At 59.5% G+C, this 57,671-nt stretch carries 43 protein-coding genes, 1 tRNA gene, 1 other RNA gene and 2 pseudogenes (2 of these 47 running past the window's edge); 23 read left to right on the forward strand and 24 right to left on the reverse strand.

The window, feature by feature from the left end; genetic code table 11:
• The 4 genes from D6201_RS06780 to rnpB all read left to right on the forward strand — a co-directional run.
• On the forward strand, nt 1-441 hold the 3' portion of the coding sequence (locus D6201_RS06780; protein WP_120048114.1) for a histidine phosphotransferase family protein. It extends 213 nt beyond the left edge of the window; 441 of the gene's 654 nt are visible here — the last part of the coding sequence; its start codon lies off the left edge, out of view; the stop codon is at nt 439-441.
• The gene (locus D6201_RS06785) at nt 438-1,190 is read left to right on the forward strand and encodes an N-acetylmuramoyl-L-alanine amidase (RefSeq protein ID WP_120048115.1); all 753 of its coding nucleotides are present in this window, start codon (nt 438-440) and stop codon (nt 1,188-1,190) included. Before D6201_RS06780 ends, D6201_RS06785 begins: the two co-directional genes overlap by 4 nt.
• A 15-nt stretch (nt 1,191-1,205) precedes the next feature.
• Complete coding sequence (locus D6201_RS06790; protein WP_120048116.1) at nt 1,206-1,886, forward strand: TonB family protein; 681 nt, start codon at nt 1,206-1,208, stop codon at nt 1,884-1,886.
• 64 nt (nt 1,887-1,950) lie between these two features.
• An RNA gene (gene rnpB, locus D6201_RS06795) (RNase P RNA component class A) lies at nt 1,951-2,361 on the forward strand.
• Between the two features lie 57 nt (nt 2,362-2,418).
• On the opposite strand, the gene D6201_RS06800 is transcribed toward rnpB, so the two are convergent.
• Nucleotides 2,419-3,270, reverse strand: a complete 852-nt coding sequence (locus D6201_RS06800; RefSeq protein WP_242447459.1) for a metallophosphoesterase — start codon at nt 3,268-3,270, stop codon at nt 2,419-2,421.
• A 246-nt stretch (nt 3,271-3,516) separates the two neighbouring features.
• Here D6201_RS06800 and D6201_RS06805 point away from each other — a divergent pair, with 246 nt between their 5' ends.
• The 5 genes from D6201_RS06805 to D6201_RS06825 all read left to right on the forward strand — a co-directional run bounded on the left by D6201_RS06805 (nt 3,517) and on the right by D6201_RS06825 (nt 7,176).
• Nucleotides 3,517-4,293, forward strand: a complete 777-nt coding sequence (locus tag D6201_RS06805) for a TorF family putative porin (RefSeq protein WP_120049259.1) — start codon at nt 3,517-3,519, stop codon at nt 4,291-4,293.
• 55 nt (nt 4,294-4,348) lie between these two features.
• On the forward strand, nt 4,349-4,786 hold the full coding sequence (locus tag D6201_RS06810) for a VOC family protein (RefSeq protein WP_120048117.1): 438 nt from the start codon (nt 4,349-4,351) through the stop codon (nt 4,784-4,786).
• 44 nt (nt 4,787-4,830) lie between these two features.
• Nucleotides 4,831-6,309 (forward strand): ribosome biogenesis GTPase Der, encoded by a 1,479-nt coding sequence (gene der / locus D6201_RS06815; protein ID WP_120048118.1) that lies wholly within the window; start codon nt 4,831-4,833, stop codon nt 6,307-6,309.
• Entirely contained in the window at nt 6,306-6,827 is a 522-nt protein-coding gene (locus D6201_RS06820; protein ID WP_120048119.1) for a DUF2721 domain-containing protein, read from the forward strand. Before der ends, D6201_RS06820 begins: the two co-directional genes overlap by 4 nt.
• Before the next feature lie 148 nt (nt 6,828-6,975).
• Complete coding sequence (locus D6201_RS06825) at nt 6,976-7,176, forward strand: hypothetical protein (protein WP_120048120.1); 201 nt, start codon at nt 6,976-6,978, stop codon at nt 7,174-7,176.
• A gap of 9 nt (nt 7,177-7,185) precedes the next feature.
• Here D6201_RS06825 and bfr read toward each other — a convergent pair whose 3' ends face one another.
• The 4 genes from bfr to D6201_RS06845 all read right to left on the reverse strand — a co-directional run bounded on the left by bfr (nt 7,186) and on the right by D6201_RS06845 (nt 10,551).
• The gene (bfr, locus tag D6201_RS06830) at nt 7,186-7,689 is read right to left on the reverse strand and encodes a bacterioferritin (RefSeq protein ID WP_120048121.1); all 504 of its coding nucleotides are present in this window, start codon (nt 7,687-7,689) and stop codon (nt 7,186-7,188) included.
• Between the two features lie 134 nt (nt 7,690-7,823).
• The gene (locus D6201_RS06835; protein ID WP_422664694.1) at nt 7,824-8,048 is read right to left on the reverse strand and encodes a (2Fe-2S)-binding protein; all 225 of its coding nucleotides are present in this window, start codon (nt 8,046-8,048) and stop codon (nt 7,824-7,826) included.
• A gap of 49 nt (nt 8,049-8,097) precedes the next feature.
• Nucleotides 8,098-9,378: a DUF418 domain-containing protein gene (locus D6201_RS06840; protein ID WP_120048122.1), complete on the reverse strand. Its 1,281-nt coding sequence runs from the start codon at nt 9,376-9,378 to the stop codon at nt 8,098-8,100.
• Between the two features lie 69 nt (nt 9,379-9,447).
• The gene (locus tag D6201_RS06845; protein WP_242447460.1) at nt 9,448-10,551 is read right to left on the reverse strand and encodes an SPOR domain-containing protein; all 1,104 of its coding nucleotides are present in this window, start codon (nt 10,549-10,551) and stop codon (nt 9,448-9,450) included.
• 216 nt (nt 10,552-10,767) lie between these two features.
• Between D6201_RS06845 and D6201_RS06850 the strand changes: the two genes are divergently transcribed.
• The 3 genes from D6201_RS06850 to D6201_RS06860 are packed head-to-tail and all read left to right on the forward strand — an operon-like array spanning nt 10,768 to nt 13,417.
• Entirely contained in the window at nt 10,768-11,487 is a 720-nt protein-coding gene (locus D6201_RS06850; protein WP_242447461.1) for a ParA family protein, read from the forward strand.
• On the forward strand, nt 11,487-11,954 hold the full coding sequence (locus tag D6201_RS06855; protein WP_120048125.1) for a hypothetical protein: 468 nt from the start codon (nt 11,487-11,489) through the stop codon (nt 11,952-11,954). Before D6201_RS06850 ends, D6201_RS06855 begins: the two co-directional genes overlap by 1 nt.
• Before the next feature lie 14 nt (nt 11,955-11,968).
• Nucleotides 11,969-13,417 (forward strand): SPOR domain-containing protein, encoded by a 1,449-nt coding sequence (locus D6201_RS06860; RefSeq protein WP_120048126.1) that lies wholly within the window; start codon nt 11,969-11,971, stop codon nt 13,415-13,417.
• Between the two features lie 75 nt (nt 13,418-13,492).
• Here D6201_RS06860 and D6201_RS06865 read toward each other — a convergent pair whose 3' ends face one another.
• From D6201_RS06865 to D6201_RS06875, 3 genes are read right to left on the reverse strand one after another with little or no spacing between them, the layout of a single operon-like run.
• Entirely contained in the window at nt 13,493-14,251 is a 759-nt protein-coding gene (locus tag D6201_RS06865) for an SDR family NAD(P)-dependent oxidoreductase (RefSeq protein ID WP_120048127.1), read from the reverse strand.
• Complete coding sequence (locus tag D6201_RS06870; RefSeq protein ID WP_120049261.1) at nt 14,244-15,470, reverse strand: dihydroorotase; 1,227 nt, start codon at nt 15,468-15,470, stop codon at nt 14,244-14,246. Before D6201_RS06870 ends, D6201_RS06865 begins: the two co-directional genes overlap by 8 nt.
• On the reverse strand, nt 15,467-16,498 hold the full coding sequence (locus tag D6201_RS06875; RefSeq protein ID WP_120048128.1) for an aspartate carbamoyltransferase catalytic subunit: 1,032 nt from the start codon (nt 16,496-16,498) through the stop codon (nt 15,467-15,469). The genes D6201_RS06870 and D6201_RS06875 overlap by 4 nt, the downstream gene beginning before the upstream one ends.
• Nucleotides 16,499-16,610: 112 nt before the next feature.
• Between D6201_RS06875 and sppA the strand changes: the two genes are divergently transcribed.
• From sppA to D6201_RS06925, 10 genes are all read left to right on the forward strand, one after another.
• Nucleotides 16,611-18,509 (forward strand): signal peptide peptidase SppA, encoded by a 1,899-nt coding sequence (gene sppA / locus D6201_RS06880; RefSeq protein WP_120048129.1) that lies wholly within the window; start codon nt 16,611-16,613, stop codon nt 18,507-18,509.
• A 93-nt stretch (nt 18,510-18,602) separates the two neighbouring features.
• A tRNA-Val gene (locus tag D6201_RS06885) sits at nt 18,603-18,677 on the forward strand.
• A gap of 236 nt (nt 18,678-18,913) precedes the next feature.
• Complete coding sequence (locus D6201_RS06890; RefSeq protein WP_133303959.1) at nt 18,914-19,489, forward strand: hypothetical protein; 576 nt, start codon at nt 18,914-18,916, stop codon at nt 19,487-19,489.
• Nucleotides 19,490-20,179: 690 nt separating this feature from the next.
• A complete protein-coding gene (locus tag D6201_RS06895; protein WP_133303960.1) occupies nt 20,180-21,943 on the forward strand; it encodes a hypothetical protein in 1,764 nt (587 codons plus the stop codon).
• On the forward strand, nt 21,940-22,665 hold the full coding sequence (locus tag D6201_RS06900; RefSeq protein WP_133303961.1) for a hypothetical protein: 726 nt from the start codon (nt 21,940-21,942) through the stop codon (nt 22,663-22,665). The genes D6201_RS06895 and D6201_RS06900 overlap by 4 nt, the downstream gene beginning before the upstream one ends.
• Entirely contained in the window at nt 22,662-23,117 is a 456-nt protein-coding gene (locus D6201_RS06905) for a hypothetical protein (RefSeq protein ID WP_120048133.1), read from the forward strand. The genes D6201_RS06900 and D6201_RS06905 overlap by 4 nt, the downstream gene beginning before the upstream one ends.
• 270 nt (nt 23,118-23,387) lie before the next feature.
• A complete protein-coding gene (locus tag D6201_RS06910; protein ID WP_120048134.1) occupies nt 23,388-25,880 on the forward strand; it encodes a type I restriction-modification system subunit M in 2,493 nt (830 codons plus the stop codon).
• A complete protein-coding gene (locus D6201_RS06915) occupies nt 25,871-27,151 on the forward strand; it encodes a restriction endonuclease subunit S (RefSeq protein WP_120048135.1) in 1,281 nt (426 codons plus the stop codon). The genes D6201_RS06910 and D6201_RS06915 overlap by 10 nt, the downstream gene beginning before the upstream one ends.
• Complete coding sequence (locus D6201_RS06920; RefSeq protein WP_120048136.1) at nt 27,144-30,239, forward strand: type I restriction endonuclease subunit R; 3,096 nt, start codon at nt 27,144-27,146, stop codon at nt 30,237-30,239. Before D6201_RS06915 ends, D6201_RS06920 begins: the two co-directional genes overlap by 8 nt.
• Nucleotides 30,239-30,943 carry a M48 family metallopeptidase gene (locus tag D6201_RS06925; RefSeq protein WP_120048137.1) on the forward strand — a complete coding sequence of 235 codons (705 nt, stop codon included), beginning with the start codon at nt 30,239-30,241 and terminating at the stop codon, nt 30,941-30,943. Before D6201_RS06920 ends, D6201_RS06925 begins: the two co-directional genes overlap by 1 nt.
• A 95-nt stretch (nt 30,944-31,038) precedes the next feature.
• Here the strand turns inward: D6201_RS06925 and D6201_RS06930 are convergent, their stop codons facing one another.
• The 14 genes and pseudogenes from D6201_RS06930 to D6201_RS13085 all read right to left on the reverse strand — a co-directional run bounded on the left by D6201_RS06930 (nt 31,039) and on the right by D6201_RS13085 (nt 52,570).
• Nucleotides 31,039-32,061 (reverse strand): helix-turn-helix transcriptional regulator, encoded by a 1,023-nt coding sequence (locus tag D6201_RS06930; RefSeq protein ID WP_120048138.1) that lies wholly within the window; start codon nt 32,059-32,061, stop codon nt 31,039-31,041.
• A gap of 7 nt (nt 32,062-32,068) precedes the next feature.
• Complete coding sequence (locus tag D6201_RS06935; RefSeq protein ID WP_120049262.1) at nt 32,069-33,412, reverse strand: McrC family protein; 1,344 nt, start codon at nt 33,410-33,412, stop codon at nt 32,069-32,071.
• Entirely contained in the window at nt 33,409-34,152 is a 744-nt protein-coding gene (locus tag D6201_RS06940) for a PGN_0703 family putative restriction endonuclease (RefSeq protein WP_120048139.1), read from the reverse strand. Before D6201_RS06940 ends, D6201_RS06935 begins: the two co-directional genes overlap by 4 nt.
• On the reverse strand, nt 34,149-37,148 hold the full coding sequence (locus D6201_RS13080) for an AAA family ATPase (RefSeq protein WP_165853509.1): 3,000 nt from the start codon (nt 37,146-37,148) through the stop codon (nt 34,149-34,151). The genes D6201_RS06940 and D6201_RS13080 overlap by 4 nt, the downstream gene beginning before the upstream one ends.
• Nucleotides 37,145-40,567, reverse strand: a complete 3,423-nt coding sequence (locus D6201_RS06950) for a TM0106 family RecB-like putative nuclease (RefSeq protein WP_120048141.1) — start codon at nt 40,565-40,567, stop codon at nt 37,145-37,147. The genes D6201_RS13080 and D6201_RS06950 overlap by 4 nt, the downstream gene beginning before the upstream one ends.
• Before the next feature lie 75 nt (nt 40,568-40,642).
• Nucleotides 40,643-42,550, reverse strand: coding sequence for an AAA family ATPase (locus D6201_RS06955; protein ID WP_165853510.1), 1,908 nt, complete (start codon nt 42,548-42,550; stop codon nt 40,643-40,645).
• Between the two features lie 171 nt (nt 42,551-42,721).
• Nucleotides 42,722-43,849 (reverse strand): hypothetical protein, encoded by a 1,128-nt coding sequence (locus D6201_RS06960; protein WP_120048143.1) that lies wholly within the window; start codon nt 43,847-43,849, stop codon nt 42,722-42,724.
• Nucleotides 43,846-45,330, reverse strand: a complete 1,485-nt coding sequence (locus D6201_RS06965; protein ID WP_120048144.1) for a DUF2779 domain-containing protein — start codon at nt 45,328-45,330, stop codon at nt 43,846-43,848. The genes D6201_RS06960 and D6201_RS06965 overlap by 4 nt, the downstream gene beginning before the upstream one ends.
• 62 nt (nt 45,331-45,392) lie before the next feature.
• Entirely contained in the window at nt 45,393-46,250 is an 858-nt protein-coding gene (locus tag D6201_RS06970) for a protein NO VEIN domain-containing protein (protein ID WP_242447462.1), read from the reverse strand.
• A 5-nt stretch (nt 46,251-46,255) separates the two neighbouring features.
• Nucleotides 46,256-46,954: a HEPN domain-containing protein gene (locus tag D6201_RS06975; RefSeq protein WP_242447463.1), complete on the reverse strand. Its 699-nt coding sequence runs from the start codon at nt 46,952-46,954 to the stop codon at nt 46,256-46,258.
• A 170-nt stretch (nt 46,955-47,124) separates the two neighbouring features.
• Nucleotides 47,125-47,610 carry a hypothetical protein gene (locus tag D6201_RS06980; RefSeq protein WP_133303962.1) on the reverse strand — a complete coding sequence of 162 codons (486 nt, stop codon included), beginning with the start codon at nt 47,608-47,610 and terminating at the stop codon, nt 47,125-47,127.
• Between the two features lie 30 nt (nt 47,611-47,640).
• Nucleotides 47,641-48,753: a helix-turn-helix domain-containing protein gene (locus D6201_RS06985; protein WP_165853511.1), complete on the reverse strand. Its 1,113-nt coding sequence runs from the start codon at nt 48,751-48,753 to the stop codon at nt 47,641-47,643.
• A 62-nt stretch (nt 48,754-48,815) separates the two neighbouring features.
• Nucleotides 48,816-49,946 carry a tyrosine-type recombinase/integrase gene (locus D6201_RS06990; RefSeq protein WP_242447464.1) on the reverse strand — a complete coding sequence of 377 codons (1,131 nt, stop codon included), beginning with the start codon at nt 49,944-49,946 and terminating at the stop codon, nt 48,816-48,818.
• Between the two features lie 503 nt (nt 49,947-50,449).
• Nucleotides 50,450-52,570 (reverse strand): annotated as a pseudogene (locus D6201_RS13085) (SDR family oxidoreductase).
• 197 nt (nt 52,571-52,767) lie between these two features.
• On the opposite strand from D6201_RS13085, the gene D6201_RS07005 reads away from it, so the two are divergent.
• Entirely contained in the window at nt 52,768-53,523 is a 756-nt protein-coding gene (locus D6201_RS07005) for a helix-turn-helix domain-containing protein (protein WP_242447572.1), read from the forward strand.
• A gap of 142 nt (nt 53,524-53,665) precedes the next feature.
• Here D6201_RS07005 and D6201_RS07010 read toward each other — a convergent pair.
• Nucleotides 53,666-54,298, reverse strand: a pseudogene (locus D6201_RS07010) (tyrosine-type recombinase/integrase).
• A gap of 165 nt (nt 54,299-54,463) precedes the next feature.
• Nucleotides 54,464-57,671: the 3' portion of a collagen binding domain-containing protein gene (locus D6201_RS07015; protein WP_133303963.1), read on the reverse strand. 473 nt of this gene lie beyond the right edge of the window; only the last 3,208 of its 3,681 coding nucleotides appear in the window; the start codon falls outside the window, past its right edge; its stop codon occupies nt 54,464-54,466.

Consider the following 57,671-nt stretch of genomic DNA (forward strand, 5'->3'; position numbering starts at 1 on the left):
GGCTTTGGAGACCATGTACCGGTAGAGGAACCGCGCGAATTGATCGAAGCACTCACAGCGGATGACGAGCGGCTCTCGCTCGCCTGGTCGGTTTCCGAAAGCACGCTGGCGAAGCCCGCGGTCAAAGTGCTGCTGAACCTCGCTGCCATGGGAATAGACGCGCTGGTGCGGGGCGGCACGCTGGAAGTCGGGGCGGAACGCAATGGCGGCGCAACCGAAATCGCGATACGCGCATCCGGCCCGAAAGTCGCTTTCGACGCCACGATAGGCCGCGCGCTCGGTGGAGAGCTTGCTGGAAGCGAACTTAGCGGTCGCACCGCGCCCGCCCACATGATCCACACGCTGGCGAAAGAGCAGGGCGGCGGCATTCAATACGCGCACACGCCGGAAGCGCTAGTGCTGGGCGCGGTCCTGCCCGACCCCGAAGGCATGATCGGATGACCGAGTCCGATTTCGGTGAGGCCGGCAAACAGATCCCCGAAAGCGAGGACGAGCTCGTCCATCGCGAAGTGCTCTCGCCAAATCATGACGAGCGGACTTTGCCCATCACGATGGTGGTGATCCACTACACCGAGATGCAGGACAAGGGCTTCGCCATCGAGCGATTGTGCGATCCGGAGGCGAAGGTTTCGGCGCATTACGTGATCGGCAAAGGCGGCGAAGTCGTGCGGCTGGTGCCCGAGGAGAAGCGCGCCTGGCATGCGGGTCTAGCATATTGGCGCGGGCACAAGGACGTCAATTCGGCCAGCATCGGGATCGAGCTCGATCATCCAGGCCACAAATACGGCTACGGCCCCTTTCCCGATGTGCAGTTCGAGGCGCTCGTCCCGCTCGTCGCGCGCATGGTGAAGCAGTACGATATCCCGCGCGCCAATGTGGTCGGCCATTCGGACGTCGCGCCCGCGCGCAAGATCGATCCGGGCGAGCTGTTCCCGTGGGATCGTCTCGCCGAATACGGCCTGTGCCTGCCCCGCCCGGAGAAGCTGGAACGCGGCGATCCGTTCGACAACGATGCGAGCTTCTACCTCGCGCTCGAGCGCTACGGCTACGACATCACGGATGGGTACAAGGCGGTCGAAGCCTTCCAGCGCCGCTGGCGCCCGGAAAAGATCGACGGCCAGATCGATGGTGAAATTCGCGCAATCCTGTTCCAGCTATTGCTCGACCGGGACCGGGGACTGGCGCGGTAGACAATCGGGGGAAGTATGAAAAAACTGACATTCGCCATTCTGACTGGTGCTAGCGCATTTTGCCCCTCGCTCGCACTTGCGCAGGACGCGCGCCCGGCACGCCCGGACAATATCCGCGAATGGGCGGCGCAGATGCAGGACCGTTACCCCTCCGCCGCAATACGCGCTGGGGAAGAAGGCACGGTTCGCATGCGCCTGGAGGTCGATGCGGCAGGAAGCGTTGACGGATGCACTGTGACGGCCAGCAGTGGATCCGCCATTCTAGACGAAGCCGCATGCTCCGGCATGCGAGAATTCGCCCGATATGCGCCGGCTCTAAATGATAGGGGCGAGCCGATACCGTCCACAATTTCCCAGAGCATCGTCTACGCAATGCCTGACAATTTCGTCGCGGCCGTAGAGATGGTTCACCCCGTTCCGCTCGATGAGAATATCTGGCGCGACGCAATTTTCGATGACGAGTTCGATGTGGGACTGCGCAAGGCAAATGCGCGCAATGTCGTTTTCCAGCTGGTTATCGACGAGCAAGGCACTCCCGCGGGCTGTGGAGTTGGCATTTCAAGTGGCGATGCCAGGCTCGATCGTTATGGCTGCGCACAACTGATGCAACACGCGCAATTCGAACCAGCGCGACTTCCCTCCGGTGAGACCGTGCCCGGCGCGTTCTGGTTGGCGCATTCGCTGCAACCCGAATAGCGCCCCGAATAACCAGCAGAGCAAAATCTTGGCTTTTATACCGGCAAGGCCTATTTGGCGCGTGCCGGGGAGCCGGGCAGCCGCGGGCCTTCGGGTCCGAGGAAAGTCCGGGCTCCACGAAACAAGGGTGGCGGGTAACGCCCGCCCGGTGAAGTTTTCGGACGAAGCCGAGGGAAAGTGCCACAGAGAGTAGACCGCCAATGGCTCCTTCGGGAGGCAGGCAAGGGTGAAAGGGTGCGGCAAGAGCGCACCGGGGTTCCGGCAACGGCGCCCGTCATGGCAAACCCCACCCGGAGCAAGACCGCGTAGGGGTCTCGCGCCCTCAAGGGGCAGTGGCGTTTCGCCGCGAGAGACCCGGGTTGGTCGCTGGAGCGCGTGGAGCAATCCACCGCCTAGACGAATGGCTGCCCCCGCGGCGCTGATAGGTTCTATATCGGTCGCGGGACAGAACCCGGCTTACAGGCTCCCCGGCATTTTTCGCTGTCCTACAGATATCGCGCGGTGACAGGCGGCGCGCATGGCACCCGAGCGATCACGCAGCGAGCTTGGCGCCCTCGACGGAGATCTTGCCCTTCTTCCCCGCCTGCGCCGTGATGTAGCGCCGCTTGCGCCCTTCCAGCACCAGTGCCGTCAGCCGCCCGCTGGCATAAGCACCGGTATCGACTCCAATCCGGTTGCCCGCATCGACCACATCGTCCGTGATCGTATGCCCGTGCACCACCACCAGCCCGTGGGATTTCTTGTGGCTGAGAAAAGGTTCGCGGATCCAACGCAGCGTGCGCTTCTTCTGCTTGTCCATCGGCACGCCCGGTTCGATGCCCGCATGGACGAACACGTAATCGCCGATCTGGACCATGTCCTCGAACCCGGAGACGAATTTGCGATGCTTCTTCGGCACCGCGTCCAGCATCATCTGCTGCACCTCGTCGATTTCCGATCGCACCAGGGCCTTGCGATCCACGCCGTAGCTCAGCAGCGTTTCACGCCCGCCATGGCGCAGGAAATGTCGGAGTGTGTCGGTGTCCTCGAAACTGTCGAGAAACATTTCCTCGTGATTGCCGCAGAGGATGCGCACATCGCGCTTCTTGGCCCAGCGGCGCGCCAGATCGATGACACCGGCACTGTCCGGCCCACGATCGACCAGATCGCCCAGCAAAACGATCCGGCAGATCGTGCCGTCGGTCTCGGCTTCCGCAATCTCGCTTTCGATCGTGTCGATAAGTTCGCCGAACAGGTCCGCGCATCCATGGATGTCGCCCACGGCATAGACACGCTCGCCCTTGGGAACGCGAGGTCGCTCCTTCTTCTCCTTGGAGGAGGTGAACATGTTGGTCAGATACTGGATCATGGTGTCGATTTCAGCGGTCAGATAGACATTACGCACAGCTACGCAAACCTGAAACGCGCTGCACTGCGATATGTGTCACCTCGCCTGACGCGCGCCTGAATGTGGTGCCGATATGCGACAGTCGCGCTTTTGCATGGGGTTTAGCGCAATAAACCTTGTGCAATGCAGCATGGCTGTGCATGATCATTTCGCAATTGCAGCAAATCGGTGCAGTAAAGACGCCGGACGCGCAATGCGCAGGTGGGACGAAGCATTTTCACCAAAGCAATCGAGGAATTGCCCATGCTTACGTCCATCCGCAGCCTTACGGCTGCATCCCTTTTCGCCATGTCGGCGATGCTCGCAGCGCCCGCAATGGCGCAGGTCGTCAATCCCGCCGAGGAGGTGGAGGACGATCCGTCCGGCCCCGATATCGAGGTGTCGGCCAATGTCTCGCTGGTCAGCGATTACAAGTTTCGCGGCGTGTCGCTGTCCGACGGCGAATTCGCCATCCAGGGCGGCGTCGATGTCGGCCTGCCCGCCGGTTTCTATGTCGGCACCTGGGCCTCCTCGCTGGACGAGGATACGGTTGGCTACGGTTCTACCGAGCTCGATATCTATGGCGGCTGGTCGAGCGAATTCGGCATCGTTTCGACCGATGTCGGCGTGATCGCCTATCTCTATCCAGACGCGGGCCCGGGCGATTTCGACTATGTCGAATTTTACGGATCGGCCGGCGTGACGCTCGGCCCGGCGGAGACCACTTTCGGCATCGCCTACGCGCCCGATCAGGATTCGCTTGGCGGGACGGACAATCTGTATCTGTATCTCGATGCGGGCATCGGCGTGCCGGGAACCCCTGTTACGGTCAGCGGCCATGTCGGATACACTGACGGCTTCCTGACCTTCACCAATGATGGCGAAGCGTTCGATTATTCCATCGGGGCGGAGGCCGCCGTGCCGGGCACCCCGCTTTCGCTTGGCGTTGCCTGGGTCGGCGTGGATGGCGATGTGCTGATCGATCCGGACGGCACCTTCACGGAAGACTCGGTGGTGTTCACTCTTTCGGCAAGCTTCTGAGCGAAGTGGGGCGCGCCGGGATGCGCGCCCCGTTCAATGCTGCTAGACCGCGCGGATGACACAGTATCTACACAGCATGATCCGCGTTGCCGACCCCGATAAGGCGGTAGATTTCTTCAAGCTCATCGGCCTCGAGGAAGTGCGCCGCAAGGAAAGCGAGAAGGGGCGATTTACGCTCATCTTCCTCGCTGCGCCCGGGCAGGAAGGCGTGGCCGAGCTGGAGCTGACATATAACTGGCCGCCGGAAGATGGCAGCGCGCCCGAGCAGTATGTCGGTGGGCGCAATTTCGGCCATCTCGCCTACCGGGTCGAGAATATCTACGAGACTTGCCATCGCCTGATGGATGCCGGGGTGACGATCAATCGCCCGCCGCGCGATGGCCATATGGCGTTCGTCCGTTCGCCGGACGGTGTCTCCATCGAATTGCTGCAGGACGGCCACCTCGATCCGCAGGAGCCGTGGGCGAGCATGGAGAACACCGGCAGCTGGTAAGCCTATTGCCAAGCGCGGTGCGAACCGCCACCTGACGGCGCATCATGCCCGCGCGCCAGCTTCCCCAGGTCGTCATCATCGGCCGCCCCAATGTGGGCAAGTCCACGCTCTTCAACCGGTTGGTGGGCAAGCGCCTGGCGCTGGTCGACGATCAGCCCGGTGTGACCAGGGATCGACGCAAGGGATTGGCGGGCCTCGCCAGCCTCGAGTTCGAAGCCGTCGATACGGCTGGCTGGGAAGACGAGGACGAGGCGTCCCTTCCCGGCCGGATGCGCGCTCAGACGCAGGTGTCGCTGAGGGACGCCGATGCCGCACTGTTCGTCGTCGACAGCCGTGCGGGGCTCACGCCATTGGACGAAGAGATCGGCCAATGGCTTCGCAAACAGGAAGTCCCGGTCGTCCTCATCGCCAACAAGGCGGAAGGCAATTCCGGGCAGAGCGGCATTCTGGAGGCCTATTCGCTGGGACTGGGCGAACCGATTCCGGTCAGCGCCGAACACGGCGAGGGCGTTGCCGACCTCTATTCCGCACTCTTTCCGCTAATCAGCGACAGGGCCGAACAGCTCGAGCTCGAGGCTGAGCAGGCAGCCGCAATCGCCGCGGACAAAGCGCGCGAAGCGGCAGAAGCGGGCGAGGAACTGGAAGAGCACGATCCGACAGAGCCGCTCAGCCTTGCCATTGTCGGCAGACCCAATGCGGGCAAATCCACTCTGGTCAATCGCCTGCTCGGCGAGGATCGCCTGCTGACCGGGCCGGAAGCTGGCATCACGCGCGATTCCATTGCGGTCGATTGGGAATGGACCGATCCGGCCAGCGGAGAAGAGCGCACGATCAAGCTGATCGACACCGCCGGAATGCGCAAACGCGCCAAGGTGGTGGACAAGCTGGAGAAGCTTTCCGTCTCGGATGGCCTTCGCGCGGTCGATTACGCGGAAGTGGTCGTGCTGCTGCTCGATGCGACGCGCGGTCTCGAAGTGCAGGACCTCAAGATTGCCAGCAAGGTTCTCGAGGAAGGCCGCGCCTTGATGATCGCGATCAACAAGTGGGATATCGCGGAGGACGCATCGGCGCTCTTCAACGGTATCCGCGCGGCGCTCGACGAAGGGTTGGCGCAACTTCGCGGCGTCCCGCTCTTTGCCGTCAGCGCGGTGACCGGCAAGGGCCTCGACCCGATGCTTTCGGCGGCATTCAAGCTGCGTGAGGACTGGAGCCGCCGCGTGCCGACGTCGGCGCTCAACCGCTGGTTCGACGATGCGCTTGCTGCCAATCCGCCGCCCGCGCCGGGAGGCCGCCGCATCAAGCTGCGCTACATAACCCAGGTCGGCACGCGCCCGCCCCGCTTCGTCATCTTCGGCAGCCGACTGTTCGACCTGCCGACAAGCTATGAACGATACCTGCTGAACGGTATTCGGCGCGACCTGGGCTTCGGCGCCGTGCCGGTACGCCTGACGCTCAAGAGTCCTAAGAACCCGTATGACGACAATCGCGGCGGCGGGGGGAAATATAGCGGCGGAAATTCGTGATCGACGTTCTTTCCGTTACCGGCGAGCTCATTGAACGCACGGCGAGCACTGCGCGGGTGCAGGAGATCGTGCAGCTCAGTCTTGCGCCGGTCTTTCTGCTCGCGGCCATCGGTGCCTTGCTCAATGTCATGAACATGCGGCTTACCTGGCTGAACGATCGTATCGAATTCGTAGAGCGGCGACGTGAAAAGGGCCTCGGCGGGCGCGAGGCCGAGGAACTGCCCGCGCTGCGCCAGCGGCAGGTTTTCTCTCAGATCGCGGTCAATCTCTCGACTTCGGCCGCGCTGACGATTTGCCTCGTCATCGCCATCCTCTTCGTCAGCGCGTTTATCGAACCGCGCATCGGCACGCTGGTGGCGGCCCTCTGGATCGCGACCATGGCGCAATTGTCTGTCGCGCTGCTGTATTTCTTCCGCGAAACAAAGCTGGCGACGGCCACGGCACGCGAGCGCCGCAAGCGCAGCCGTGATATCGTCGCGCGCCAGCAGACCCGATCGTCGGAAATTGACTTAACATAGTCTAAGTTTCTGGAAACCGTCGTATTTTCGTCACGACTCGGTGGTAGTCGGCATCTCGTGAGCGGTAGGATGCGCGGGTGCCCGCAACCATTCATCGAACGATCCGTAACCGCTTCAGCGATGATGTTCATCGAGGAGAAGAGCTGTCATGCAGCGTTTGCAAATCGCGCTCACGCCCCACCGTCAGCGGGCGCAGCAAGTGCTGGACGTGCCCAACATAGGTACAGCCCTGATCGTCGCCGACATCAATCTGGGTCACGGCACTGCGCAGATCATGGATGGCGAAAATGTCCTTGCCACGCTGGACAAGCAGGGCAGCGACACCGCGCCGTTCTGGTTGGTGCGCTAGGCCGGCTGCTCAAGCCGCGCCGGCGTCATTCGCGGTGTCGCCTGCGGGCGCACTGTTGAGCTGCACGTAATTCTCGATCCCCATGCGCTCGATCATGTCGAACTGGGTTTCCAGGAAATCGACGTGCTGCTCTTCGCTTTCCAGGATCTTTTCGAATAGCCGCTTCGATGTGAAGTCATTTACGCTGTCGCAGTGATCGGCCGCCTCCTTGAGCAGCGGAATAGCCTCATGCTCCATGGCAAGATCGGCCTTTAGGATCTCTTCGACCGTCTCTCCCACCTTAAGCTTGTGGAGAGCCTGGAAGTTGGGGAGCCCGTCCAGAAACAGGATACGGTCGGCAAGCCAGTCGGCGTGCTTCATTTCGTCGATGGATTCGTGGCGTTCGTATTCGGCGAGCTTGTGAACGCCCCAATTCGCGAGGACGCGATAATGCAGCCAGTACTGGTTGATCGCAGTCAACTCATTGGTAAGCGCCTTGTTGAGATACTCGATGACCTTCTGATCGCCCTTCATGGGTGCCGCTCCATAGTTCCGGTGTTCGCGCCATTAACGCGCCAGACGCCGGGTGTGGCAAGCGAAAGGATAGGTCGATGGGATAAAAAAGCGCGGAAAACCGCGCTATTGCGAATGCGTATCAGAATAATGGATCAGGCGGCGACCGCAGGCTCGATGAGCGCGTCCCGCTCTTCACGGATCACTTCGTCCGCTTCTTCCAGGCACTGGCCGCAATTGGGCCGCTTGCCGAGCTTGGCATACACGCTTTCAGCCCCGCCGCCGTGATACTGCCGCGCAGCCTTGCGCAGTTCGCATTCGCGAATGGCGTTGCAGATGCAGGTATACATTAGGCGGCGAATCTCCGTGGTCTTCGCCATAGCTAATGCGAGTCGCTTGCAAGAGCAAGCCAATTGCGAATTATTCTCACTATCGTTTGAGCGGGAAGAACCGCCAGTACGTAAGGCAACGCCACAGCCATTCGAGCGGGCCATAGCGGAAGCGTTCGAGCCAGGGCTTCGACCATCCCAGCATGACCGCCCAGCCGAACAGCACGACGAGGTAGAGCTCCGGCCGCGTAAGCTCGCCCCACAGCCCGCCCGCCCATGGATGGAAGACCAGCATCATCAGCACCGATGTGCCGAGATAATTGGTGAACGCCGCGCGACCTGCGGCGGAAAGCCGCTCCGCCAGCCATCCGCTGGCATGCGCTCCATACAGCGCCAGCAGCGCCGCAAGGCCGAGAACGACAGGCAGCCGCACATGGTGTGTGAAGCCGGTAAAGGCTGCTATCGTACCCCAATAGGTCAATCCGCCATCGCGCATGGCGAGTGCGATAAGCAGGGTCAGCGCCGACCCGACGATGACGCCCAGCCATCCCCATATCGCCTGCTTGCGCGCATTCAGTCCGCCGCCGAACAAGCCAGCGCGGTAAAGGCCCATACCGATGAGCATGAGCGGCAGCGTCTCGAACATGAAGGTGCTGAGCGAGATCAGCGGGTCCGTCAGGTGCTCGGAGAACTGGTGAGTGACGAAATCGATATAGCTGCCATCCGTCAGCACCTCACGCTCCAGCGCATCGTCCCGCCCGACGTCCTGCTTTGCCTCCGTCAGCCCGGCCGTGGCCTCCGCCATCTTAGGATCTTGCCCCAGCGCTGTGTCGGCCAGGAGATAGGGGAAGCCCATGAAGAGCACGAATGCGAAGCCTGCCATCACATAACCCAGCAGACCGATGACGAGAAGATTTCTGGCGGACCAGCGCAGGAAGGCCATCGCCACGAAACCGCTAACTGAATAGAGAAAGAGGATGTCGCCGCGCCAGATGAAGAAGAAGTGGATCAGGCCGAAGACGAGCAGCCATGCCAGCCGCCGCGCCTGCAGCGCCCGACTCGCGCCGCGTTCCCAGGCCTTGTCCATGAACAGCGCCAGCCCCGCCCCGAACAGGAGGGTGAAAAGACCGCGCATCTTGCCGTCGATCAGAACGAATTGCGCTACCCACAGCCAATTGTCGGGGTCGCCCGTCGGGCCGATCCAGGCGTCCGGCCACATATAGGCGGTAAAAGGCTGGCCGAAGGCAACGATGTTCGCGCCGAGAATGCCCAGAACGGCAATGCCGCGAATCAGATCGAGGCTGGCGATGCGCTCTTTCGGCTTGGCCGGCGCGGGTTCGGCACCGCGCGGCGTATCAGGCGTGGCCTGTTGGTCTGTCATGGCGATTCCCTGTCCGTCCCGCCTGCGACTCTAGCCGCGCGAGCGGATTAGTGAAGCGCCGATACGGCTTCAGTTGCGGGTAACAAGGCAGTCCTGCCCCACGCGGCGCAAGCTGTTGCACGCGCTCTGCGCTTCGGCGCGGGAGGCATATCCGCCCGCCTGCAGCCGCGTGACGCGCCCGGTCGGGATCAGCAGACGCTCGCGTCCGGCGATTTCGGGCCGGGAAGAGAGGCGCGTCCAGAGCCTTTCTGCATTGCCGGGCACGCCGAAGGCACCGAGCTGCACGCGCCATGGCCCGCTGGCGCGCGCAGAGGGCCGAGCAGGTGCGGCGGCGACCGTCCGCGTGGGCTCCGGCGCAGGAGTCGTTACAGACGCAGGCCTTTCCGCCTGTGCGAAGCTCGCACCGGCATCCGCCGGGCTTGCCGTGCCGGTCGCCACTCGCGCCTGCTGTACGGCATCGCGCGCGGCGACAACCTCGGGCGAACGCGCGCGGTCATCCTCGCTGACCGAAAGATCGGCAGCGGCCAGTTCGACCGAGCGCGCGGCTTCGGCCTCCGCCTGGAGCTGGCGCGCCAGTCCCGCCGCGGCCTGGCGCTGTTCCAACGGGATAAATCCGTCCATCTGCGCAATCGCCGGCCCGGCCTGTGGCAGGCCGTCGGCATTGGCGAGCGTGAGCAGCGCATAGGCCCGCTCCCAGTCGCGCTCCACGAGGTCGCCGTTGAAGTGCGCGATGCCCAGCAAATATTGCGCGCGCGGATCGCCGCGCCGTGCGGCCGCCACCACGTAAGGCAGCGCCTCTTCCCGCCGACCATCCTGAAACAGGATCAGGCCGTAGGTATCGGCAGCGCGCAAGTGCCCCGCTGCCGCAGCACGGGCGTAGAGATCTTCGGCGCGCGCCAGGTCCATCGGCACGCCGCGACCAAGCCGGTATGCCTGAGCCAGATTGAAGAGCGCATCGGCATCGCCTTCGCTCGCCGGGCCTTCCCATTGTGCGATGGCAGCGGGATAGTCGCCCCTGCTCCACGCATCGACGCCATCGCGCACGGATTGCGCCGCAGCCGGCATCGCGATCGAAACGGCGATCGATAACAGCGCCCCACCGAGCCAGGTCGAATTCCATAACGACATCGCACCAATCCCCATCTGCAATCGTTGCCAATCCGAAGGTGCCATAGTAAACGAGCCTTTAGCAAAGCGTTTATGTGGACGCCCCTTATTGACACGCTTCCGCCGGTGCGGGGCGGGCGTGAAAAACTTGCCGCAGGCCATCGAAAAGCCAGATCGGGCCTGTGCACATTAACTCAAAATAAAGGGTATCCTGCGAAGCCCGTTGTCGGAAGGCCCGGATGATCATTCGGATCGGGGTCGAAGACTTTAGGGGGAATCGCCTTGCGCGTTTTGGCATTGGCATCGCAAAAGGGTGGATCGGGCAAGACCACTCTCTCCGGTCACCTGGCCGTGCAGGCACAGCGTGCCGGCGCCGGACCGGTCGTTCTTATCGACATCGACCCGCAGGGTTCGCTTGCGGATTGGTGGAACGAGCGTGAGGCCGAATTCCCGGCCTTCGCGCAGACCACGGTCGCACGTCTCGCGAACGATCTGGCGATTCTTCGCCAGCAGGGTTTCAAGCTTGCCGTGATCGACACGCCGCCCGCCATCACGATGGCGATCCAGTCGGTGATTTCGGTTGCCGAGCTGATGGTCGTGCCCACTCGCCCCTCGCCCCACGATCTGCGCGCAGTCGGCGCCACCGTCGATCTTTGCGAGCGTGCGGGCAAACCGCTCATCTTCGTCGTGAACGCCGCCACGCCCAAGGCGCGCATCACCTCCGAAGCCGCCGTTGCGCTGTCGCAGCACGGCACGGTCGCCCCGATCACCATTCACCACCGCACCGATTTCGCCGCATCGATGATCGACGGCCGCACGGTGATGGAAGTGGATCCCGAAGGACGCTCGGCCCAGGAAGTCACCGCGCTGTGGCACTATGTCGCCGATCGCCTCGAAAAGAATTTCCGCCGCACCGTGTTTGCAGCGCCGGGCAGCAAGTCCGCCGCCGCGAATGGTGCCGCACGCCAGCAGGCAGGCTTCGGCCGCCGGGTGGCACAATAATGGGCAGCTCGGCGATCAGCGAAAGCAAGAGCTTCGCCTCGCTCGGCCCGATGCTTCTTGCACGCAAGGGCACGGCAAAGCCGGCCATGCGCGCACAGCTCGAGCAGTCGGACCGCATGGCCATGCTCGAAGACGATTTCGATGCGCTGGCGGAAAGCCAGGACGCGCTCGGCTGGAATGATATGGGCGATGCCTTCGCCGATAACGATCAGGTCGTGCCGCTCCCGGTCGCCAATCGCCGCAGCAAGGCAGCGAAGCGCGCCGACAAGGCGGTAAAGGCCAAGGACAAGGCCGCGTTTACCCTGCGCCTCGATGCAGAGCGTCACATGAAGCTTCGCCTTGCGAGCACTCTTGCGGGATCGAGCGCACAGCAATTGGTGACGCAGGCGCTTGACGCATTCCTCGCCAAGAATCCCGAACTCGAAGCGATCGCCGAACAGATGGCGAAGAACTCCAAGACGTCCTGAGGGGGACCCAGACGATGCATATGGCAGACAAGCGCAATCCGATGATCGGTTTCGGCATGACCACCGCGATGGCGGCGGTCATGCTCAGCGGCTGCGCCGGGCATCCCGGCGCGCAGGCGAATGTCTCGACAGCGCAGGCACAGCAGGCCGTCGACAATGGCTATACGCAGGCGGTGCAGGCTGCCGAAGCCGCCGTGGCGGCGGAGCCGCGCAACGCCGCTCACCGTATGCGCCTTGGCAACGCCTATCTCGAAGCCGGTCGCTTTGCGTCCGCTTCCGCCAGCTTCCAGGACGCGATGGCGCTGGGCGATACAAGCCCGCGCGCCGCGCTCAGCCTCTCGCTCGCATTGACGGGGCAGGCACGCTACTCCGAATCCGCTGCGCTGCTGAACGAGTATGAAGGCGACATCTACGCTGCCGATCTCGGCCTGGCACTTGCGCTGAGCGGTCAGCCGGATCGCGGCATCCACATTCTCAGCAACGCCATTCGCGGCGGCGACAATACGGTGAAGGTTCGCCAGAACCTCGCTTACGCTTACGCCGTTGCCGGTCGCTGGCGCGAAGCGCGCATGATGGCTTCGCAGGATATTCCTGCACACGAAGTCGGCACCCGCATGACGGAGTGGGCACAGATGGCTTCGGCCGACGCCTACCAGGCTCGCATCGCCAATCTGCTCGGCGTTCCCGCGGGCATTCGCGATGGCGGCCAGCCGACGCATCTTGCGCTCGCCAATACCGTGCCGACGCAGCTGGCCGAGGCGCCCACCGCAGCCGCACCTGCTCCGATGGCGATGGCCGCTCCTGCAGAGCGGATCAGCCTGCCGGTGAGCGGTGGTGAGCTGCCTTCCGTTGGCGCGCCCGATAGCCGCTATGAAACGGTGGCCCAGCCCGCTGCGCGCCGGAGCCAGCCGGAAAGCTTCGCCAATGCGTTCGCCGACACGGCTCCCGTTGCCGAAGTCGAGCGGAGCGATGAATTCGTAACCCGCCCCGTGGTCCAGCCCGCTTCTCGCGAGCTAGCCGTTGCCGCGAGCGCGCCTGCACCGCGAGCCACCGCGCCTGCCGCAACCGCGCCGCGCACCAGCGCCATCACCGCCGCGCGTGATATCACGCAGCCGGCCCTCGTGCGGAGCAAGCGCGCAAGCGCCCCGGTCACCGATATCGCCAGCGATCCGACGCATCTCGTTCAGCTCGGCAGCTTTTCCAGCCAAGCGAGCGCCGAGCGTGCCTGGGGCATCTATGTCGAGCGCTACCCTGAGCTGGCCGACCGCCAGATGGTCATCACACAGGCCGTGGTGCGTGGCCGCAATTACTGGCGCGTTTCCGCTGGCGGCTTCGACAATGCGAGCAGCGATGCCATGTGCGACCGCGTCGATGCGGCGAGTGGCGATGGCTGCATCAGCTGGGCCGCCAGCAGCCCGCTGCCCGGCGCTGTCGATACGGGCGTTCGCCTCGCGCGCCGCTAATTATCTTCCCCTTCTCCTGGCGAGAAGAACCCGAAAGCCCCTCCCCGTCCACCGGGAGGGGCTTTCTTTTTTGGCCTAGAGCCGGAAGCCGCCGTCGCTCACCAGCGTCGTGCCAGTGATGCCGGCAGACGTATCTGAGAGCAGGAAGAGGATTTGCCCGGCTATCTCCTCGGCAGTCGCAAAGCGGCCTAGCGGCGTCGCCTGCGCAGCCATCGTCGCGAGCGCCCCGGCGCGGTCGCCCTGGTGCTTGGCCACGAGCTCCTCGAAGAACGGGACGCCGTCCCAGATCGCAGTATCGACGCCGCCGGGCGCGATCGCGTTGACGCGCACGCCCTTTCGCGCAGCTTCCTTGGCGGCAACCTTGGCCAGCTGGATCACCGCCGCCTTGGAGGAGGCATAAGCAGCAATGCCCTGCTCCGCCTTGACGCCGGTGACCGAGGCGGTGAGCACGATGGACGCGCCTTCCGATGCCTGCCGCATCGCGGTTCTCAGCGACAGGAATGCCCCGTCGTAATTGACCGAGGTGACGCGCTTCCAGTTCTCGAATGTCGATTTGACGATCGGCGCGTTCTCTCCGGCGATCCCGGCATTCAGCACCGCGCCATCGAAGGTGTCGCCAGCCGCCTCGATCGTGTCCCACAGGCCTTCGTCGGCGACATCCCCTGCATGCCGCACGGTCTCGCAATCGAGTTCCAGCCCATCCAGAGCGTCGCCATTGCGGTCGACCAGCACCAGCTTTGCCGCGCCCGCTCTCGCAAGCGCAAGCGCGCAGGCAGCCCCGATGCCGGAGGCTGCGCCGGTAACCAGCACCGTCTTTCCAGTCATGTCAGTCATCGATCCGCATTCCTCCCTTGAACAGCGCGGTGACGCGGCCCTGCACGGGCTGCCGGTCGAACGGGGTATTACCCGCCTGCGCTTCCATCTTCTTCGAATCCACCACCCAGGGCGCTTCAGGATCGACGATAGCGATGTCCGCCTCCTTGCCGACGGCCAGCTCCCCCGCCTCCACGCCCAGAAGCCGGGCTGGATTTCGCGCGATCAGATCGAAGGCGCGCGGCAAGTCGATCACGCCATCGCGCACCAGCGTCAGCGTCATCGCCAGCAGCGTCTCGGCTCCGGCCACGCCGGGTGCCGCGTCGGCGAAGGGAAGGTTCTTGTCTTCCGGTCCGCGCGGATCGTGGCCGCTCGAGATTACATCGATCGTATTGTCGCCGATGGCCTCGATCACGGCCTGCCGGTCATCCTCCTCGCGCAATGGCGGGGACAGCCGGAAGAAGGTGCGGTAATCGGCCAGTGCGAGGTCTGAGAACATGAAATGCGCCGGCGTCACGCCCGCGGTGATCGCCACGCCGCGCGCTTTTGCCTGGCGCACGAGATCGAGCCCAGCGCGGGTCGTGACCTGGCGGACATGGATACGCGCGCCGCTCGCCTCTGCCAGTGCAATATCGCGGGCCAGAGCCAGCGTTTCCGCAGCCTTGGGCGCACTGGGAAGCCCGAGCCTCGTGGCCATCTCCCCAGCGGTCGCCGCCGCATTGCCGACCAGCGTGGCATCTTCGGCATGGGTCACGACCACAAGGTCGAGCATCGCGGCATATTGCAGCAGTCGCAACATCACACCGCTATCGCCGATCCATTTTCTACCCGTCGCCACCGCCTTGGCACCGGCATCCTGCATCAGCGCGATTTCCGCCAATTGCTCGCCCGCCAGCCCAACGGTCGCCGCAGCGAGTGGATGCACCCAGAGATCGGGCTTGCCACTCTGCGCTGCAAATCTCACCCGCGCTGGATGATCGAGCGGTGGAGACTGGTCCGGCATCAGCGCAGCGCGCGTGATCCCGCCGAAATGGAAGGCGGGTTTGTCGATAGCGAACACGCCCAGATCGACGATGCCCGGGACAACGAGCTTTCCGGCCGCGTCCAGCACGTCGTCGGCGTTTCTCTGGCCCTTGCTGTCCGATATCCGTCCGTCATCGGCGTGCAGCGACTGCTCGAAAACGCCGTCGGGCCGAACGATCCGGCCATTGCGGATGGAAAGCGCGCGCGCCTGTCTCACACCCACTCCCCCTCGCCCCAGCCGGAGATCCCGCGAGCCTTGCGTGTCAGAATGTCGAGGCAGGCCATGCGAATGGCGACGCCCATCTCCACTTGCTGCGTGATGATCGAACGGCCTTTCAGATCTGCGATGTCGCTGTCGATTTCGACCCCACGGTTCATCGGCCCGGGATGCATGACGATGGCGTCGTCCCCGGCGAGCGCCAGCCGTTCTTTCGTCATTCCGTACAGGTGCCGGTATTCGCGTGGGCTGGGAATGAACTGCCCGTCCATCCGCTCGTTCTGCAGGCGCAGCATCATCACGACGTCGGCCCCCGCGAGGGCATCGTCGAAGCGAGTGAATGTCTCGACCTCCATCCGCGCGATCCCGCTCGGCATCAGCGCTGGCGGCGCGCAGAGGCGCACCGAAGCCCCAAGCGCCTGGAGGCACAGGATGTTCGAGCGGGCAACCCGGCTGTGGAGGATGTCTCCGCAGATCGTCACTTTCAGCCCGGTGAAATCCTCGGCCTCCTGTCCCCGCGCGCGCAGCACGTGGCGCAACGCCAAAGCATCGAGCAGCGCCTGGGTCGGGTGTTCATGTTGTCCGTCACCGGCATTGAGAACCGGGCAATCCACCTTGCCCGCAATTAGACCCGTCGCCCCGCTCGACCCGTGGCGGATGACGATGGCGTCGGCCCGCATGGCGTTGAGCGTCATCGCCGTATCGATCAGCGTTTCACCCTTTTTCACCGACGATTGCGCGGCATGCATATTGACGACATCGGCGCCGAGGCGTTTGCCCGCGATCTCGAAGCTGAGCAGCGTCCGCGTCGAATTTTCGAAGAAGGCATTGATGATCGTGAGGCCGGACAGGCTGTCCGAATGCTTTGCCGCCTGCCGGTTGAAAGCCACATATCGCTCGGCCTCGGCCAGCAGATAGAGGATTTCGTGGCGTTCCAGATCGCCGATGGCGATCAGGTCGCGATGCGGAAACGCCCGTCTCCCCGCCGGGAAGCGGGATGCGGAGGTATCGGAGGGCGGCGCTGTCATTAAAGCCAAGCCGTTAGTCGAGAGCCGTGCGCACCTCAAGCGGTTAAAGCTGGCCCTGCCGCGCCGCACTGCCTAAATGGCGAGCGAGACTGATTTCCAACGGGGATTTTCGATGGGTTTTGCGCGCAAGGTTTGGCGATTGCTGGTGGGCATCAAGGATGGGCTCGCGCTTCTTTTCCTGTTGCTTTTCTTCGCCCTCCTCTTCGCAGCGCTGAGCGCCCGGCCCAATCCCGGCGTGGTGCGCGATGGCGCGCTTCTGCTCGATATCGATGGCGTGGTCGTCGAGGAAGTGGCACCGATCGATCCTTTTGCCGCCCTGATTTCGCAAAGCGTCCCGGTGCGCGAATATGCGGCGCGAGACCTTATTCGTGCGATCGATGCAGCAGCTGGGGACGAGCGTATCGAGGCGCTGGCGCTCGATCTCACCAGTTTCCTTGGCGGCGGCGCCGTTCACATGCAGGGGATCGCCGAAGCGCTCGACCGCTTTAGCGCAGCGGGCAAGCCGATCTACAGCTACGGCATTGCCTATAGTGACGATGCCATGCTGCTCGCGGCCCACGCGGACGAGGTTTGGGTGGATCCGCTGGGCGGCGTGGTCATCACCGGGCCGGGCGGCGAGAACCTGTATTACGCGAATGCGCTCGAACGCTTCAACGTGAACGCGAACGTCTATCGCGTCGGCACTTACAAGAGCGCGGTCGAACCGTGGACACAGAACGAAATGTCTCCCGCCGCGCGCGAAAACCTCACGCAACTTCTGGCAACGCTATGGGGTGAATGGCGCGCGGCCGTAACGGCGGCGCGGCCGGATGCGGATATCGACCTGGTCACCAGCGATGTCGATGCATGGCTCGAAGCGTCGAATGGCGACCTGGCGCAGGCATCCCTTGCGGCTGGCCTTGCCGATCGTATCGGTACGCGCGTCGAATGGGGGGAGCGCATTGCCCAGGAAGTCGGCGAGGACGACTGGAATGACGATCCCGGAACCTTCGCCGCGACCGAATTCGATCCCTGGCTCGCGGATGTCGAAGCGGACCTCGACATTGGCGGTGACGGAAAGGTCGGCGTCGTAACTATCGCCGGGACGATTACGGACGGGGAGGCCGGGCCGGGCTCTGCTGGCGCTGCCCGCATCGAAGCGTTGCTGGACGATGCCCTCGACGACGATCTGGACGCACTGGTGGTGCGCGTGGACTCGCCCGGCGGCAGCGTCACCGGCTCGGAGACCATTCGACGCGCAATCCTGCGGCATAAGGACGCTGGGGTTCCGATCGCCGTATCCATGGGCAATTACGCCGCCAGCGGTGGGTATTGGGTGGCAACCCCGGCAGAGCGCATTTTCGCTGAGCCGCAGACGCTCACCGGCTCCATTGGCGTTTTCCTCGTCGTTCCAAGCTTCGAGGACGCCTTGGCGGAATACGGGATCAATTCCGATGGCGTCCGAACGACCGGCTTGTCCGGTCAGCCGGACCTGTTCTCCGGCTTTACACCGGAAGCCGACGCCTTGCTGCAGAATACGGTGGAAAGCACCTATGGCCGGTTCCTCGCATTGGTCGCTTCTGCACGGGGCATCAGCCCCGAACGTGCCGACGAGCTTGGCCAGGGGCGCGTCTGGGATGGCGGCGCCGCGCGTCAGCTGGGCCTGGTGGATCAGTTCGGCGATCTGGATGCCGCGATTGCGTGGGCGGCCGCACGCGCAGAACTGGGCGAAGACTTCGACGTGCGCTATCTCGGCAAGGATGCCGACTCCTATAGTTCGCTCCTGTCACGCATGATGGCCGGTGGCGGCGCGGAACAGACGAGAAGCGCGGATGTCGCCGCTCTTCTTGCTCGGCGTGAAAACGAAAGGCTGGCGCGCATCGTCGACGATTTCGAGACATTGCTCGGCAGCGAGGGTGTGCAGGCCCGGTGCGTCGAATGTATGGCCGTTCCAGCGGCAGCGCCTGCGTCGTCTCGACCTGAACCGTCACGCGGATTGCTCGCTTGGCTGGTTCAAGGGCTGCGCCGTTAAAGCATCTGACGAGGCTTCGTCTTGCCTTCATCGGGCGCGCATGGCAAAGGCGCGCCCCTGCCGTGAATCGACGACCGTAGCGATCTCTCGGGCGGGCGCGTAGCTCAGTGGTAGAGCACACCCTTCACACGGGTGGGGTCGCAAGTTCAATCCTTGCCGCGCCCACCATCTTTTCAATGACTTAGAAGAGATGGTTTGGATTTACCTGTAAAAATCCTGTAAAACATAGGCGTTCGTGCGCGGACTTTTGCGGCGGCTTTCGGAGCACCATGTCGAAGGCTGAGTTCGGGGAAACCGACCGGGGCCCAAGAGGCCTTTTGCGCGTTATAGGTTTGAAGGTAATCAGGACACCCCAAACTAAGCCAATAACGAGTTGCTAACCCTCAGCGTGCGAGACGCCGCGAATGAAAGCTTCAGATGCCCATTCGCTCCTGCTCACATGCCAGAATCCTCAAAAAGCTTTGACCGAGTTCGGAGATGCTGTCGCCCGGGGCCGCATCCACGGGACCGCTACGGTGCTCCACTTGGAAACTGGCCATGCGGGCGAATTCGCTAAAATCAAACGCTATTGGCTGCGCATCGAAGAGCAGGCTCAGCAGGCCGCTGTGTGGACTTGGGGTAGAGCGGAACTGGCAAGCCAAGGCGAAAACCCCGCAATACGCTTAAGCGATATTGTGTTCGACGAGGGCGCCGTCGAGAGTTTTGTCGCCGAACGAAAACCGTCAAAGCCAGAGCGCGGAAAAAAGCGAAACCAAGATGATTGGACGCCGTTCTGGGTAGCGGCAATTCAGCTAGCCAAAGCTGGAAGATTGAATGCTGGATACTTCCCAACGAAAAAAGCTCTTCATGACCGTCTCCACGTGATGATGGGAGCGACGATGGACATCCAAACGATCAAACCGCTGTCTCGTGTAATCTACGAAGAAGTCTTGCAACCAAATGTTGTCGAGGTCGAGCAGGCGGTGGCCGAGACCGACTAACCCTTTGAACGCCAATTGCGCACCATTTGCGCACCTTGCTCATCTTTTAGCATTCAGCACACCTCCCGAATCGGCGTCCTCGTGTTCGGGATTCAGGTGTTCGATATTCATACAGTTCTGCCTTTCGGTTCGTATCCGAACCGACGAGGCGAATGCCGAGCGTTTTTCACACTCTTTTCCATTCACCCTGCCGGTTCACCCGGCAGGTCATTCTGAAGTGTTCGAAATTTCATTCGGCCCGCAGCTGTCAGCGATAGGGTCCGCCCTCCCCAAGGTGTCGCCACACCGCCCCAGGCCATGACAGGCCGCACCACACAAGGAGGCTTCTGAAAGCCGACGTGCGAGCCTTTGGCGAGCTATACTCGTCGGACCTTCAGTCCGAACGAGCGCAGCAAAATGGTTCGCGCCATAGGTGCATACCATTTTGCGGTATTGCGCCTAAAAAATTGAGTGCGATTGTTTACCAATAAATGGTTCGTCAGCGATCTTGCCATTTGCCGCGAACGTTGTCGAAAAAACCGTTCGTAATTGTAAAGATGGCTTCGCGAACCCGCATCATGATGGGGTTCGCAGGCACTCCTTCTTCTCGATGCGGAAAGAACCATCGCTTTGGAAGGGGGCCCCTTTTCCTTCGCTACGAACAAAAATTGATGGGGCGTTTGGCATACCCGCTAACCGCATCCTAAAACCATGGGTATGCTCGAAGATGACCCTCACTGCGCCTATCGCGAATTGCTCAACCGGACTGCGCTAGCGATCGTTCCTGACGCGACCGCTGAGGACGTCGAAATCAGCAAGCGATTGCGGCGGATCCGAACCCATCTCAAAGGCGGCGCCAGCTATGACAAGCTTTCGCAGGATCTGCAGTTTGCACGCAATCCGGCGCTTGTCTCAACTCATAAGAACAAGACGCGCAAGAGGCTGAGTAGAACCGTCGAACGGACAACGAAGGCAGCTGCAGAAGCAACTGCAGATGCTCTAGCAAAGAACCTAGTCGCCGATCAGGCGAGACTAGAATTGGAGCTGTTCGACAGCGCCGAACCGCTCGCCGAGGACGTCCCCCAGTCGCGAGAAAACCCAAGCGAGGATGGATACAACCTTCGCTATCTCAAGCGACTTATCGGAAAGTTTTCTGCTCATGATGTAAGCCGCTCCGCCGTTCAGTCCGCCCCATCTTATGCCCTTTCCATAGCCGCCGAACTCATTGGGTGGGCAACGCGCGATCGCGAGTTCGAGGATCCTCAGAACCCCATTCCGCATCTCCATCAAGTCGGCGTTTTCGAATGTTGGCGTGACGAACTTTCCGATGAAGAAGCAGTATGGATCGACCGTGCGGCGGCGCTTGATCGCACGTGTGTCATGGATGAAGTTCGCCGAGTCTTCGGCATCGATTTGCCTATCGATTATCCAATGTCGAGTGCTGCGCTTATGGGTATGGCACGACTCGCAGACGCGGATAATCCCATGGCCAAAATCGACTGGGATCTGCATCGAACTGCGGGAGAAAAACTCGAATCCAACGAAGTAGCATTCGTGCAATCGAGCCTCGGCCTAGACGAAAGTAGGCGCGCCGTCGCGGAGGCGACGGTCTCGTTTCTCAAGCGCCGTATCGAGGACGAGACGATCCGAAATTTCGAGCTCTCGGTGCCATTCGGTCACATTCGCCTTATGATCGATGCACTCGACCCAGCGAGCAACGAGACGGACGACTGGGTGCCTCGCTTCTGTGAGAAAATCCAGACGCTGGCGGAGCAACTTGCCCCCGTAGTCAGAAGCGAGGAGGTCTTCTTCGCGCTGATGCATGCGGCGCACGAACACAGTTTCGCGAAGGTGAAATTCAACGAGATGGACGCCGTCAAGCGCGCTGGCGACAGGCACCGGCGCAACATGGAAGCGCTCGACGAGGCGCTGGCTTCCGGCTTGCAGTTCAAGTTCCGCAGCGATGGCATGGTAATTCTCGAGGACCACCCTGACTTTCATCTTATTGCCCAGCAACCGATGACCCGCGAAACCTACATGAGCCCAGCCTCCACACCGTGCGAAGACGAAGCGGGAGTGGCATGCGGATCCGTCGAAGAGACACAAACAGAGCTTCCGCCAGAGGATGATAAAAACATTCAGGGCGCTGGAATTCCGTTTACCCGCACCGCTGAACGAGAAGCCTCGCATGATGAGGGCAGCACCGACCGATCGCCCCCTATCGCTCGAGAAGAGGGAGCCGGACCGCGGGTGCAGACCGAACTCAGAGATAGCCCGAGGGACGAAGTCTCGGAAGCCGGCGAGAGCGCCTCTGAGGGAAATGAAGCGACTTCGCGTGAGGTTGACGCCGCTTTTCTTTCGGACGCCAGGGCCGTCTCAACAGAGGTCACCATACTGCCTCCTATCCGCACACATGAGCGCAGACAAAGGCGTCAAGCGTCTCTGTTCGACGTCAACGACAAGGACGTTATATGAGCAACGACATCGTGACTCGAAGCCCCCACTGGGATGCGATATGTGCAGTCACTAAGGTGGAGGATGTGGCAAGCGGGGTCAGCTTCCCGATTTCAAAAAGCCAAGCATCGCATCTGACCGATACTTATATCATCGCTCACTATGATGGCGAGGGCGCGAGCACGCTCGCACTCATGTTGGCCTGTTTCCTTACGACCGAACCGATGATTTTCGAAGTCGGCACACCGGCAAGCCGGGCGTTCAAATCCCTGGCTGAGGAGCGGCGGTTCGCTCCTCCCGCGCACGCGGCCAATCCGGTGAACGCTGCGATCGACGAGCGGCTGCGCCACCCTGAAATCCCCGCCATTGTCGAGTTTGGACGTATGCATTGGCGAGATGCGATTAATGTCGGAAGACACCTTCAAGGACCGCGTTTCTCGGCAACCGTATACTTTTGCTTTTTGGCCTCAGAGAACGATCAAACTTTGCAAATTCCGAACTTGGCCTCGGATGCCGGGCTTCACAAAGTGCTGGCCTTTGGCGGTTACAAGATTTCCCGAGAAACCCGCGATGGCGTCATCAAGATTCCGATAATCCCATCCGACATGCAGCGGCTAATCTACAGCGAAGGGCTATCCCTAACGGATGCCGCCAATGCCACTTCTGATAAATTTTCGCTGGGTGTGTTCCTAGACGAATTCAAACAATTCGGGCTGGACGTGAATTGGGAATTGACCGGATGATAACTCTCGACGACCTTTGGCAAAGCCTATTTGGCCAACCGATCACCACGTTCGAACGACGTATTATGACCGGAGTGTTAGACTATATCGGAGAGCGTAGCCCGGTCCTCGTGCTCGCCGCTATCTTGGTTTACATTCTGACCTTCGTTCTGCTTCGCGATCCAGCCAGCCCCTTCGTCATTTCGCGGAAACTTGGCGATACCATGCGCGATTTGGAGCGGCGCTTGCATGAGAACGAGCAGGGAGCTTACCTGTTCACACTCGCCCGCAAAGAGCTATTCGAAGACATCGAATTCACGAAGAATGTTTTGGCGCTCGCTCGAAAAGACGCCCGTGAGAGAGAGGATCTGCCCGCGCGCGCATATTGGAAAATCGGAGTCGTCTCGTTCGCTGGGATGTTGGGCGCAATAGCGTTTAGTTTAAGCATTCTTAAGCTGACCGGCTTGGCATAGCGTCTGCCACGTGCCGCCTGATTTCTCTTCAATCTCTTTTGTATTTCCCAGCTGACTGAAAGCTGGCTACGATTGCGTTCTGCGTGCCTGCCGAACACTCAACCTCCAAGTAGTTGATCCGCGCTGCGTTGGGACTGGACGCGGCTGGAGCCGTGGCGTTAACTGCGAGACAAGCACCTTAAATCAAGCCAGCGGCGAGCAGAGCAATGGCGCGGGTCCTGTCATGGACCAACGAACATAGCTAGCCGAGCAATCGCAGAAAGAACATTCATGGCCGTCAAAAAGTCCGACCTTTATTCATCGCTCTGGGCGTCCTGTAATGAGCTGCGCGGCGGCATGGATTCGACCCAATACAAGGACTACGTCCTTTTCATGCTGTTCATCAAATATGTGTCGGACAAGTATGCGAACAGCGACGACATGGAGCCTCCGATCGTCATCCCCAAAGGCGCATCCTTTGATGACATGGTGGCGCTTACCGGTAACCCGGAGATCGGCGATCTCATCAACACTCAGGTCATTCAACCGCTTGTCGAAGCCAACGAACGGCTGGCTCGCACCGACTTTCCGGACTTTAACGATCCGAACAAGCTTGGGGATGGTAGTGAGAAAGAGAAGCGGATCAGCAACCTGATTGCGATTTTCAACAGTCCCGATCTCGATTTCGCGCAGAACCGTGCCGATCATGATGACATTCTGGGAGATGCCTACGAATACCTGATGCGGCACTTCGCGACGGAAAGCGGCAAGAGCAAAGGCCAGTTCTACACGCCATCCGAAGTCAGCCGCATTATCGCAAAAGTTATCGGTATCTCTCCCCAAAATTCCGTGGCTGGAACCACCGCATACGACCCCACATGCGGCTCCGGCTCGCTGCTACTCAAGGTTGCAGCTGAAGCGGGCAAACGGATCACCCTGGAAGGCCAAGAGAAAGACGTCACCACCGCCGGTCTTGCCCGCATGAATATGATCCTGCACGACTTCCCAACCGCCAATATCCTGCCCGGCAATACGCTGACAGCGCCCAAGTTCTTGGAAAATGAGCGCTTGCGCACTTACGATTACGTCGTCGCAAACCCACCCTTCTCGGACAAGTCATGGAGCAATGGCTTCTCCTATGACGAGGAGGGAGCGGTCGCGGACATTCATAACCGCTTCGTCTGGGGGGCGCCGCCGAAAAAGCAGGGCGATTACGCATACCTGCTCCACATCATCCGCTCGATGAACAGCACAGGCAAGGCGGTCTGCGTCCTCCCTCACGGCGTCCTGTTCCGCGGCAATGCCGAGGCGACCTTGCGCGAGGCGCTCGTGCGATCTGGCTACCTCAAGGGGATCATTGGCCTGCCTGCCAACCTTTTTTATGGGACCGGCATCCCGGCCTGTCTTGTCGTGCTCGACAAGGAGAACGCCACCGCCCGCCGCGGGATCTTCATGATCGACGCCGCCAAAGGGTTCCGAAAGGACGGCGCCAAAAACCGCCTGCGCGAGCAGGACATCCACCGGATCGTCGACACTTTCCGCAAGGGTGCGGATGTGCAGAGATACGCCCGCATGGTCCCGTTTGACGAAATCATGGACGAGCGAAACGCCTTCAACCTGAACCTCGCGCGCTACATCGACACGTCTGAGCCGGAAGACATCCACGATATCGACGCGCATCTCAACGGTGGCATCCCTGTAAGAGATGTCGAGGCGCTTCATCCTTGGTGGGAGGTCATGCCCGGGCTTCGCGGCAAGCTATTCGGAGATTTGCGGCCCGGCTATCTCGATATGACGCTCCCCGCTGAAGAAGTGAAGGATGCGATCAGCGCCGACACGGAATTCAAGCGTTTCGCGACCTCGGCCGGAGAAGTCTTTACTGCCTGGCGCGAAAGGACGGATGCGACGTGCCGCCGCTTTGCAGCCGGCGATAATCCGAAAGAGCTGATCGAAACAGTCTCCGAGGATTTGCTGGAAGCCTTCCGGGCTGTCCCGATGCTCAACCACTATGACGTGTATCAGCATTTGATGGATTATTGGGCCGAGGCTCTGCAGGATGACGCTTATCTGATCGCGGCTGTCGGCTGGGTCGATGGCGTGCAGCCGCGCGAAATTACCAAGCGCAAGGGCAAGAGCGGTAAGATGGAATGGCCCGAGCCGGGTGACTACACGCTGGGCAAACGCCGCTTCACGTCCGATCTGGTTCCGGCGCGGCTTATGGTGGATCGCTATTTCGAAGCCGAACAGGCGGCGATCGACGAGCTCGACGGTCGCATCGCCGAACTGGAACAGGATCTTGCCGACCAGATCGAGGAAGGTTCGGGCGAGGACGGATTGCTGTCCGAGGTGATCGAGGGCGAAGGCGACAAGCAGAAGATCGTAGCCAAGGCGCTTAAGGACAGGCTGAAGGAGATCGGCGAAGACCTCGATTTCGCAGATGAGCGAGCCGCGCTCGAAGCCTACAAAAAGGTTATGGATGCGCTCGCCAAGACGAAGAAGCAGCGCAAAGCGGCCCAAGACAAGCTCTGGCAACTTGTTCATAAGAGATACGCTGCACTCAGCGAGGATGACGTGAAGACACTCGTAGTCGCTGACAAATGGCTGGCGGTCGTCAAGGAGAGGGTTGCCGGGGAGGTGCAGCAGGTGGCTCAAAAGCTTGCTGCTAGGGTCTGCACCCTTGCCGAGCGTTACGCTTCGCCCTTGCCTCAGTTGGAGCGGGAGGTTGATACGCTTTCATCGCGTGTTGCCGGTCATCTCAAGGCCATGGGTGCAACATGGAAATAAGGCGAGGATACAAGCAGACCGAGATCGGAGTTCTCCCAGCGGATTGGCCTGTTGAACCCCTTGAACGGTTTCTTAAACAGAGAGCGACTTACGGGGTTGTCAAAGCGGGCAAGTTCCAATCTGTTGGGATACCTATGCTAAGGGGTGGAGACATTGCTGAAGGACGCATTGGCTCTGACCATCCTCTGATCTCAGTTGAGAAAAGCTCCGAATATGCGCGAACCGTCCTTCGGCAAAATGATGTCGTCATCGCCCTGGTTGGATACCCGGGCGAGGCAGCAGTCGTCCCGGCAAGATTGATAGGCGCAAATATATCCAGAGCTGTTGGGCTTTTGCGAACAAAGGCCAAGCTCAATCCAAACTTCCTGGTTGCACTCCTAAACTCGCCTTCTGGTCGAGCCGAGTTTCTGCGGCCTAGTGCCGGATCTGCCCAGATCGTTGTGAATCTTAGTGCTCTTAACAAAATGCGCCTTCCCGTCCCGTCACTCCCCGAACAGCGCGCCATAGCGGTGGCGCTGGCGGATGTGGATGCGACGATTGCGGCTATGATCAAGCTGCTCGCCAAAAAGCGCGACCTGCGCACCGCCACCATGCAGCGCTTGCTCACGGGAGAGAAGCGTCTTGCAGGCTTTTCAGAGCAATGGAGCTTCGCAAACCTAGGAGATTGTTTAACAGCGCCGCCTAGCTACGGCATCAATGCGCCCGCAGTTCCTCACTGTGACACTCTTCCCCGATACATCCGCATTACGGACATTACGGAAGAAGGTGATTACCTTCCTGACCCGCTGGTAGGCGTAAAATCGCACGACCCTCGCTATATTCTAAAGCCAGGCGACATAGTGTTTGCAAGAACCGGTGCCACGACTGGTAAAACCTATCTATACGATCCGAAAGATGGGCAGCTTGTATACGCGGGATTTCTGATCCTAGCCCGTCCCGATCCTGAAAAACTAGTATCGAAATTTCTTGCTGCCTACACCACTACCAGATCTTATTGGAATTGGGTGAAAACTGTTTCTTTGCGCAGCGGGCAACCCGGCATAAACGGCCAACAGTTCGCTCGCCTCGAGATTCCTTTACCACCTGTCGATGAGCAGCTGGCTATCGCAGAAGTCATAACGGCGGCAGATCAGGAAATCGCTCTTCTAAAGGCTCGGATCAAGAAAACGCAGGCCCTCAAGCAGGCAATGATGCAGGCGCTTCTTACCGGCCGCGTGCGCCTTCCTCTCGAAACAGTCGAGGACGCCGGCAAGGAGCTTGCCGATGCTTGACCGCCCCCGGAGCGAACGGGTGACACAGGATCGCCTCGTGCGCTTTATTACCGCGCCCGCAGCGAACGACGGTCTTGGCTATAATTATCTCGGCGACTGGTCCAAGCGCGATAACAATCGCTGCGTCGAGCCCGAGCTTCTGCGCTCGAACCTATCCGAGCGGGGTTACACGCCGGACGAGATCAACGCCGCCCTCACCAAGCTGATGCAGGCGATCGAGGTCACAGGAACCACGCTCTACCAGGCGAACATGCGCACCTACACGCTGCTGCGTTACGGCGTGGACGTGCAAACCTCAGCCAGCGAGCCCTTCAAGACAATCCATCTGGTCGACTGGGACAACCCAGACAACAACGATTTCGCTTTGGCAGAAGAGGTAACCATCAGGGGCGGCCACGAGCGGCGGCCCGACCTCGTGGTCTATCTCAACGGGCTTGCTGTCGCGGTGATCGAACTCAAGCGCTCCTCGGTCGAGATCGGCGACGGGATCCGGCAACTGATCTCCAACCAAGAGGAAATATTCAACGCCCCGTTCTTCGCCACCGCGCAATTGCTGCTAGCCGGCAACGACACCCAAGGGCTGCGCTATGGAACGGTGGGAACGCCCGAAACCTACTTCGTGGAATGGCGCGACGAGGACCCGCCAACCGACGATTTCGCTCCAGGTGTTTTGCTGGACCGACCGGTTAGTCAGATCCTGCGCAAGGACCGCCTTCTCGATCTCATCCGGCACTTCGTCATTTTCGACGCCGGCCAGAAGAAGGTGCCACGGCAGCATCAGTTCACCGGAGTAAAGTTGGCCCAGGAACGGCTGGCAAAACGCGAGGGCGGCGTGATCTGGCACTCGCAGGGTTCGGGCAAGAGTATCCTCATGGTGCTGCTGGCAAAATGGATACTGGAACACGACCCCGAGGCGCGTGTTCTCATCGTTACTGACCGGGACGAACTCGATAAGCAAATCGAGGGCGTGATGCGAAACGCCGGTGTCACCGCAGCCGACGCACCCTCGCCGCGGGTGACGAAGCGGGATCAATTCGTGAGCTGGCTTGGTTCCCCCTCGCCCCGCCTGATCTGCGCGCTGATCCATAAATTCGACACGACCGACCTATCGGGTCCGCCGCCAAAGGTGCACGGCCGGTTCTACGTCTTCGTGGACGAGTGCCACCGCACGCAGGGCGGCGACATGAACAAACAGATGAAGCGTTGGTTGGAGGGTGCGATCTTCGTAGGCTTTACCGGCACGCCGCTCCTGAAGAAAGACCGGCAGACCACGCGAGACGTGTTCGGGACCTACATCCATACCTACAAATTTCAGGAAGCCGTGCGGGACAAGGTGGTCCTCGACCTGAAATACGAAGCCCGCGACGTGCCGCAGAAAATGACGGACCCAGCTGCCATCGACGCTTGGTTCGAGAAGCAGACTAAGGGCCTGAACAAATATCAGAAGGCAGTTCTTCGCAAGCGGTGGGCGAGGATGGAAGAGCTGCTCAGTTCGACAGGCCGCAAACAGCGTATCGTTGCTGAGATCGTCAAGGACTTCGATCTCAAGCCTCGCCTGTCAGATGATCGCGGCACAGCGATCCTAGTCGCCGATTCCATTCGCGATGCATGCGAATACTTCCGACTTTTTCAGGGCACCCGTCTGGCTGGCCAAGTGGGGATTGTCACCTCATTCGAGCCGAACCACAACGCGGTCTCCCGTGAACCTGCCAAGAGCGATGAACGCTATAAGTTCGACACCTACACGATTTTCGTGCTCGCGAGCGGTCAGAGCACCGGAGCCTATGAAACGGAGATCAAGCGTCGGTTCATCGATGAACCAGCGAACATGAAGCTGATCATCGTCGTCTCAAAGCTGCTCACCGGCTTCGATGCCCCAAGCTGCACCTACATCTACCTCGACGACACGCTGCGCGATCACAATCTTTTTCAGGCAATTTGCCGCACCAACCGGCTCGATGGCGACGACAAGGAATATGGCTACATTGTCGACTTCAAGGAGCTGTTTGGAAAGGTCCAAGAGGCAATCGCAATCTACAGCTCCGACGAGCTCGATGTCGACCAAGGGGACGGCGGCGACAATAACGTCACGATCAAGGAATGGCTCGAAGAAGGGAAGGCGCGACTGGAGGCTATCCGCGAGGAACTGCACTATTTATGCGAACCCGTTCCGCCGCCTCGCGAGGTTGAGCAGTTTCTGCGATATTTCTGCGGCGATGCCGGTAGCCCCGAAGCGCTGCTGGAGACGGAACCGTTGCGGATCGCCTTCTACAAGTCGGTTGCCTCGTTCGTGCGAGCGTATGGTGCACTGGCCGCCAACCTAGAAGAGGCGGGATACTCAGCGACAGAGCAGGCCGAGATCGTTGGAGAAGTCGAGGCGTATGTGGACTTGCGCGCAGCGATCAAGCGACACTCGGGAGAGGAACTCGACATCAAGCCCTACGAGGCGGATATGCGGCACCTCCTGAACACTTACATTGAGGCAGAGGCAGCCAACACTCTTGGAACGCTCTCCAAGGTATCGCTCACCGAAGCGATCATCGAGACCGGAATCCACGATGCCATTGCCAAACAGCTCAACGAGAAAGGCAAGCTTTCGAAGAACGCGATCGCCGAAGGGATTATCAACAATATCCGCAAGACGATCATCCGCGAGCAGTTAACAGATCCGCGCTTCTATGAGGAGATGTCCAAACTGCTCGAGGACCTAATTAAGCATGCTCGCGAGAGTGCGGTAGCTTACGAAGAGTTTCTTCGCGAGGCCGAGGAACTGGTTAGGAAACTAGCGGAAAAGGAAGCCGATCCGGGGCTACCTGCAGCGCTTCAAGGCAACCGTGAGGCTGCTGTGATCTACAACAACTTGGCAGCGCTCCCGGCGACGACATTCGCTTGTCCGCTAGGTGATGATGAAAGAGCAAATCTAGCTCTAGAAGTGGACATCGCTGTCCGCGAGCGCGCGCCCGCAGGATGGAAAGGCGATCCCATCCGAGAAAAGGAAGTTAAAAACACACTGTTCCCCCTCTTCGACCGCGACCGTGATGCTACCATGGCGATATTCAAAATCATCAAGAGCCAACCGGGGTATTGATGGTCGAGACAATCGAAATCGCTGACTTGTCGATCGCAGTGACTCGAAAGGCAGTGAAGAATGTCCACCTTTCGGTTCATCCTCCGGAAGGTCGCGTCACACTCGTTGCACCGACTGACACACGGATCGAAGTGGCTCGCGCCTACGCCATTACACGCCTAGGTTGGATACGAAAGCAGCAGGAGCGATTCCGGGACCAAGTTCGCGAGTCACCGCGGCGGTTCGTGACACGCGAAAGCCATCATCTTTGGGGAAGACGTCACCTCCTGAAGATCGAAGAGCACGAAGGTCGACAAGGTGTGACTGTTGGCCACCGAACCATCCACCTTCGTGTCAGGCCTGGGTCAGACACATCAAAGCGGGCCGAAATCATTCATCGATGGCACCTCCGTCTTTTGCACCAAGCCCTGCCGCCCATAATTGAAAAATGGGAGCCTCGTTTGAGCGTAACCGTCGAACGCTACTTCCTCCAACGAATGAAAACGAAGTGGGGCAGTTGTAACGCTGTGCAGCGGACGATTAGATTGAACACCGAACTCGTGAAGAAGCCCCGCGACCTACTCGAATACGTGGTGGTGCACGAAATGATCCATATTCTCGAACCAACCCATAGCCCGAGATTCTTCGAGCTTCTCACAAAGAACTATCCGAACTGGGCCGAGGCTCGCCTAGAACTGAACGAGCTTCCGGTCCCTGCGATGTAGGCAAAGAGCTTTTTGGGGCGAGATTGTTTTCGACCTGCTCGAAGGTCGCGATCAAACTTCTTTACGAGAGCAGGATCAAGCGGTGTCAGCCTCGCTCACAATCTGTCGCTTCGTTTCTGTTTATCCTTGGGCTGCATAGGAGCGGTCACGGCCAACTCCGCCAATCTCAACCGCTCGCGCATCACTTCCTCCAATTCCTGAGGCGCCTCGATGCGAACCTCGCCGCCCCAAGTGAACAAATGTTCGGCTATTTCGCGCAATCCTCCCGAGTGGAAGCGAACCACGACTCCATTACCGTCCGCCTCGATGCTCTGGTGCGGATGGAAACGCCAACGCCGGGCGCGCTCAGCACTTTCGGGACCGACCCTGAGAACGATATCGTGGCCTTCCTCGCGCCAGATGCCGAAGCTGCGGCCCATCCATTCGTCGAGGTCCCAGTTTTCTTCTGGAGCGCCGGGCTCCTCGCTCGCGCGGACTTCACTCATTCGGTCGAGGCGGTAAGGGACAGGGTCGAGATCGCGGTCCGGCAGCTTGCCGATAAGGTAGGTCACCGAACCGTGTATGAGGCCGAAGGGAACGACCCGGCGCCATTTCGGCCCGTTCGCGCCTTCCGCCCGGTAGTCGAATTCGACGCAGCACCCCGCCATGATGGCGCCTTGGATGCAGGCGACCGTCTCGGGGGCGTTTTCGATCATCGGGCCGGCCGGGACATGATGGCGCTGCAGGCGGACCAGCGGATCGAGATCAGGTGCCATGCGGCTCTTCACCTCACGCCTGAGCCCCGCCTGCACCTTGGCAACCAAGCTTTCGAGCAGCGGCGCCTGAGCAGAGCCCGCCCGCCGTTGCGTGGCAGCGAGCGATTGCAAAGCGGCAATCTCAGCGACGTTTGGCTGCGTGAAAGCAGAGTGCAACGAGCCCGGTATGCGAAAGCGCTTGCGGCGATCCTCGACTATCTCCTCGAGGTCGAAATGGATGAGGATGAGATCGCGCAGCCGCTCTGCGGTGCGGCGGTCCGCGCCGATTTCTTGGGCCATCTCATCGAGCGTCAGGCCCTCAGTGCTTTCGCTGAGTGCCTTGACGAGAGTTAGCAGCCGGTCGAGCTTCGCCATGCGCGCCATTGGTTGGCTACTCCACTAACGTCGGCATAGGCGCTGTAGCGTCGCCTGACGGCCGGCGGGAAAGCATTTTAGCACAGAGCCGCGCAAGTGATTCCGTTAGGTCCGCTTCCTTCAGGGCCACGTCCACCGACGCGATCCGCAGGCACTCACTGCCACCCACGATACCGAACCGGGCACGCTCGCCTAATTCTTCACCCGGGCGGCTCGGATAGAGTAACATCAGCTCCTTCGTGCGGTAGAGCCGCGCATAGGCCATCAGCTGGTAGACGTCGGATTGGCTAACGCCGTGCTTTCGGTCGAGCGGGTCGGAGCCGAGCTTCTTCCACTTGGTGTCGACGATCGCGCAGGTCTCGCCGCCGCGGCGCAGGATAATGTCGGGCTTGGTGCTAAACACGTTCCCAGTTTCAAGATGCTCGCCGGTGAAGGCGCCGAGGCAGGCGCGATGCCCGCCCTGTTCCACCAATTCGATCCCGCTCCCGACAAGCGCGCGGCGCAGCAGCACCGCAACGTATTTCTCGAACAGATCGTTCATCGGGAAGAGTAGCGTGAGGCCCTCAGGTGCCTCCGTATCATGATGAGTCGCCTGCCAGTCGCGTTGGAGCAGCAGCCTCGTCAGACGGAACAGCGCCGCCCAGCGTCGGTTCGTGCGATCGATGCGGACTTGTGTCCACGGCAGGCGATTGACCGGCACGAGGGGAATGTCGGCAAGCGTGCAGCGCAGCTCGTCCAGCTTGCGCCGAGTAGCGTGCGAACGTGCATGCCCGGCGAGGAACACAACCGCCGCCGCCATCACGCGCATCAGGGGCGTGTCCGACTCTAACTGGTCGAAGCGGCAGGCTAGCCGGTCGGGCCGCACGGCGTTACGTGTAAACTGGCGGGTCACGTCGAGCCGCCCGCGCAATGCGGGCAGATCGTCCTCGCGCGGGACATAGGCGCGCGGCAGGCCTCGCCGCACCTCCGCCAAGAGGCGCGTCGCAAACGCATCGATAAGGATTTCAAGCAGACTCGTCTTCTGTCGCGCGATCGCCGCCTCGCTCCCGATGCCGAGATCGAGACCGAGCGCAACATCGAGCATCCGCACGAGGCGATGCCGGACAGTGTTCTGATCCTCGGCCGCGTCTTCAGGATCGACCTTGGGCAGGATTTCAAGACTGGAGCCCTTCGCCGAAACGATTCCAACCATTTGGCGCGCGATCAGCCGATCGCGGCCCAACACCATGATGTTGGTCGCATCCTCGCGGGCCAGCGGATGCGCGCAAGCAGCGGCATGAAGCGCATCAGCACTCTCACGCGTCAGGCCGTTCTCGCCGAAGCGCGCGTGCCCCCACTCGTGCAGCGTCAGGTGAGTCATGGAGCGAATGCCACCTGCATCGCGCGTGCGTGGTCGGCGGCCGCGCCGCTGATGGCCGAAAGCCATCCGCGCCACGAGCAGGTCGCGAAACCCACCCGGTCACCCGCCACTCTTACTTGGAGGTCTTCGATCTCGCGGCGATGCTGAAGGAAATCGCCGTCGGATATCTCCATTCCGCCGCCCGGTTCGGCGAAAAGATAGAGCAGAACAGGTTCGAGCCCCTCGCGGCTTGCTTGCGTCGCAATGCCGAGTGCGTGCTTGACGAGCTGCGCCGCATCTAGGTGGCGATATCTTCGGGGCTCGGCGCGAAGCAGGTCGCGCATGGCCCGCCAGCGGGACATCCCGTCGCCCCAGACATCACGGTCATAGGCCTCGGACAGTTCTGCGGGTTTCGCGCCGCGAAAAGGCTCGTATCGCTTGGACTCGACGCCGATCAGATGCGTCTCGGTCCAGACGGCGGCATCAAGCCAAGGGTGTCGTCCGCCGCTCCACGGAAATCGCATCTCGCATTCGATACCAACCTTGACAGGGCGGCCGGATAAATCGGCGAGCGGCGGGAAGGCAGGCAGTTCACTGGGCCGCTCCAGGAACCATCCGAATCCGTTGGCCGCTAGCGCCGCGCTGCTCTGCGGATTGGCAAACTTGCCACTGGCGATCTCATTACCTGCCGCGCGTTCGAGTATTGCGCGAACGCGGTCTTCAGGAACGCCCGGCAAAAACAGAGGGTTGCCCTCGCTCAAGCGACGACCTCCGCTGAGATCGCGCCGGACGGCTTTCGCTTTACCAAGCGAGAGTAGGCGCCTTCTTCGAAGCTATCGAGAACACGCCAGCTCTTCAGCGGCTCGCTGCCCTCGCCCATTGGATCCTCAATGGTCTTGCATTCGAGGAAATTGCCGCCCTTATCCTTCTCGCCAAGAACCGCAGCCAGGCGGTTCCAGTCTTCAAAGAAATATTCCTGGAGAAGCGGGATGACCTTGTCGCTCATGACCGCGTCAACTTGCGGCTTCGTTTTGCAGCCGATGAAGAAGGCATGGCCAATCCGGTGGTCGCGATCGACGAGGTATTCGATCCGCTGGTTTATTGTCTCAAGCACCTGCGCGAGCGGAAGGCCGGTTGCCTTCTCTGCTTCCAGGAAGGCCTCGACCGAAGTATCGGGAGCCATCTCCTCGAAGCGGAACCGGCGGCGCAGCGCGGTGTCGAGTAGCGCGATCGAGCGGTCGGCGGTGTTCATCGTGCCGATAATGTGCAGGTTCGCGGGCACACCGAATTCGCGCTTGGAATAGGGCAACCGGACCTTGAGCGCGTTCGGCATGCCGAGCCGTTTGTCCGGTTCGATCAGCGTAATGAGCTCGCCGAAGACCTTGGAGATGTTGGCGCGGTTGATCTCATCGATGATGAGGACGTGGGGGAGGACGTCTCCTTCTTCCGGATTGTTATCGTCGACCTCTTGCGGGCCGCTGTTGAGCAATCGCTCAAGGACCTGAAGATTCAGCCGCCCGCGAGGCAATTCGTAGATGGTATCGAGGCTGAAGCGTTTGTCTGGGCTGAGTTCGCCGACAGGCACGCCGTCAGGATCGCTCCAGACCCAGGAGACTTTTCGTCGATGAGTGTAACGCCCATCGGGGCGCGGGGCGTATTCGTAATCGCCTTCAACGATACCGATTGCGCGAAAGGCATTGAGGCCCTTCGAAGCGACAATAACATCACCGATACTCAGCTGATTCCGGAACCGGTCCGGTGATTTGACCATCCCCATCTGCGGGGTAATCCGTTCATCCGGAAAATGGCGCTCCAATTCAGCCTGAACCTCGTCCCGACTCGTGAAACGCTCATCGCTCCAATCCACATCCCGGAAACCGAACATCGCATATCCTTGTTCGAGGGAGTCTTCGAAAACCCATGCGCTATGCGGGTCGTTCGATTGCCCCAAGGACATCTTGAAAATCTTCCGACCCTCGAGAGAGATTCCATCTTCATTGCGACGCACACGCGTCTGGGCGCGATCGGCAATGCGGGCGAAGAGACCGCTTTCCGCCTTGAGGCTGAAACCGCCACTTTCGCTCGGACCGTCCGTGTCGGGCCTGAGCCCTTCGATGAATTCCTCGTAGCTGAAGCTCTGGTGGAAGGTGACCATCTCGACCTGCCGCGCATCGACGAGTTCGCGATAGCGCTTCATCAATGCCGCGCGGCCTTGGGCGTCTTCCCCATATTCGACCGAACCATCGCACAGGCGCACTGCCTCCCGGGCCGTGCGATAAGTCTTGCCAGTGCCAGGCGGGCCGTAGAGGATCAGGTTGGTCGGTTGCACGATAGTGTCCTTACTTTCTGTTGGCGCACCAAGAAGACGGTCACGCCAAAAGGGGTCGTTCAGAAACCAGTCGTAATCCTGTTCTTCCCCATCGAGTAGATAACGTCGCAAGCGATCGGCAGACTCTTTCTCGCTCGGATCGCGCAGGCGCCAAACGGCATGGTTGCTTGTATAGAAATACCAGGTGCGAGGCTCATCCCACTGCTGCCACTCTACCCCGACGCGTAGCCCGTCTTCGCTCATCTCGGTGATGGTGCCTTCCGCGCGGAAGCGGTTTGCAGTGACGATGCCTCCTTTGGTATCGAACGGGAGTTCGGTCGCACGGGGCACGAAATCTTTAAGGAAGATGCGATCGCCTATCTGCATCTCACGCACGCGCCGGTTATTGGCGCTGCCTGTGTCGGTGAGAAGGCTCCATTCGCCACGCTCGAGGAAACGCGGCACGCCGTCTTCTTGGCCCCAAAGGGAGGTGACTAACCAAATAGGCACGGGGTCTAGTTCGCCGGTGCCTGACTTGTCGCCAGACTCACTTTCGTAACGTTCCACCAGCTGAGACAGAACTTCGGCGTTCGGAACTTCGATCTTGCTGACTTCCCGTGGGTTGGGAACGTCGTGTCGCAGACGATGTGGCAAGTTCGAATTCCGGGACTTTTGCGAAGGGTAGTCTGTGACGGTCACCTGCTGCACAGACCAATGACCATATGAGCCTTCAAGCCAAATTTGCGTTCGCGCTGCTTCGAGATCCAGCGCGAGCTGCCGACCATCTTCGAGCGCGAACGACGCAATCTTGTTCGTTTGTCCGATCGGCTCGCCCAGGCTTTCCCGTAGCGTGCGCAGGGCCCAATAATCTTCCTTGGCCAAGTCGAACACGAACCGGGTCGCTGTGCTCATGTCAGCACCGAAGCTTTGCGGCGGCGGCACATCTGCCATTCCGTGGAACTTGCGCCCCCGCATGGCCTGACAAATATTCGGCCAAGCATCATTCAGACCGAGAGCATCATTCACATCCTTTACGACCAGTTCGGCGCTCTGTCCGTCCCGCTCACGGGCGGGCTCGATATAGTTCTCGAGGACGAACCGCCGAATCCGATCAGCATCGTTCGCGCTTGCATGGCCGTCGAGGAATTGGCCATATTGCATCAACCAGCTACGCCAATTCGAGAGTCTGTTTCTCGGTTTTTCGGACTCAGGCATGAGGACGCGGAACCGCTCACCGCCACTGTCGAAATCCGTCCTTAGTCTCGAAATCGCTTCACGAATGTCTGCGAAGCGGTCCGCCTCCCAAGCTGCTTCGAGGTCTGGGTAGTGAAAGCCCAGATCGGCCAATTTTTTCTCGATTGTTCTCACCGCATGGACGCGTGTATTGCGTCCGCTTTCGGTATTCGCCCCGTTCGTTTCGAGCCAATCTCTGAATTCGCTTTCCCTCACTTGCCTCCCTCCTCGATCACCCATGCAAGGGTATTCACCAATTGTAGATGATCGACACTTTTCGCGTCCAATTCCAGTAGCTTCGGATTAGCTACAACGACCGCCAATGTCCTAGCACGGCTGATTGCCACGTTGATGCGGTTCTTCGAATAAAAGAACTCGACATGGCGCGGCAGGTCGTCCGGGGTCGACGTCGCGAGTGATACGATCACCACCTCAGCTTCTTGACCTTGGAACTTGTCGACTGTGCCCACGCGCGCTTCGGCGGGCAACGCAGCCGTGAGTGCATTCACCTGCATGTTGTAAGGTGCCACGATCAGGATGTTCTTCCACCCGATCTTGCCGGTCTTACCCGCACGATCAGTGTATTCAGTCCCGATCAGACCTTCGGCCAGTTCTTTCACCCGTGATACTTCAGCATCACTTCGCTGGCCGCAGCCGGTGTGATCCATCGCCACGAAGCGGATCCCGCTATCGGCGAGCACGGGATCATGGCCAGACTGCAAATGGAGCCGCTGGCGCGCGCAATCGGGATGAGCTTTGAGCCGTCCATCATAGACCGCGTCCGAGATGAAACCACAAATCGAGGGATGCATACGCCAACTGGTATCGAGCAGGATTCCTCGGTCGGGTGCGACAGTGGCCTCGCCCTGCAACAGATAATCCAGCGCCGAGAGGCCACTCTCGCCCGGATGAGCGCCTTGGATGGGCTGGGCCAGCTGCATCTGGTCGCCCACGAGCACGATATTGCGTGCTGCCGATCCCATCGCCAGCAAATGACCTAAGGATACCTGTCCAGCCTCATCCACGAACAGGTAGTCGAGCGTCTGATCGAAATCGCTATCGGCAAACAGCCAAGCGGTGCCGCCAATCAGATCAGGCATGTAACCATGCACATCAGCGGCTTTCTCAATGTCGGTTATGATTCGGCCATTGAGCCGTTGCTCGTCATTTCCATGCGTGCATTTCTTCACGCCGACGAAGCTGAGTCCAGTCTCATCCGCGACATCCTCTACTTTGGCTAGCAGGTTGTTGATCGCCTTGTGACTGTTGCTGGAAACGCCGACCTTCTTGCCTGCAGCGAGCAACGAGCAGATCACGTGCGCACCTGTGAAGGTCTTGCCTGTGCCCGGCGGTCCTTGGACAAATAAGGTCGTGCCATCCATCGCCAAACAGCGCATGGTGGCGGCTTCGATCAGGCTTTCGCCATCTTGGACTAGCGACAAACCATTCCAGCTGAGCAATCGCGGCGCTCTTCTTTCGATGATATCGAGCAGCGCGCTATAGGGTCGCTCGTCCGCCTCTTCCACCGGGGCAGGAACGCCGTTCAGCCACTCCTCTTCCGCCATACCTGCCCAAGCCAGCGCGACCCGGCGAACGGCGGCAACCAGAATTTGGTTCGGCACAGTCGGCTCGGGGATCAGTGAGCCTTCCAATGGCCAGACCCCTTTGGCTGCGTTGCCTCGCTTGATTTCGACCGTGCCGGCTTCGCAATCGAGCGCTACGATTGTGCCCACCTTCGAAAGGCTCGGCGCATGAAGGACCACCGATCCTTCCCGAAGTTTCGTCTCCTGCGGCGCAAACCGATAGCTGGCGATGGTGCTGCGCTTATCTGGTCGTTGCCAAATTCCCTCTTCATCGGGGTCTGGCACGATCCCTCCGATACACTCATGATCTTCTGCGAGCTCATCCGGATCACGCTCACAGCGGTCGAACATGGCCCAAAAGGCCGGCTTATCGGCTCTGCGATGAAACTGCGTGAGGTGTCCGACTAGCGCCCTACCTTCTTCGCTTTCCGGCAATGTCCCGGCTTTGATGGCCGTGAGTAGCCTCTGGGAGCGCACCTCGGCTTCAGCGCGTGCTTCTGCTTTTTCATCGGGAACCGCCGTAGCAGGACCAACTGGTCGCCACGGCAAATCCTTCATGCGCAATTCTACCAGCCAGTCGCGCAGTGCCTCGGTATTTTCGCAATCCACCTTATTGTATTCGAGGATGCCGTCGAGGATCGCCTGTTCGTTGGTTTTTTGCCAGCTTTTGTATTCAACAACAGACTGGTCAGCCTTGGTCACATCGCCCTGCCGCGCTTCGGCAAAGAATATCTCCATCGTTTTCAGCGACAGGTTGTCTTCGCTTGTTCGGATAGCCTGCCTCAAGACACCATAGAGATCGACGAACCTCCGTTGGCGCAGCAAATTGTCCAGCAGTTCTTCACGGCTGGCATGAAGCGTGGATAGGCGGCGGAGCGCCGTAATCTCGTAAGGGGCATAGTGGTAAACGTGCGCGCCGGGATTGGCCTCGAGATGCGCGGCCATCCAGTCTATCGTGCTTTCGAAAGCAATTCGTTCGTCAGCGTGGTTATGCCCCCACCGAAAACGGAACTGCGGACTGGATCCGTCGCGATAGTGCACGCCCCACAGGTAATCGAGCCCGCCCTCTTCCAGCGGATCACCCTCAAGGTCGAAAAACAGGTCAGCGGGGTCGGGTTGCGGGAGGTTGGCAAAGCCCCTGCCTTCCTCAATCGGCAAAGGCTCGGCCACTGGCTCTCCGCCCTGCCAGCGGGTCTGCTGAATTCGGGCCTGCGCACGCAATTTGTCGAGGGTGGCGGGCGCGAGGCGGGGGATGCGCTGATCGTCCGGAAAAGAGGCGAGTTGCGCGACCGTGGATACGCCAGCCGCCCGAAGTTTTTCGATCTGTGGCTTGCCTATCCCGCACACGCGCGAAAGGTGGTCCTCAGCTTCCCAGACCTCAGCACAATGGTCTCGCCACGGACAAAGGCCGCACGCTGCACAGGGCTCCGGCTCGCTTTCCTCTGCCCCACTTTCCACGAAAGCGAGGAAGCGGGCGATAGCGGCTCCGAGCACTTTATCAAAGTCAACCAAACCAAAGCTCTCGCGTCGCCCGTCGCCCAGTTGGACATGCGCACGGCGCGGTGCCTTGCCCTGGATCGCGGCAATCATTCGCGCATAGAGGCCAAGCTGCACCACGTGGCTCGCCTTGGCCGAGCGCGCCAGCTTGGTGTCCACCGGTTCGTAGGACCAGTCGCCAAGGTTAGACGGCTTATCTACCCGGATCAGGAAATCGGCGAAGCCGCTCCATGGAGGCTGCAGAAAGGCAGCTTGGAATATTGCCTTCGCGCCTTGTTCCATGGCCTCCCTTGTCCGCAATGCGCGACTTTCCAGCAAGCCTTTCTCGGGTATCTCGACTAAGCCCCCTTCATCCGCAAGCTGCTCACGATAGGCATCCTCGTGCTCAAGCCCCGCCTGTTGCACAAGCTTGCCCATGGCGTCGTCTTCGGCCTGTTGCGGGGCAGCGTCAGGCTCTCGTAACCGCGCCAGGTCGAGTGCGGTGGCATGGGCACAGCCTAGATAGCGGACAAGGTCCGACGGTGAATAGAGGATGGCGTTATCGAACTGACGCATTCGCGATTACTCCTTGCGAACGCGGTAGCAGTCTGCTGCGACAGAAACGGTCGGTTGTGAAAAAGAATGCTGGCATTAGAATCCCATAGAAGATTTTTCAAACCCACGGCCTTCTCGTTCTTCGATCAGCCATTTTGCGAGAACCTTGGGATCCTTCTCTGCCAGTAGTTTTGCCCGCTTGCTGACGAGAAAATAATCTCCGGGCGTCGTGCCAGCAACCGGCAGCCTTGCAGGTGCATGGAAGCCAAACCATCGCTTGAACTGCGCTCGTGCTCGATGCTCATCGAGCGGTTTGAATTTGGCACCAACAGTAAATCTGCGCTGCGTCGCCGGATCGAAATCGTCCGCTAGGTTGGTCGTCGCCACGAATGGCGCTTTCAATGCATCCATCTGGCGGAGCATCTCGTTGACCATGCTGCGTTCCCACCCTCGCTGGGCGTTTCGGCGGTCAGTGAGGAAATCATCCGCTTCGTCGATCAGCAACAGCCCCTTGCAGCGTGATGCCTCTTGGAAGGCCGCGGCGATGTTAGCTTCGGTTTCACCTACATACATGCCGAGTAGGTCTGAGCCGCGCCGTTCGACGAGTTCGATCTGGAGCCGTTCGGCCAGATGGCGGGCGTAGGCACTCTTGCCAGTTCCGCTCGGCCCCGACAGCAGTAGACTCCAGTCACGATCCTCGGACGCTTCGAGCCGGCCGGCCAGCGCGTCAAGATCACGGTCCGCCACCGCGAGAGCGGGATCATAGGTCGGTGGCAACGCCACGGGGCTCGGGGCTCGGCCCGTGATCGCGGTCACCAGACCTTCTCCGATTGCTAGAGCCTGTTCGAGAGTGCCCCCTGCCTCCTTCGCGCCTTTCACCGCCGACGCAAGAACGGCGGGAGCAGCAGGCAGAGAGGCGAGACGATGCCTGTCATTTTCGGACAGCTTCAACTTTGCTTTCTTCGCGTGTAAATCGACAATCCGTTGCCGCACCGCGAGCGACGGTTTCGGAAATTCGATTGCAAGCGACATGCGCCGGATCAGCGATTCCTCGAAGCGCCACAGATCGTTCACGATCCAAATCGTCGGGCGATCTCCGCCCTCGATTAGGCCATTCAGGAACTGTTTAGACCGGCCGCCACGGTCTTCCAGAGCCCCCAGCTGCAGCACGTCGTCAGCCTCGTCCATCACCACAACACGGCCCGGTTCTCCGCTAGTCAGCGCCCGCAACAAGGTCAGGTGCGCCAGCCTCTCGCGGCGGTTCGGTTCCCGGCCGCTCTCATCCTCCATACCGGCAAAGACGGCACGCTTGCCCGTGCGGGAAGCGAGCAGCCTGGCAAATTCCGTCTTCCCGGTTCCCGGCGGCCCGTAGAGCAGAATTGCGCATCCCCTTGCCGCTCCGACGAGTGTCTCTGCAATTTCTCGCTGCGGCCCAATGTGGTCGAAGTCACACCAGGCAAGCGTCGATGGCTTGGCAACCGGCATCAGCTGCCTTGCCAAGCGGGAAGGCGGCGATCCCGATTTTGCGACCCGTTGCAGGAAATTGTTGGCTGAAACCTCTCCGTCGCGGTCGTTGTCGACAAGACCGGTGCTCCACAGCTGCGCTCCAACCGCCAAACGGTCCTCCACCTTGAAGAGGGGGAGATCGTTCAGAAATGCGATCTTGCGTGCAGACGGGTTGTGCCCCCCACCGGGCAGCGCCCGGATCAGCTTGTCCCATTCATCATGCGTGGAACACCGCGCAAGCGTCAAGATAATTGCCCGCTCAATGGCGTCGAGCTTCAGCATCTTCGCCAGCCAGTCGATCCGGCGATCAAGCGACGTGCGCTTTATCGTTCTACCTCTAGAATTGCCCCTGACCAGCCGACGCAGCAAAGGGGGATACTGCTGACTGGTGAGCAGCTCCCAGTCCTCCTCGTTATCGAAAACCTTGTTCGCAGGCTCGGCGTTCGTCCATGCTTCCAGCAGCTCCGAACCGCACTTGCGAAGCTGCTGATCGGACATCCGGCTGACCACGTCACACCATGTCTGCGCGAAGAGCCTAGCTTCTTCGTTGGAAGAAAAGGACGTTTCGGATCGGCGGTGGCTATGGCGGTGGCGATGCCTCAAGCGGTGGAGTTCTGATTCTGTCATGCGCCTCTGATATGTGCGAGGTGCGACAGAACTGGACGCAACCTAGCTAACGATCTTTCGCTCAAGCAGGAATGGGCGAAGCACTGCAGCCTTGCCGGCAACCCAAGAGACGATTTCGCCGCCACGCGCATCTGGATCGGCAGAAAATGCGGACAGGCTCTCGATCGCAAGGAAATCACTAGCTGGGCGCAGAAACCCTTCTGGCGCGTCCTTCGTCATGGTAAAATAGTCGTCGTCTCCGTTAAAAAACCCAACGTAGACGTGCGGGCCGACTAGATCACGGCCGATCTCTTCGCTGTCATACCACGAATCGAGTTCTGGAAACCAAACTCCAGTCTCAATATAGCTCCAGCCGCTTGAACTGTTCGGTGCAGATAGCGCGTATCTATGAGCATTCACCGTCCCATAATCGGGATCAGCCTTAATTCGATAGCTCGCCGTCTTACCACAGGCGGCAATTCCCGCTGCCTCTTGCCACATCCGATCAACTAGATTCTCCAGACTGGCCGCTTGCGAGACATACAACTGAGCGGACGATAGAGCGACCGCATCAGGAAACTCGTTGCTCATGTTCTGATCCCTCAAATATCTTGAAAAAGCCCGCGAAAGACCAGCAGCAAAATGATCTTCAGCCAAATCGGCAGTAAGGGCCTCTATCTTGCGGGCAACAACACCCCAAGTGGAGTGACAACGGGAGAAGTCGTGGTAAAGACTTGCAGACGCTTCTGCTGTGAAGTCTCTCGGTGGTGGAGTCAGATGCGTGATAAAAACCAAGGCCCTCGGCATGTCACAATCTTCGCCGTGTTCTTTTAGCCAATCAGCATACGCGCGAAGCTGATGAATTTGCACTCCCTCATTCTCTCGCTCGGAGACCGCATGACCAACCTTATTTTCGAATAGAATCCAAGGCTGACCATTGAACTTTATGAGCATGTCTGGACGGCCATATTTACCCGCGTGATACTGTGTGAGAACTTCGATCTCGCCAGCATCGACGGCAACTGAGATATCACGATCTGCCCTTGTGAACTCCTTCAGGAGCTCAGCCAGGACCTGCGACGGCAGGGATCTAATCGTTGCAGCCAAACATTCCGTAGTCCAATCTTCAATCGGGTCCTTGTTCTCGCGCTGTCGATACGCAAAGAGATCAATGAATAGGTCATTATTCAAGTTCGGTTCTCCAAGGCCCTAGCGATCGTGACCATCGCCCACGTATCTCTCGCACAATACGCTCTTAGGGCATCCGATAACGCCCCACGCCGCGCATCACTGCACGCTTGGTCCGCCGCCTCATGCCACGCCATCTGCGCGTTCCCGCCATCTTTGACCTCGAGCGTAGCATAATCCAATTCGGGCGCGATCGTCGGCAGGACAGCCTTGATCGACCAGCTTCCACGCTGATCCCTGTGATACCAGTTGTTGCGTGTGACGGGCAGGAGATCGACAGTCGCTTCCGCCTTAGCCAGCAGCGACTCAGCCAAATCCGGCTCCCACCCGGCCAAATCACGCAGCACACGGCGTTCGAATGGCGCATAGTAGGCGACGATGGTCGCATCGCTCGGAATCATCTCGACCAGCGCCTCGGCACAGGTGCGGCGCGGATCGCTGCCATCGCAGCTGAGGAATTCGTGGTGCGTGATCGTCCCGTCTTCCTGTTCCAAATGGAGCGAGAACTGGAACGGGATCTGCTGATATGGCCGTGTGCCAATCCATCTCGGAACGGCAGGTGCGATGGTTTCGAAATCGAGCCAGGCCCGCGGCCAGCCCCATCCTGCAATTTCCCGGCGCGCACCTTCAGCATTATGGAACGGAACGCCGTCGCGTGTAGCGGCCAAGATCTGCGCGTTGGTGCCACTGAGGTCATCCGGCGAGAGGTCGAGCAGGTTTTCGATGCCTTTCGTCTGCCATTTTTTGCCGCCTCCGCGCGGAAGGACGGTAACCGGCCATTTGGGCCCTGACGGCAGGTCGCGCCCGCAATAGGCCGCGAATTCGCATTCGAACGGCGATGAGCAGTGATCGCCCATCTCCAGCTCCGGTTCCTCGCCCGCGAGCACAGCTCTTGCCTGCTCCACCAGCGCGGCGCGACCGGCTATCGTGTCCTCCAGCTCGTCCAGCAGATCGACATCGGTGAACAGTCCGGCGTAATCGCCCGCCCGGGTCAGTTCGAATGTCTTGTCGATGTGCCGGATCGCCGCACTTTCCAGCTCTAGGCCAGCTTCGCGCAGGGCCCACACTTGCGTCGCAAGATCTCCGCGATGGTAGTCTTTCACCCCGGTCGAGCTCTTCACCTCAGCCGCGCGCCACGCATTGCTCTCGGTTCGCTCAAGCACATCGACGCGCACCAGAACGCCCTCATGCTGAAAAGTGGCTTCGAAGATCGGGCCGGGATGCCCCTCGCCGAGCAGGCGCGTCGTGGCAGCAAGCGCGGCCGTCAGGTCAGGCTCCGCTTCAACCATCACTCCTTGAGGATGCAGTGCACAGGCAATCTCCCCCACTTCGTTGCCACCGGCAAAGCGCATCTCGGCGCCCTCGTCATGTTGCGCGAATTCGGGTCGGTGGACCGACAGCCACAGTTTCTTCGGGCACTGCTCGAAGGACGTGATGCGGGACTTGGAAAGGCCGTAGCGGCGAGGAGCGTTAGTGTCGTGCATCACGCCCTATTACAGAATAGCCACGTCAAATATGGTCGTGCCGGGTCTGATTTCGCCACCCCTCATTTTAGTGACGCAAGAAAACTGGTCGGCGAAAGCGTTGCGTGAGCGTCCAGAGGGGGCCGAAGCGAAAACGCCTTGGGCTGACGAGCGAAATCCCAAAGCCGAACAAGGTGCCAGTGATCACGTCGATCGTCAGCCACGGCAAGTTCGTTTGCGCTAAGGTGGAAGGGTGTCCGTTCCCACCCGTTAGTTGTTTTCACCTCCAGCAGCCGATCGGAACCATCCGGCTCGAAACTGGAAATATCGTAGCCATAACCATCTCCGTCCTCCGCCGATGTCCAACGCACCTTGCGAGCGAGGTCAGCCCTCCCCGCAGATTCAAGCCGTGCTCGTTCGTGCACAAGCATTTGCTCTTCGCCGGCTTTGCCCAAGGCGCGATTACGAGCGTCGCGTTCCGCCACGTCGTATTTCAAACCAATCTTGGCCATGAATTCGGCGTCCACGGGGGGTGGCTCATTCCGCTGCGAGGGAGCGGGACCGAATTCGAGCAAGGCCTCGGTCGGCGGGCCTATCCAATTCGCTGCCGCAGGGTCTCTTAGGCGCGATTGATTTTCTCGCGGAGCAAGCCAGTCCTCATTGCGATCCAGCCAGCGCAACACTCCATCAACTAAGGCATTCTGGAAATTAGCCGCCGGTTTGTAGCCTGGAATCCATGGCTGACCGAGACCGAGCAGGACTGCGCTGATATTCTGATGTTTGAACTCAATCGAACCTCGCCCGCGCCCGATCCTCTTCTGTAATCCCCGATTGTGCGCGGCCTTATTGTAACTAATTCCTGCGATGTCGTCTGTTAGCATCGCGAAGTAGTCCGCAACGGCAGCATCGATCTCCGGGGCAGTCCAGTCCTCGCCCGCCAAGCCTCTTACTCTTCAACCACTGGATACATCGGCATCGCCCACTCGGCATCCGGATTGTCCATCATTAGGTCTATGAACACAGGCAGCAAACAGCCAAGCAGGGATGCCCCGTCTCGCACCTGGTTGCGGTTGGCGCTGCTGTCCCAAGTGGCGCCGCCGTGCACCAGCTGGTTGCGCAACACGTAGAGGCGATCGAACAGGATGGAGAGGACGATAGCGGTGTCCTTCTCAGCAAGCGCACGGTTGGCGGCGCGCTTGGCACTGTCGAAACTGACTTCCCAACCGGCCCCGCCAAATTCCCCAGCATGGTGCTTCCAGAACGGAGCGAAGACATACTTATTGTCCATCAGCAGGCGGATTTCCTGGCTGAAGCGCTCCCAGATGACGTTGTAGATCCGGTTACTCGAATCCATCTCGACCAGGGTCGCGAAGAACTGGTCGAACCGCTCCCGCTCGTTTCCGGCCCTGCCCTCACCGTCAAGCGCGCGGTCCAGATCACCGGCGTAAGCGGCATTGAATCCGATCCACAAAAGGATGAAGCGGACGTCGAGATCGTCCTTTTCATTCTCCGCACGTCTCAGCCAGCTCAGCGCTCTATGGACACGCAGCGTAAGTGGCAGCGGAAAAGCATCGCGCATTTTGCGCTGCTTTTGCTTGAGCATTTCGGGATCAAGCGAATTTTCGGACTGAGGAATAGTCTTCATTCTTTATTGCTAGCAACTTCAGGACGCTTCACCAGAATGCCCCCATATTGATTTGACAGGTATCGATTTGCTCTCAGTAGCCGAAAGTATGTCCTCTCATATCCGAACACGGTATTTGACCGCCGCCGGTGAATCAAACACCCTGCTTCTTTAAGATTGGGAGCGCGAAATCAAGCTCCCGGAAGCTTAAATTCTTCCATGATAAATTGACTAACCACGCGGTTTAGAAAGGCCTTTGTATAGTGATCTTCTAGCCCTTTCGTCGACAGCCCGGCATCAATAAGCAGCTCCTCTAAAGATACAAGTCTATCCCGCAATCCCAGCTTTATTGCCGCACGGAAACTCGCTTTGTCAGGACCACACAAAATCCAGGGGTCTTTGCGCTTATGGGCATGAGCCCAAAGATCTTCTTCTCCAGGATCCATTCGCAGCCCCTCAAGCTCTATCGCCAGGGAGGCACGTTCTTCGTCTGAAACACCGTGAACCTTCAATTTAGTGAGGCTCTGCATAAGGACTGCGCTGTCCGGGAGCTTTCGAAAGTATGAGCCCGCCTCACCCTCCACCATTTCTACGGTTTCAAGCTGTCCACCATAAGAGCCGAGGAGGCCTTTCCATACAGCGTTATCTACAGCCGCGCCGATAGCATTGTTATCCAACAGAATCGAACCGGCGAACCTAGCCATGAATTACAAGCCTTCAGGCACAGCAATACAGTGGTCGCGGAATATACCTTTCAGTTCATTAACGTTTACGCCAAGCTGCTGAGCAACGCGCCGCTTCGAAACGTAGCCTTGATCCATAGCCTTCCCGACTACATCCATGAATGCATGCGAGAAAAGTGGCGGAGCCTCTTTGTCAGTTCGCGCGCGACCATTATTACGCAGCAGATCGTCCGAAATATCGTGGGCCATCGCCTTCGAAAGTAACCCCAATGCTACCAGACGCCATTTCAGCGCTTGTCCAGTCACTAGGAGTTCGTCCGCCACCTTGTTGATCCGCGCTGACAGTTCCTGAACGCCCATGCCTGTCCACTGGCCAAAACGCTCGAGAACCTTCTTAGGCATTAGGAGGGCTGACGCAAAATTATCAGCCAGCTGCTCGACACGGTTGCGCTTCCCAACAAAACCCAAGGCAGCCTCACTATAATCTGGCGGCATTTGCTCCCACGTCATTATGTGAAAGAGTTCATGCGCCAGATCGAAGTTTCGCCTCCCGACAACCTCATTACGATTCACAAGCACGGCATCAAGTTCGGGCAAGCGGCAAGCCGCACCAGACACACCATCGATAGCATCAACCATAAGCACTAAAATGCCAAAAACGCTCTCCATGGCGTTTGGCAAGTTTGCCGCAGGGACCTCGCCAAGTGCCAACTCATTTGCCACACGCTCGCCTTCAGACATCGCATCTTCGTAGCTCGATTGCCTAGTAAGCGGCAGCCTCGGACGGCGCAGCATCGCAGGACGGCCAACCCGCGGAGCCTCGTGCCTAAACATCGCGATCCAGCTACCGGCCATCTCCTCAAAATCTTTGAGATCGGTTAAGGAGCGGCCTGTTTGACGCCAAGAGAAGCTGCCTTCACCAACAATCCGATACGGATCGGTAAAATAGTCGAGGCCCACATCAAAATTCTTGGAAAGCGCTAGCAATTCCTCGGGTTTGACCTTGCGCTCCCCGGTTTCAATATTTGAGACAATCTGACGAGATTTGACGCCCAACATGGCGGCCACAGCATCTTGATCGACGCCACGCTCATCGCGAAGCGCCTTGAGACGCTTACCAATTAATGTGAGGGACATATCAGCTCTCCGTTCGAGCATGACATATAATCTTGCATTTTGGGTTATGCAAGATTTTTTAGCTACAGTTGTAGCGTAGCAAGAGCGCTCTCGGCATCATCCCGCACCAAATGGCCATAGTGCTTTTCTATCATTGCAACACTCGTGCCGGACAGCTGTGCGACTGTAAGGATGGGTAAGCGGGCGCGCACGAGATCCGTTATGACGCTGTGGCGGAGGGTGTAGGCGGATACGGCGTCTGGCAGTCCGGTCCCCCCGACGGCCTTCTTAATTGGGTGTTTCCAAGCGTCCTTGTTCCAATGCGCTCCACCCGACCGTGAAAAAATGTAGCCGCCCGGCAATTTACCCTTCACCTGGTTGGCAAAGAAATCGGCGATCACGGGTGGCAGCGAAATTTGGCGAGGATTATCGTTTTTATCGTAGCCGATAATCAAGGAACGAGTGCGCTTATCAAAATTGCCAGCCGTGAGCTTTGCGAGCGCGCCTGGGCGAAGTGGTAGCAGACAGAGGCCCTTGACGAACGGCTTGGCTTCTTCGCTCATCGCATCGATCAATCGCTTCCGTTCTGCTTTATCAAGATACAATGGACGACGTTTATCGGCACCTTTGTGTGGCTTTAAAGCTTCTTGCCATGCAGCCTCTGTGTTCGGCAGCCCCTCCATCAGCACCTGACCTAAGGCTGCGCGCAACGGCACCATATCTCGATTGACAGTCGACTTCTCGCGCTTCTTCCAGCGTTTCTCCCCCTTATTGCTCCTTGTGAGTAAGGCTGGTGTCTCCTCCAGCCGCTTGCGCCATGCCCGCAAGTGATGTCGCCGCAGCTTGTCGAGCTTCACCTTCGCGATCGGATCGGAATAGACGTGGCGTCGGAAGACGCCCTCTGCAATTGCACCGGGTTTCTCTCGTAAATATGCCTCGCAAGCATCCGAAACCGTCACGAGACTGGCGGCGCGAACCCCTCCGCTCTCCACGGTATCAGCCCAGGTTTCGGCATCGGCCTTTGCCTGCTTGAAAACGTCGTGTCCGCTCAGCTTCCCGTAGTCTCCGAGGCACTTGCGCGAATAACGGTTGGTATCCGGATTATAGGCGCGAGCAAACCACGTCCCTCCGACCTTTTTCACGGATGGACTGTATCCGAGGTAACAGCCTTGGCGGAGGCGCTGCCAATGCGGATCGCCCTTGTCCTTCGGCACTAACCTTTCCCGTTCCCCAATGCGGCTCAGATCAGGCATCTACTCCCCGAACCACCCTTCCTCAAAAATCCTGTAAAAAACCTGTAAAACGCTGGTGAACAGCCACGACCATTGACATTTGTTTTTACAGCATTTTCCTGTTCGGGTAAAGTCGCAATTGTCCGCAACCCCCTCCTTCACACGGGTGGGGTCGCAAGTTCAATCCTTGCCGCGCCCACCATTTCTTCAATGGGTTAGCCAGAGACGTCGTTCAGTGTGTCGAAATTGTGTCGGATATGTTCTGCGATCACAGGTGCAAACTTCGCAGCCGCCACAGTCCAATACGATGGATTGTTTCTGAGCGTTAATGCTCGCCGCAGGGCGTATCAATCGGCCTCACCGACCGGGTTCCTATCCTTGCTCTCTTATGGCGGGAAGACATCGGGGCCCTCCTCGCCCTTTGCGATAAGCATCGATTTCTTGTTGCTGAGCGCGTCGAAGCCATCCTTGCCGTAATATTTGCCCTAGCCGCTGTTGCCGACTCCGCCGAACGGCAGGTTGTCGACCCAGCAATGCAAATTGGTCTGGTTGACGCAGCCGCCTCCGAATGGGACCGAGTCGATGATCGTATCGATCACATCGGAATTCTCGCTGAAAATATAGCAGGCGAGCGGCTTGGGTTTGGAGACGATACTCGCAATCACGTCCTCCAGATCATCATATGGCAGTACCGAGAGCACCGGGCCAAACACTTCTTCCTGCATGGCAGGATCGGACCAGTCGGCAGGGTAGAGGACGGTCGGCTCGATAAAGCGTTTTTCGGGATCGGCACTGCCTCCGTGAACGACCGTGTCCTCTACGATCGCTTCGGCAACCTTCTCGGCCGCCTCGACGCTGATCATGCGCGCCAGTTCCGGGCTTGCTTTCGGGTTCCCTGTATACATGCGGCGGATCGCCAGCTTGAGGCGGGCGATGAACTCGTCTGCAACGCTGCGTTCGACGCAGACATAGCGCGGCGCGATGCACCACTGGCCGGACATGGCGATATGACCCCATGCAATGCGTTCGGCCGCGAGGTCGAGATCGGCAGTGGCATCCACGATAGCGGGGTTCTGCCCGCCCAGCTCGAGAATGACCGGTGTGAGGTGCTCGGCGGCAGCGCGCATCACGACCTTGCCGACATTCGAGCTGCCGGTGAAGAAAATGAAATCAAAGGGTAGCTCAAGGAGTTCACTGATTTCTTCGTGCCCCCCGGTCACCACTGTCACCGCCTCGCGCTCGAAATATTGCGGCACCAGTTTTTCGAGCAATGCCGCTACTTCGGGCGTAGAGTTCTACGGTTTGAGTACGACCGGATTGCCTGCGGCGAGCGCCGCGACAGCCGGGTCGATGACGAGCAGCAGCGGCGCGTTGAAGGGGCCGACAACCATTGTCGGGCCGACAGGCTCGCGGTAGATCATCCCGCGATAGCCCATATCAGCCAAGCGCTGTGGCAGCTCGCGTTCTTCAGGCGCTATATAATCATCGAGGTGCGCGAGATAATTGTCGATGACCCCGGTCGGCAAGATCACCTCGAAGGCTTGTTCGAAGCTCGGCTTGCCATAGTCGGCATGGATCGCCTCACACCAGGCATCGCGGTGGTCGTTGAGCATCTGCTTCATGCGCCCAAGCTGCAGGCGGCGCCATGCTGCGGTCTTGGATTTGTCCGACCAGAACAGCTCCTGTTGGCGATGCAGCTGTGTGGCGAAGCGATTGTCCACAGCGGGTCCGGCAACGTTTGATGAAGAAAAAATGAAGCGGAGGCGGGGGTCGCCGCCTCCGCTTCGGAGCACGCAACGGGTCGCTGCTGCGCGCCCGGGGGGGGGGGCGCGACCCTTATTTGGTCGTATATTCACCGTTGACGAGAATGTCTGGCCCGTCATCCACCAGCCTTCGCTGACAATGAAGCGGATATAGGGCGCGATATCTTCGATATCGGTGAGGCCGGTGGACGAGAATGCCGACATGGCCGTCTGCGATTTGTGGAACTGAGTCGTCTCGTCGGTTTCCTGGCCGTAGAAGAACGGCGTGTCCATCGGACCCGGGCCGATCGAGTTAACCGAGATACCGCGCTCGACAAACTCCTTGGGGGCAGCGCGCGTGAAGTGCTCGACCGGCGCTTTGGCACCGCCATAGGTCGAATAGCCGGGCGCGAACGCGCCAAGTAGCGAGGTGACTACGGTAAGGAGCTTGCCTTCATCGTTGAGGTGCTTGCCCGCCTGCTTTATGAAGAAGCAGGCCGCTTTGCTGTTCACATCGAACGTTTTGTCGTATTCGTCTTCGCTCGTCTCGACGATCGGCTTGCGAAGCACCTTCCCGACCGTGTTGATCGCGATATCGACGCCGCTCAGCGCAGCCTTCGCATCTGCAAACAGCTTCTCGTTAGCCGCATCGGTGGTCAGGTCGCCCGACGGCAAAACGGATTTCGCACCGGCCGCTTCGACATCTTTCGCGACCTGCTCGGCATCGCCCTTCGATGAATCGCTGTGGTAATGGATCGCGACGCCGCTCGCGCCATGCTTTGGGAGATCGCGTGCGATGAGACCGCCCAATTTCTTCGATGCGCCGGTGACAAGAACGTTCATGCTTTCGAGTGTGGTCTTCATGTTATGCTCTCCTGAAGTTGACGGGTGGCCTTCAAGATACGCACGCGGCCTCCCGATCGCTTTGGCGTGCTCCGCTAAGCTTGTACGATCTCCGGATGAGCGCCGCTGCCCAACCCGTAACCCTGCTGGAAGAAAGCGGGCCTGGCTTATCCTTCGGGCGTTACCGCGAGAACATCCGTGAAGGCGTTGAATGGCCAATGCAGGACGATCGGCACACGCTAATCCTGCATCTCGACGGCCGCATGGAACGCTTGGAATCCGAGCCCGAAGGGAGCGGGTCGATCCGCGGCGGCGCAATCGCCGGCGAAGTCTGGTCGGTACCGGCGCAGCGGCGCTACATCACTGCAGCCAGGGGCGGCGTCGTCACTTATGCCGTTATCAAGATCGATCCGGCTGCCGCGATAAAATGGCTCGGCGGACGGGTTACGGATGTGCAACTATCCGGCTTCCTTGGTCGCTACGATCCGTATTTGTTGCAGGCTGCTATCCAGCTTAGCGACATGCTTCGAAGCTCAGGCGACCTTGCGCGTCTTGGAGCGCATCATGGAGCGCAAGCGCTAACGGCGCATATTTTGGCACAATATCAGCCCGACAGACAGCGTCCCGCATTTCGGCAGAGGCGTAGATCCGAGCTGCCATTTCCTGCTGTGAAACGACTAGCGGAATATATCGCCGATAATCTTGATGAGACGATCACTCTCTCTGCCCTGGCCGACGTAGCCGGGATGAGTGAACATCAACTGCTTGAGGGCTTTATGCTCGAATTCGGCACGACACCGATGCAGCATATTATCGACCAACGGTTGCGGAGGGTTCGAGAGCAGCTCTTGCACACAGGGAAGCCCATTGCCGAGATCGCTGTCGCGTGCGGCTTTTCCAGCCACAGCCATCTTACAAAACATTTTTCGGCTCGACTAGGAATGTCGCCGAGCGAATTTCGACGGAATGGTTGAGACGTCCTCGGTGTTCGTCTGCTTAGCGCGTGTTAGCGACCAATAGCGAACAGTCTTCAAACCATCCAAAGTCGGTCATAGCATCGCCAAATCTGCTGGCCAGAAGCGGTCGGCCAGCAGATTTGGCCGACCGCAGATGTGATCAGATGTCGGTCCTCTCAGCTAGTAGCAAAGCATCCTCGACATCGACACCAAGGTAACGCACCGTGTTCTCGATTTTCGTATGGCCCAGCAGAATCTGGATAGCCCGGATGTTGCCCGCTGCGCGGTCGATCATCGCTGCCTTCGTTCGTCTGAGCGAATGCGTCCCGTACTCAGCCTTGCGAAGGCCGATCGCCGTTACCCATTCATCGACCAAGCGTGCATACTGTCGTGTGCTCATATGGCCGGTTAAGTCGACACGGCTCGGGAATAGATAATCGCTGGTGGAACCGCCTCGCTTTTCCAGCCATGCAAGCAAGGTGGCTCTCACGTGGGCTGTGAGTTCAAACTGCACTGATCGATTGGTCTTTTGCTGGATTACAGTGGCTCAATTGCGAATGTTGGCACCCGCAACCACGTCACCGATCTTAATTTTCACTAGATCGCAACCGCGCAACTTGCTGTCGATGGCGAGATCGAAAAGGGCTTTGTCTCTCAATCGTTCTTCGCGATCGAGATGGAAGCGGATCGCCCAGATCTGTTCCTGCGTCAGCGGACGCTTCGTTCCGACATTCTTTCCAGCGTTCCAGGCCGGGCGATGCCGCATCGCTGTATCAAATCGTGAACATCCCATAGTCTTTCCCCTCGGCCAGTATTGGCCGAGAAGGTAACGCTCAAAATGGTGGTGCTAATTGTGGGCCGGAAGCGGACCGTCCGCTTCTGGTCTCGCGCCTCAGAGAAGCGGGCAATCGGTAAGAGGGTCGCGCCTCTAAAAAGTGGTTCTCGCATAGTCTCTGACTTAGCTTCCTGTAGTTTGCAGGTCGCGGAGCTCCGGTTCGCAGGCTTGCACCTTTAGCTCCAGATTATAGATCTCGCTTACCGAAGCTACTAGTAGCGGCTCCTGAGCCGACAGACACAGGTCCAAGCGTTCTGCTTGCTCGGGATCTATAATGAAGCTGTACGTGCCTGGTGGGACTCTTTCGAAAAAGAAGTAACCGCCGCGCTCAGTCCGCACATAGTCGACAAGCTCACCTGTTTCATCATACATTTGCAGCCGAAGGCCGGATACTCCGCGTTCGCTCTCCTCCTCTTGGAACGAGACGATGCCTTCAACCTCGCTCAGTTCGACGACCGCGAAGTCGAGTGTTTGGAAACGGCCAGCGCGGGGCTCGACTTGAATACCTCGGTTCACCGGTGACATGTAAATGTCGGGAAGGCTCGAAGGGTCAAGTTGGATCACCACACGGTTGCCGTTGCCAAGCTGCCCAAGTCGGGCTCGACCAAATTCATCTGTTAATGTCGACGCGTTGGCCGAACTGATCGTCACGTCGGGCAGTGGGACGTCCCCGGCACTAAAGGCGTGATCTCCATCAAGGTCATGAAATGCGCGGACCGAAACGGCGCCAGAGCCAGCCATGCCCGGTTGCGCGACGAAGAATGAATTTCGTACCGGGTCGCGTCCGAAACTGAGGTTTAGACGCAGAGCGATGACATGATCATCACGCTCGAAATCATATTGGCTGTCCAGCGCGAGAGAGAACCGATCAAACTCTCGTACTGCCGAAAATCCAAGCGTCGCTCCGCCATTTTCGAAGGCGTAGCCAGCTGATGCACGGAGGACAGTTCTGTCGTCCAATGCATGACTGACTTCGGCAGCTGCTTGGGTGATCGCGGTATCGGGAAACAAGCGGAAACCGACCGATCCCCTTAGTTGCGTGGATGACCTGTTGAACGTCGCCAGATCGAAGCTGGCAAGCGCCTGATCGAAGCCGGAACCGGTTGGAGTGGAGAGTTCAATATAGCTCACTGCCGACGAAGCGATGAGGCCTGAGAACCGTGCAGACGCGCGCAGCGATGCGTTGGTTTGGACCCGTCCGTCCTGGAATGCGGTCCTACGACCCCTCAGGGTCAGCGGTACATAGAGATCGTTGCCAAGATCGATGGATGTGTTGAAGTCGACCTCTGTCGCTCGTGTGAGTGGCTGAGTGCCTGTGGCACGAAGCTCATCGATAAACGGCCCTGAGTATTCAAAGTGCGTAAGGCGAAATCCTCCGCCAAGTGCGCGTCCGCCCAAGCCGACACCGAAGGCCGTTCCGCCGCCGTCGGAAAATGCAGCATCTGCCAGGATGGCCAGTCCACCCAAACCAGACCTAAGGCCGCCTGTCGCGATCCACCGATCCGCCCCGCGATCCTCAAACATGGCTCCGCTTGCATTCACGGTGATTGACGAATTCAGACCGTATGAAACCTCGGCAACGGCCTGTAGATCGCCAAAGCGCGTGTCTGGCCGGAAATCAGGGCCCTCGACACCTAGCAGGTTGACGCTCCGCTCGACGATTCCGGCGGAATATTGCAAGCCCCCAGAGGCGAGCCTTCCGTCCCCTACGCTGATCCGGCGGACCTCTTCACGCCGCTGACCTTGCGGACCGTAGAAGATGAGCCTGAAAACATTCAGGCCATAGTCGACCGGAATCTGGAGGAATTCGTATTGCCCGTTCACCCGTTCGCGCGTCGATCCCAACAGGATGTCGTTCCGATAGAGTTCGACTTCATAGCCGTCCAAGAGAACACCGCGAAAATCGATTTCATCGAAAACTGAAAAACCGTCCAATGCCTGGTTGGTAACGAATGCGCCCCTTCCTGAGGCACCACGAAGCCCGACGGGCATTGCGAGCGTCGCGACGTCGCCTAAGGCAAATTCAGTAGCCTGAAGTGGGCCGAGCAGGTCGCCGTCTGCGTCCCGCCTTCCCAATTCAACAAGCGCAGCCGTGAGGCCATCTCGCGTGGTCGCGCTCACATAGGCTTGCGCTGTCAGAAATGCGAAATCTCCGGCGATGCGAAGATCACTCTCAAACCTCTCGCCGCGAGGCACATCGGAGACCGCCCGGAGTTCCGCGTCGATGATCGGAAAGGAAAGCGCCGCCCATGGCAATTCTTCACGTGGCCATGCAGCTTGCTCTGGCGAATTGGCGCGTAGACTAAGCCGCTCCCTCTCCGCCCGTCGCCGCATCCGCTCCTCGAATGGAAACGGCTCCAAGGTGGTGAGGATGATCGCTTGAGAGCGCAAGTCCGTCTCGACTTCTAACGGGAAGATTTCCGCGAAGAGATCGGCACGCAGGAAGGTTTCTCCGTCAAATGCCTGCCCTGCAGATTGATCTAATTGGATCGTCCGACCCTGTAGCTCGATTGTCCCTTCCCGCAGATTGATAAAGACCGTGCGATCTTCGGACAGGTACCAGCCGCTGGCATAATTGCCGTCATCACTGATCTGGATCGGTAAATCCAACAGTCGCGAGAGTTCACCTACGGGAAGATAGGTGCCATCTCTGGCGCCATAGGCAATGATGGTCTCGGTGGCAGATGTACCGACCACTCGAAGCTGCAGAATGAGCTCGTCATCGTAACCGAAGAGCGGATCATCTTGATTGCCAATCGAGGTTGCGTCGTCGGTCTCGCCAATGGCGGGAATACTTGTAGTCGTTGCTGCCAACGTGTCGGGTGGTGGCGCGAAGTCAGAAGCTTCTGATGTTTCCGTTTTGCTGAACAAAGCCACACCGCTATCAGCGAGCTGGGCATCAAGGGTGCGATCCAAAAGTGTGTCGCTGCTATGTGCACGTTCGGACGCCGCAGAACCCATAGGCACAGGGGCCTCAAGTTCTGAATGCTCCTCAGAGTCTTCCGCTTCCAGCTCTGCTGTCACTTCAATCGAGAATTCGTCGAGCACGCAGTCGATTGCGTGTGTGTAGGCGGAGACCGCTGTCGTGACTCCTTCAAGCGGTGCCGCAGAATCGGTTTTATTCTCGATGTCCGTTCGAGTGTCAGCAACGCTTAAGACATGCTGATTTGCGATTTCGTGAGTTCGGAGGCGGTGCTTGACTTTGACTGATCCGAATCGCGGGTCAGGAAATGATATCTCCGTACCGACTGCAACGTCTACGCTTTGTTCAGAGGCCTTGTCTTCGTCGCCAATTTGATCGCTCGGTGCAGCAAGACCTTCATGCGGCACC

The sequence above is a fragment of the Aurantiacibacter aquimixticola genome (genome assembly GCF_003605475.1).
GTDB lineage: Bacteria > Pseudomonadota > Alphaproteobacteria > Sphingomonadales > Sphingomonadaceae > Alteraurantiacibacter > Alteraurantiacibacter aquimixticola_B.

Excerpts from the sequence above, each read along its gene's own strand:
- D6201_RS06985 (WP_165853511.1), bottom strand. The coding sequence starts at position 48,753 with ATGTCCCTCACATTAATTGGTAAGCGTCTCAAGGCGCTTCGCGATGAG.
- D6201_RS06790 (WP_120048116.1), top strand. The coding sequence starts at position 1,206 with ATGAAAAAACTGACATTCGCCATTCTGACTGGTGCTAGCGCATTTTGC.
- D6201_RS06925 (WP_120048137.1), top strand. The coding sequence starts at position 30,239 with ATGGTCGAGACAATCGAAATCGCTGACTTGTCGATCGCAGTGACTCGA.
- der (WP_120048118.1), top strand. The coding sequence starts at position 4,831 with ATGCCCGCGCGCCAGCTTCCCCAGGTCGTCATCATCGGCCGCCCCAAT.
- D6201_RS07005 (WP_242447572.1), top strand. The coding sequence starts at position 52,768 with ATGCAGGACGATCGGCACACGCTAATCCTGCATCTCGACGGCCGCATG.
- D6201_RS06965 (WP_120048144.1), bottom strand. The coding sequence starts at position 45,330 with ATGCACGACACTAACGCTCCTCGCCGCTACGGCCTTTCCAAGTCCCGC.
- D6201_RS06810 (WP_120048117.1), top strand. The coding sequence starts at position 4,349 with ATGACACAGTATCTACACAGCATGATCCGCGTTGCCGACCCCGATAAG.
- D6201_RS06895 (WP_133303960.1), top strand. The coding sequence starts at position 20,180 with ATGGGTATGCTCGAAGATGACCCTCACTGCGCCTATCGCGAATTGCTC.
- D6201_RS06910 (WP_120048134.1), top strand. The coding sequence starts at position 23,388 with ATGGCCGTCAAAAAGTCCGACCTTTATTCATCGCTCTGGGCGTCCTGT.
- D6201_RS06875 (WP_120048128.1), bottom strand. The coding sequence starts at position 16,498 with ATGACAGCGCCGCCCTCCGATACCTCCGCATCCCGCTTCCCGGCGGGG.
- D6201_RS06950 (WP_120048141.1), bottom strand. The coding sequence starts at position 40,567 with ATGCGTCAGTTCGATAACGCCATCCTCTATTCACCGTCGGACCTTGTC.
- D6201_RS06855 (WP_120048125.1), top strand. The coding sequence starts at position 11,487 with ATGGGCAGCTCGGCGATCAGCGAAAGCAAGAGCTTCGCCTCGCTCGGC.
- D6201_RS06905 (WP_120048133.1), top strand. The coding sequence starts at position 22,662 with ATGATAACTCTCGACGACCTTTGGCAAAGCCTATTTGGCCAACCGATC.
- D6201_RS06900 (WP_133303961.1), top strand. The coding sequence starts at position 21,940 with ATGAGCAACGACATCGTGACTCGAAGCCCCCACTGGGATGCGATATGT.
- D6201_RS06955 (WP_165853510.1), bottom strand. The coding sequence starts at position 42,550 with ATGTCCGATCAGCAGCTTCGCAAGTGCGGTTCGGAGCTGCTGGAAGCA.
- D6201_RS06840 (WP_120048122.1), bottom strand. The coding sequence starts at position 9,378 with ATGACAGACCAACAGGCCACGCCTGATACGCCGCGCGGTGCCGAACCC.
- D6201_RS06915 (WP_120048135.1), top strand. The coding sequence starts at position 25,871 with ATGGAAATAAGGCGAGGATACAAGCAGACCGAGATCGGAGTTCTCCCA.
- D6201_RS06805 (WP_120049259.1), top strand. The coding sequence starts at position 3,517 with ATGCTTACGTCCATCCGCAGCCTTACGGCTGCATCCCTTTTCGCCATG.
- sppA (WP_120048129.1), top strand. The coding sequence starts at position 16,611 with ATGGGTTTTGCGCGCAAGGTTTGGCGATTGCTGGTGGGCATCAAGGAT.
- D6201_RS06890 (WP_133303959.1), top strand. The coding sequence starts at position 18,914 with ATGAAAGCTTCAGATGCCCATTCGCTCCTGCTCACATGCCAGAATCCT.
- D6201_RS06860 (WP_120048126.1), top strand. The coding sequence starts at position 11,969 with ATGCATATGGCAGACAAGCGCAATCCGATGATCGGTTTCGGCATGACC.
- D6201_RS06920 (WP_120048136.1), top strand. The coding sequence starts at position 27,144 with ATGCTTGACCGCCCCCGGAGCGAACGGGTGACACAGGATCGCCTCGTG.
- D6201_RS06865 (WP_120048127.1), bottom strand. The coding sequence starts at position 14,251 with ATGACTGACATGACTGGAAAGACGGTGCTGGTTACCGGCGCAGCCTCC.
- D6201_RS06935 (WP_120049262.1), bottom strand. The coding sequence starts at position 33,412 with ATGACTCACCTGACGCTGCACGAGTGGGGGCACGCGCGCTTCGGCGAG.
- D6201_RS06825 (WP_120048120.1), top strand. The coding sequence starts at position 6,976 with ATGCAGCGTTTGCAAATCGCGCTCACGCCCCACCGTCAGCGGGCGCAG.
- D6201_RS06930 (WP_120048138.1), bottom strand. The coding sequence starts at position 32,061 with ATGGCGCGCATGGCGAAGCTCGACCGGCTGCTAACTCTCGTCAAGGCA.
- D6201_RS06785 (WP_120048115.1), top strand. The coding sequence starts at position 438 with ATGACCGAGTCCGATTTCGGTGAGGCCGGCAAACAGATCCCCGAAAGC.
- bfr (WP_120048121.1), bottom strand. The coding sequence starts at position 7,689 with ATGAAGGGCGATCAGAAGGTCATCGAGTATCTCAACAAGGCGCTTACC.
- D6201_RS06835 (WP_422664694.1), bottom strand. The coding sequence starts at position 8,048 with ATGGCGAAGACCACGGAGATTCGCCGCCTAATGTATACCTGCATCTGC.
- D6201_RS06845 (WP_242447460.1), bottom strand. The coding sequence starts at position 10,551 with ATGGCACCTTCGGATTGGCAACGATTGCAGATGGGGATTGGTGCGATG.
- D6201_RS06975 (WP_242447463.1), bottom strand. The coding sequence starts at position 46,954 with ATGAAGACTATTCCTCAGTCCGAAAATTCGCTTGATCCCGAAATGCTC.